Raw genomic sequence first — 57,671 nt, forward strand, 5'->3', positions numbered from 1 at the left:
AAAAATCGCAACACTGTTTGCAATCCGGGAGGCGTCCACATAAGACCTTCCCTAGCCAAAATAACACTTTTCAGCGGTCGCCGAAGCGCGCTCCCGTTGTGGTTAAACGGACTCGCTCGGCCGTGCCCTCTGTGCCGCATGGGCCTCCTTTAAGGCTTGTTCGAGACGACCACCGGCGTATGGGCCAGTATGGTTGAGGAAGGCCAGGATTACGGGCCTTAGCCGGTCTCGCGCTGTGTTCGTGTGATCCGCGCGAACTGCGGTCGCGGCTGTACTCTTAACAGTTGCTTCCGGAATCTGCTTGACCGGGATATCGGACATCTGTCGCAGATCGGAAAAGTGGTTGACGGCGGGCACGGTATCGCAACGCAACAGCCCCGCGCGTAAGCGGGGCAAGGCATTACTACCTGTCAACATTCAACGGCCTGAGCCGCGTGTCGACCCTCGTCGGAAAAGGGAATAGTAACTTTGTCAGATGCTAGCCGGTATCCGCACTGTTACGCGTACTTAAGCGTGTTTAAATACTTGCTAACCTGTTTGCATTTTAGATGATGCCAAGCCGTCAATGCTGAGGTGACGAATGGCTGGCACATACTGGACGGGTAGAAGTGTGGGACCGGCGCGCAGACCCGGCGGACCTTGCGGCAAAACTTGGATATGACGCAATAACGGCTGCGCTATCAATCATCATCGGGTTTTGCTGTGTCTATGTCTGGTCGCGCCAGTTGGTTACCTGCCTTATTGACCGAAGTAGGTCGGCTTCATCCCATCAATCGATGCCGTATGCCGCGCAGACGACTGCGTCGTGCCGCTTACAACTCCACCGTTACCACTGGCGTCTGCAACGGGTGGTCGTGCGGCGTTTGTCTCCTCGTTCTGGGCAGCCACGCGTACCTCAGCGGCCTGCAAGTCAGCCGGATACGTAGCATCGTCTCTGGCCGCAGGGTTGTAGCCGGATTTTTCGAGTTGGACCAGTTCCGCGCGGACTTCGGCACGGGTCTTCGGCGCATTTGTTTGAGCGAAAGCGATTGATGCAGCGAGTGAGCTTGCAACAATAGTTGCCTGAATAAGCGATTTCATGATGTACCTCAACTTGATTTTGCGGCTACGAGAGGTTTCCTAGCTGTCAATTGCAGTGTAAGTACGAGAGTGCTTAACATTAAGGCATGAGGCAGTAAAACTTTATTGCGTTTTGTGAATTAACGAGAATCGCTTCGGCGCCTGCGATGACACCGCTTGCGAAATTTGTGCTCGATGTGGTCTGGCGCCTGTTCCGTACCATGCTGCAGGCGGGATTCCACCTGGGTACTTTCTGAGCAGGTCGGCGGAAGGTATTTCACCCAGACGTTCGGTCGTTGTAACAGGCACAAGGCGCCTGAAGCGCCCGAAAGAAGTTGAAATAAGAGAACGGACCTATCCTGGGTGTGGTGCGCCATCATCGCGACGTCGACGCGGCAGTGAACGTTCTCGCAGCATCGCGTCGCCATCTAGGCAGAACCAGTCCCATCCTTCGTGCCGAGCGCGGCGGTCGAAGGTTGGGAGTGGGACTTACGTTGAAACTAACAGCCGGTCAGCTTACTCGTCGATGTCGTCGAAAACGCTCCGACCATTGTCGGAAATTTCATCGCTTCTGTTCACCGTGATATCTCTGGCGGTCGAACGAACAGGCTTCGCGCGGTGCCGGTCAATCCATGCCTGAGCCTGCAATCGTTCTCTTTTGACAATCCTCTTGATACGCCAACTTGCAGGATGCTCCTCTTCAAACGCAGAGAGCAGCTGCGTAAACCGTCTCAGATGCCAATCGGGGTTGTCGTCGTCCGGATCGTAGCTAGATTCAAGTTCAAGACGTACGTGGTCGATTCGTGGAAGGAGTTGAGTGCGCATTGCATCCCGCAATCGCGCAAGCTCTTTTTCTTTTAGCATGTCGCGCAAGTCGGGGTCGATCAAGGCACGAGCATCGTCGCCATTGCACGCATGTGCACTGACTACCTTCACAAACATCTGGCGATCGTCCTCTGGTAGCAAGCGGAATTTGAAAAGGCGAATCGCAAGATCCACGTCTGCGGAATATTCGAGGTATAGCGAGGGACTCGCGATCGTTGCGGTCAGTCGCGGGTCACTTTGCAGGTATCTCTCAAGGAACTGTTTGTTGCATCGTTGAGCAAGGAAGGCGTGCAGGCTTCGCTGGGCACTCCACGTCGAAAGGTACTCATCTTTGTACGCAGGGCTCGTTTTGTAAGCAGATAGTCGCTCTATCAGGAGATCGAATAAAGAAGTTGGCAGTGCAACTGCGCCCTGGATTTGCATGTCACCGCAAGTTACCTGCTCCATCAGTTTCTCAACATCACTGCCGCGTACGTAGATTTCAAGCAGCTCCGGACTGCTACGGAGGATGGTCGAATATGCGTCGCCAATGGTGGGGTGCTTAAAGCTCCAGAACGAGTCGCCATCAGCAACAGTATGGACAACAAGACTTCCCCGCAGTGCCTCGAGTGCACTGGAGCACGCGCCCAGAGTGCTATCCAGCCGCTTCAATGCCTTGTCTTCGTCGACGGAAGGTTCGATTGGACTCGGTAGCCGCCCGTTGCGCATATAAATTAATGCAAGCGCTGCTTTGCTGTCGACATCAAGTTTCTTACAGACCTCGACCAGAATTTGCTCTCGTTTTTCGACGAAGTTCTTCAAGCTCCAGTCGGATATGTAGAGTTTTTTTGTAAAAATTGGCTCCGACAGTCTTCTCGCGATTTCTGGAATAAACCTCTTATGATCTGCGATAGATGGCAAGTGTTCTTTAATCTCAATCCTGAATTCGCGAGGCTGGCTTCCCATTTTCAAATGGTTGTAGAGGATCTGTCGCCGTTCGTCTGAGGTTAAGTCATGGACGTCGATAACGACCTGACTCTCGTTGAACAGAGGGAAGGCGTCTTCCTTCAACTCTCGTCGCGCGCGGTTGTAGATGTAGTCGCGCGACGTCATCACTATCCGGCTGCCTTGACCCAGCAGGGCCTTCATCTGCGGCAGCACGCGATTCCAGCCCATGGTAAGGGAACTTTCAAATTGCGTGACCCCGAACGCGTCGTCAATCCAGAAAAACTGCGACTTTTCGAGCGGATTCCAGTGTTCTTCAACCGACTTTGGATGATTTAGTTTCATCACTGATGCTCCCCAGCGGTCAGCGGACGCCATGGCGAGCAGGGACGCTATCGTCGTCTTTCCCGCTGCAGGCTCACCCACCAGGAGCACAAAATGATGCTCATCCAGCGCTTTCGCAGCTCTCCGGTAGGACTCGGTGACGACCACCTTAGAAAGGTCATCGCGAATTGAATCGAGAACCGCAGCGGCCTGAGCGTAGGCCCGCTGATCCAGAATCTGACTCAGATCACCGAGGCCATAAACTCGCGGGACCATCATCCGCAAATGTTTGCTCTCGCGTATCTGCTGCTCAATCCAGGTGACACCAAGCACCAGTACGCTCTTGACACCCACCGCTGAGAGCATGTCCTGGAGTTTTGACTCGGTTTCGCCGCTGACTCCTGCGTTTGTCATCAAAACATAGGCGTCGCATCGGTTCTCCCTGACTAGCCGCTCGGCTTTGCTTATTTCGTCATTCAGGTCCGACGGTCGTAGGGAGTATCCGGGGCGGCTGGTGAACTTGCATTGGATGACGAATTTTCCTGACAGTGACTCGCCGCGCTGAGGACACCAGGTGCCAGCAAATGCCCCGTCTCTGCCACCGTCATTCGAATCGAGGAAGCCCTCAACCGTCTGACCGAGTATCTCGCGCGACACCGACAGGCAAAGCTGCTGGAAACTGCGCCATCCCAAGCTTTCAAACTGAAACATGGAAACCCCGGAGTCTTCTCTATGAACTGGCGTGTTGCGGTTATTGTGATACCCGAGTAGCGCGGGATATATGCAGTGGTGCGTAGCGGCGTACGCCATGAAAATCGAACGATTGCCATTATTGCACGCCGTGCGAGCTACACAGCCTCGATCTCGACACGCCGTATTATTTCGCGCGCCCGGCCGTGCGCACATACTCTCAGGCTGCGAGATATCGCGATTGGCAATCCGGGTACACAGCACCCGGTTATTGTGAAATCGGTTCAGCGGATTGGAAGCTGACGAGCCGCGACCCTTCGACGAAGGGGGCGAGAACGTCTACCGTATAGGGTAATTCAACTGGTTCGGGGCACAACGCGACGGACCGTATATGTGTCATGAGACGTTGGGGTTGTACGGCGGGCCCGATTGCGTGCAGGATATTGTCGTCACGCGAAAAAGCTTGATCCAACGGAGAATCTGAAGGGCTCCATATGTCGACGAAGGTGCGTGCGAGTCACGTGTGATGGCATGACGGAAGCGGATGGCGTTGCGGTTGGCACCAAGTCGTACCGGGTCTAAATAACGCGTCCCTCGTGTTCGCGGCGTCCGTTTAGAATGGAGCCAGATAACAATCAAAAGGTGCTTCGGGCGACTGAAGCTGCACACATGAATTCGGACCACATCGAACTTAATCGGGGCTTAGTCGTCGTTCATCATGACTGGCCACGCAACAAGGAATTGGCTCAGCGTGACGACTTCGAGGATTCTGAGCTGACAGGAAAGCAGCTCACGCTGGAACAACTCCTTGATCACAAGGTTGCGGTCATTCTTGGTGAGCCTGGTAGCGGAAAGTCCGAGGAGCTAAGATCGCTTCATCGCAAGCGTGGTGGTTTTTTCATCCGCCTTGAGCGGCTGGTCGATGAATCGCTCCGAGAGATTCTCTCGGATGAGGATCTGTTGACATTTAACGGCTGGAAGAAGGGCAACGCAGAGGCGCTTTTTCTTCTCGATGCGGTCGACGAAGCGAAACTAGAACATGATGAAGACTTCGCCAAGGCCATTGATCGGGTCAGCAGGCAGATTGGGGTTGCGTTGCCAAGGGCGCGATTCGTTATCACCTCTCGAATCAGTGAGTGGCGAGCGCAAACCGACCTTGACATTGTACGAGGACTTGCGGCGCCTGAGACGAAACAAGTCGCGGACAAAGCGCCGCCCGATGGCGAAACGGTCAGCATCAATGACGCGGCCGAGGACCACCCGGTCATTGTTGTCGCAGCGCTACAACCGCTTACCCCTGCGCAGGTACAACGCTTTGCAGAAGGGCGAGGCGTACCCGAGGCGGCGCGTTTCCTTAACGCGTTGCGGGAGCGTAATGCGCTTGTGTTTGCTGTCCGTCCGCTGGACGTGATACTTCTGTACGAGTACTGGCAGGAGAAGGGTGACCTCAGCGGTCTGACCGAGCTGGTGAGATATATGGTGGAGAAGCTGCTAATGGAGGTTCGCAGCAAGGAAAAGCGTGATCCGCTCTCGCGTTCTCAAGCGGAGGAGGGGGCTGAGTATCTGGCTGCTGCAGTGATTCTGTGCAAGAAGCTCAGCTTTGATATCCCCGAAGACGGTCAGCTTTCCAGCGATTCACGTCTTTCAGCCGAGGCAGTTCTGCCTGGAACCTGGAAACCGCTTGAACGGCGAGCCTTGATGAATCGCGCGCTCTTTGACCTGCCGGGTCGAGGTGCCCTTTCTTTTCATCATCGTGTCCATGTCGAGTATCTCGCGGCGCAGTGGATCGAGCGACTCACGGAGCATAATTGTGGGTACGAGGAACTGGAAGATTTACTCACAACCAATATTGGTGGCAAGGTAACGCTGCGCTCGACGCTTGCGCCGGTTGCGGCATGGCTGGTCACGGACGGCCCGGAGTCATGGCGACGAAGACTGGAATCTCTGATTCTGTTAGTGGCTCCCCAAATCCATCTTCAGTATGGCGACCCCTCGGCGCTTACGATTCAGTACCGGCGTCGCGTTCTGGCCGCGATCGTCAACAAGTACAAGGACCGCAACCGCGCGCATCTGCGCGTCGATCCCGATAAGCTCGCCCGCCTGGCAGATGATGATCTGGCGGAAGACATCAACGTGTATCTCGTCGACGAAAGTATCTCCGACGACCTGCGATGCGATCTTCTGATGACGGTTTGGGAAGGGGCGCTGCAGGGCTGTGTCGAGACGGTCCTTCGCCTCTTTGCCAGTCCCGATAGCTCCGACGACCTGCGCTCTTTTTGCGTTCTGGCGACCCAGTACGCGGGCACGAACGAGCAGAAACGGCGACTTGCGCAGTTGGCGCAAGATATGGACGGACTGTCGAATACCGCGATTGGGCATATTTTTGAAGCGCTTTATCCGGCCATTGTCGATGCAGAGGGTGCGCTCAGATTTTTGGGTAAACCGGTTGAGGTTGGCCGCTACAACCACGACCTGCAGTACAGGATTGGGCCGCACCTGGAGCACGAACTGCAGGGAAAGGACGCCTCGGTCTTCCTGCGTGGATTCCTGAGTCTGCTCAAGACCGAGCCGCTGCGCGAGCGATCCGGACTTTCGCGTCGGTATCACTGGATGATGACTTTCGTTCCTTTGTGCCTTGAACGTGCCATTTCACAGTCGCCACATACCGAGTCAGACCGTGACCTGATCGTTGACGCTGTGCTGCTGTTGAACGAAGCACTGCTACATGGCTATCTTGAGACCCCTGGCATGGTTGACCATACTGAGTCATTGCGCGAGGCGTTGTCGCAAGCGGAGGACTTGCGCCGTGCAATCTTCTGGCGATCCGCGTCACTTGCTGGCATCTCGCTTGACTCGTACCCGTTTCCCTTTTACAAGCTGAGCCCCATCAGTGGGCTGGCGCCATGGAGCGCAGATGACGTCGACTGGATGCTCGATGACGTCAGAACCCGGCAGACGCTGATTGAACGCGTTATTGCGTTCAGCGCCGCCGCATACATACTCGGGCAAAAGAATAGCCGGTGGGTACGGTATCTGACCAGGATGGCCGGTATCCTGGACGAACCAGAGCTTAGGCGGCGCGTCTACCAGTTCATACGCAACAAACTGCTCTGGCGGTTCGCGCTCATGTGGCAGTCCCGTGTCAGGCACAATCTGCTCGACAAGACGTCATGGCAGGTGCGGCGGCACCGATGTGCCCGGTGGTATCGCGCGCAACGGAAAAAAATCTGGCTGTTGACGCACCTCCCATCATTGCGAGCCGGCAGGTTTCCGGTAATGCTCGCACACGTAACCGACAGCATGCGATCGAACGGCAAGAACCGTTTCAGCGCTGCCGAATGGGAGCTGGTGCGTAAAAAATGGGGCAAACTTGTCGCAGACAGTGTCCGGGAGGGGTGTGTGCGGGCGTGGCGTCAGTATCGACCATTGTGGCCCCATGAGCGACAGGAACGGAATTCGATAGACCGTCGCGTTATCATCGGCCTCGTCGGTCTGCAGACTCTTTGGCAAGAAGGTCACCTCGACTTCAATCAACTCGAACGCGACGATGTGGAGTTCGCGGTCAGGTACGCGTGCAGTGAGCTCAATGGATTTCCGGAATGGTTTCCTGATTTGGCGAGAGGACGGCACGCAGATGTCACGCGAGTGCTTTCCGAAGCGGTCGAAGCCGAGTTTGCATATCCCCCCGAGCTGGAGCAGGTGTACGAGGTTGTCGCGAAACTTGCAGGGAAATCTGCAGGGGATGTCGCAGTCAACCAGACGCTGTCGAAGGCGCTATCGTCATCTGATCCTCGGAACGCCAAGGTTCTTGGTCAGGTTCTGTCCGCCCTGTCGCGTGGATCGGACAGTGACATCGCCACGCTGGCTGCTCTTGCCCCCACGCGGATTGTCAAATACGAGTCCGGGCAGACCCAATGGATTTTGTGGATGGCTTCATGGCTGGGCGTTGACGCGGCGGCCGCACTTCGCTATCTGCAGTCCTCGCTGGATGGCCTTACGGCTGACGCGGCCGACCGTTTGATGGTCTTGCTGTGTGCGGAGTTGTCCGGCGGACCGGGCAGACGTCGAAAGTCTGGAGTTGCCGCGTTCCTGTTGCCTGAGTCCCTCGCGATATTCATCCCGCTAGTACACCGCTACGTGCGACCAGCGGAGGATATAGACCGGGTTGACAAAGGCGTCTATTCACCAGAGGCACGTGATAACGCACAGGATCTGCGCAATCGTCTCTGGGAAGCACTTCGGTCGGATGAGTCCGAAGACTCCGATGCCGTCCTTAGCACGTTTCTCTCGGACAACCTGCTAGCGGACCAACGCGACTGGATCCTGTCCATGCTCGACGAGCGTCGGGGCAAGCTTTCCGATCCGACAGCGTGGTCTGCCGAGGACGTGCGTGAATTTGCGGAGCACTTCCGTCATCAACCGCGCTCGGACTATCAGCTGTTTCGCCGCGTATCACGGCTTGTGCTTAACGTTAAGCATGAGATTGAGGCATCTCAGAATGCGACGAACCGGAACCAGGTGCGATTTGGTGATCTCGAAAAAGATTTCCAAGGCTTTCTCACGCGGAGGCTCGAAGATCAATCTTTGAACTGGTTTACTGTTACCCAGGAAAGCGAGGTTGACCAGGGGCAACGCCCGGACATTCACGTTAACACTTCTTTCCTCAACACGTTGCCGATCGAAGTGAAGCTCGCCAACATCGGTTGGACGGTGAGTTCGCTTCTTGAACGACTGGAAACCCAACTGGTCGGCCAGTACCTCCGGCCGTCAGCGGTCAACTATGGCCTGTATGTCATCGGTAACACGAAGGCCGGAAGGCAATGGCAGCTCGAAAACGGTGAGCGGATCGGTTTCGCGGGATTGGTAGAGTTGCTGAAACTGCGGGCTGTCGAACTGGTTGCCGCAAATCCGCAAAAGGTACATGGACTGGAGGTGATTGGAATCGATTTCTCCGATCCGCGTGAGGCGGGAGAGTGAGTCCAGCAAACGGTTGTCGGTAAGGACCTCGATTTCACGGCAAAATAAGACGATTGCGCGGCTCAGCTCCAAGGGAGCGCGCATGCTCTCGGGACTGCTCTATGCAACATACCGGCAACTGCTCGAAGCGAAGTGCTTCCGCGCCGATGTCGAAGTGATCAGGATTGACACGGCCTACACGTCGACCATCGGTGTCGTGAAGTACGCATCGCGACGAGGCTGGAGCGTGCATGCTGCGGCGGCGGGCGTGATCGCCCGTCGCGGGCAAAAGTGGTCTGAACGCGTGCCATGCGCCGACACGGAGGTCCGTGTTCCGGTTCGAGGCAGCCATCACGCCGTCGAGCTACCTGCAAGGAAAGGCGGAGATTCGCATATGGCCGCCTGGCGAGGCATTCATGCAGCACGCAGAGGTGTGGTGCGCGAGCGTTGGCTCGCCACGCGACGCGGCTCACCGCGCCGGAGGCGAACGGCACCGCTGGTGATGGCGCTCGCGGCTCACCCCTCAGCAGGGACAACCGTTCGCCCTGCGAAGACAAACAGCGTGAGCAGTGTACATACCTAGAATGAACGGTGTATGCTAACTGACCATAAAACAACCTTCGGAAGGCGCCCAGGGGCGAGCGGCGTGCCGAGAAAATATATGCACAGTCACCTGATCCAGCACATCGGCTCGGAAGCGTCGTGAATATGCGCATAGAGTTAATCAGCGATGTCTTGCGCGAGAACAATCTGGAATATCCGACGCTTGCAGTTCTTCAATCGACGGAAGATCTCTACACTGCATTATTGCTGCAACCCGCAGCGCGCGTAACGGTGCGTGAGGATTTCATCCGGAATTCTGATTGCGACCAGGCCCACCAGCTTTTTTCGAGCATTGCGCGAGAGGCACATGCACGCGCAGTAGAGCTATTTGTTACGCCGGAGTACAGCTTTCCGTGGAAGACCATCGAAGAATTGCTCAACGCAGGGATTACCCCTGCTGCAGGAAAGCTATGGGTCCTTGGCTGTGAAAGCTTGTCTCTAGGGGAGTTGGCGGGCCTGAAGGCGCGGTTCGCTGGGCGAGCTACAGTTATCCATGAGAACCTTGCGCAACAGCCTGCTGCTGCTCGCTTCCTTGACCCTCTTGTGTATCTCTTCCGCACTCGAGAGCTCAATGCCGGCCCTGAGCATATCGTGATGGTCGTGCAGTTCAAAACGGCACCATCCGGGGACCCGCAGAACATCGAAGCGACGCGTATGGCGAAAGGCGAAGAAGTGTACCTTTTCGAACGCGGCAAAGAAGTCCGCCTGATATCGATCATATGCTCGGATGCGTTCGGATTCGACCAGGACCTGGTGAAGGACAACTACGAGCATCTGCTGTTGCTCCACATACAGCTGAACGACAGTCCGAGAAACGAAGCGTACATGCGGTACCGCAGACAACTTTATGATTACGACTGCGATAGCACAGAGGTCATTTGCCTGAATTGGGCGGAGAACATCTGGTTCGACATGAAGGATGGAGCGGCGCCCTTACGAAAGACGAACATCCCCGCGTCAGCATGGCATTCCAAATCTAAAAAATTTGCAACTGAGGACGAAGTTGTGGACGGGAACCACCGTAAGGGGCTGTACTACACGTATGAGACAGGCCAGCATCGCCATATGGTTCACTTCTCCTACAGGCCGGCGGCATTCGTGCTGGAGGCAACAAAAGTACGCCATCATGGCGTGGAGGCTGCAAGGTCCAGACGGCGCGGTCCCGCGCTAACGCATGTGTTGCATTGGGATGGCGCGAAAGGCGCCTGGGCGGAAGCAGTGCCTCCTGCTGACGATGGCTTCGCCGCGATGACGGACGATTACGGTGCTTCCGTCAGAATGCTCAATGGCATACACGCGACAAGTCCTTTAAACGTCGAGCGCCTCGCGTGCATCACTAATGGCGAGTTCGGGCCTCGGCAGGACTGGTTCGAAGCACCCAATATATTCACGATGGGTCTTGAATCCAGAGCGGAGGTAATGCGACGAATTTCTGTCGCGTTAGACCCGGAAGGAACGCTCTTCCGCGATCATCGGATACGTGCAGTCAGCGCGTTAGCGAGTATCTCAGCCGGTGATCTCCCCGTACCCAGCCATATGAAAGACATTCAGCAGGGGTATGAATTCGGCTGGTCACGGCAGGCTCCCAATTGCAACGTTTCCTCGCTGGTGGACCACAGGCCAGCCGCGCTTGTCTATGCCGGAGAAAACCCGGCGCAGACTACCCTTCGAAACCTGTCCGCAAAAGTCACGGCAATCACAGCAAAATCTGACTACGCAGATCGATTCTGCGTGCTGTATCGCGAAGGGCCTGATGTAAAGCGATTTGCCGCACCGAACGAGCCGTCGATAACGAAAATTGACTCACATCCGGGCAAGAACTTCACGGAGCCGGAAAAATGACCGTCGCAGAAGACGCATTGAGCAGCAAGATTGCTGCACGACTTTCGAACGTGCAGCGTGTCGCTCCGGAAACGGTGCGCGCTGAGCGCATGGGGCCGGCTGGCGATCCATATGCCGTTTACTATTTCGCGCTGTCCGACAATCTTCAAGATTGGTCAGAGAACCTGGAACGCAAGCAGGATGAAGTAATTGGACCGGCTTATTTTGACGCACCAGGGGACTTACGCTGGAATCATTATCTGTATCTGGTCGTGCCTACGGATTTTGCAACGAGCGAATCATTTGCGCGACAAAAACGTGACATCGAAGCTGACAGGACCTACGCGAGAAAATTTGTTATTGGGCTGGACGAACTGTCAGGGGCGTTGGACCAGCTTCAACCACCAGTCGGTCCCCAAAAGACTGTTCCAGCAGTCGATATCATGGGGCGGTGGACTGAGAGGCTGATGAAAGCAAATCTGGGCATTGTCCTCGATAGGCTTTCGAGTGCCGAGACGATTCGTAAGATTTCTGGTGGAGCGCACACGCGGCAACCGCTCAAAGCTGATCTGAATCGCAAACCGCAGGCGCCACAAACGCTCGCAACCAAGTTTCTCGACGCTATTGACCTCGTTAAGTTCCGTGAGTGGCCGGACAAACGGGTGTTTGAGTCTTTCGGAACAGTCAACCTTTTCGTTGGTAGCAACGGCGTCGGCAAGACGAGTCTGCTGGAAGCAATCGAGTTTGCATACTGCCTCGATAACGCACGTGTGCCAGCGCCAAAGGATGGGCACATCAAAATGCGGTTCAAGGGATCTCCCGTCTGGCACGACTCAAAGGCACCCGCTAAACCTGTCGAAATGAAGCAGCGCAACCTTGACTGGTATGGGCAGCGAGATTTGCGTGGAAGCACATTGGCAGACAGCTTCTCGCGCTTCAATTTTTTGCCTACCGACGAACCGACATTGCTTGGGCAGCGAATCGACGATGTTAGTTTCGAGGACATGCTATCTCGGCTAATCGCGGGTTCTCAGGCTGCAGAGCTTTGGGACCACATATCACGGCTAGAGCAACCCATCGCTACAGAACTTTCGAAAGTTCGAGAGCTTATTTCCCAGAATCGCAAGACCAAGGGGACACTTGAGGTACTGATCGCAACGGAGGAGTCAGCGCCACGAGCCTCTGATACTGACTTCTCGGCATTGATCGAGGACTTAACGCGGCTTCGCTGGACTCGAGAAGTCACCAAGGAAACCATCTCGTCGGACAGCGTCCCGGCACTCGGTCGCGCTTCCTCGATTACGCGGCATCTTTCTTCGGCAGATCTCCGGTTAGACGTAGTATCCGAAAGCTCCGTTTTCGCGCGGCTTCAGCAACTCGAAGAATCGCTCAAGACTGCCCAAGGGCTACTTGAGCAGATTAACGACGCCAATGCAACGGCTCGTTCAATGACGGCGTTGGCTGACAGCGAACGACTGCGACTGAAGGATCTAGCAAAGATTGAAGACGCGCTTCAAGTCGATGCTTTCGACGCTCTGCAGGCACTGGAGACTCTCGAACAGCAATGTGCGAACTCGCGCCAGGTTATTGGAAGTATATTTCCCCAAACGACGCCGTTGATGATCGAGAACGCTTCGGGCGTTCTTGAGGATGAGATTCAAGGTAACCTAGAGCGATTAAAGGGCCTCGAACTCGAGATATCAAAGCTAGAAAGCGATCTAACTTCAGCTCGAACAATGCAGGAATCAGCGTCGTCGATAGTCGCACAGCTACGTACGCTTGCACGCCACTGGCTTCAAACAGATCCTACCCACAAGGACTGCCCGGTCTGCGCGACACCTTTTGACTCGGGTCAACTGTTGCGTCATATCGAGACTCTGGAGGCTCGTGTTCCAGAGGATGCGTCGGCGGCGATTGTTGAGGCGCTTGAAGTCACAAAGAAAAAGCATGACCAAGAGATGGAATTGCGTGGATTGCTCGGCCAACTTAGCACCTACGCTGCGCGACGCGGGCTGAGCGGTGCAAGCATGTCGCCGCTTGATGTGTTCCGGGACCAGGGTGCGAAGCGGAACGAACTCGATGAACTGGAGAGCGCACACATGCAGGCGGCCGACCGCATTGCGACCCTTATCAATTACCAACTCGACCGGAACGACATTGTCGCTCTTCGTGGAAGTGGTGCGAGTTTGGGTGTGAACGAGATCAGTAAGCCGGAAACTGAACGGGTGCGCGACGAGCTTTTATCAAGCGTTGCACGTGCAGAGGACGAGGTAGCCAAACTAGCCGCACATGCCGAAAGTTATCGCCTTGAGCTTTGTGCACTATTCATCGACACGTACGACTCGTCAGATACGGCCGAGCGTATCGTTAAGGCTGCGCGCGACAGGGAAGCGCTGCTCCAAAATGCCAGTTCGCTGATTGGTGAGATCAAGCAATTCGTGAGTCTGGATGACGGGCAAGATATTCTTATTCTGGCGCCGCTGATTGAAAGTGCACGGGTGGCTGCGGAGAAGTTTTCCGCAGCATTTGCGCGTGACAGCGCATCCCTGATGACCTTGACCAAGGCAAGATCAGACCTCGCGAAAGCCGAGTCGTCGCTTAAAGAGCACGTGGCTATTTATGAGCGTCTCAAGAATGCCAATGAAGAGATAAGGCAACTTCTCAAGACAGACTCTCTAGCAGATGCCACCAATGTAGAACTGACGCAGGTTCAAAGCACTGCCGACACGATTTTTCGGAAGATTCATTCACCAAACGAATATGGCGTGCGGCGCCATGCGTCGGCTCCTTTGTTCCGGTTGGATAATCCGAAAGCTGACGTCACGCTTCGAGACATTAGTACAGGGCAGCGGGCTGCCTTTGCGCTTTCCATCTTTTTAGCGATGAATGGGAAGCTCCAGACCGCACCACCTGTGTTGCTCTTCGACGACCCTGTCGCTCATATTGACGATTTCAATTCCCTATCGTTCTTAGATCATCTAAGAGATCTCTCCCTGACTGAGTCCCGCCAAATTTTTTACGCAACAGCAGACGCACGTTTAGCTGGGCTCTTTGAACACAAATTTGCCTTCCTTGGTGACAGCTTCCGTCGCTTCGACCTTTCACGCTGAGATATTCAAATGCTCGAATGCTGAGGTGGCGCAGTGGGTGAACTGTGAGACGCATCGATTCTTCCGCTGAGTTTTTCTCCACACAGCCTTCAGTAGCCTTTGAACGTAAGCGGCTGGAGAACCCGTCTTGACGGATTGAGCTAGCCAATGGTCGCAGGCGGGTGCCAGCGATGCGGCAGCAATGCGGCGATGTCGCTGGCCCTGTGGGTCGGCAGCCGCGTGAGGATGTCTTTCAGGTAGGCGTGCGGGTCGTGCCCGTTGAGTTGGGCCGAGCGTATCAGGCTCATGATGGCGGCAGCGCGCTGGCCTGCTCGTAGCGAGCCGGCGAACAACCAGTTGGCTCTGCCGATAGCCCATGGACGTATCTGGTTTTCTACCCAGTTGTTGTCTATCGGCACGTGTCCGTCGTCGAGATAGCGCGTGAGCGCTTCCCAACGTTTGAGGCTGTAGTCGAGCGCTTTCGCAATCGCTGAACCTTCCGAAACCAGCTTACGCTGCGCCACCATCCATTCATAAAGTGCGTCACACACCGGTTTGGCCCGACTCTGCCGGAGTTTGCGCCGCTCTTCGGCATCCAGCACTGCAGCGTCGCGCTCGATATCATAAAGCGCAGCGAAGAACGGCATGGCCTGTCCAGCGACGTGGCTGCTGTGATTGGCATGCAGGTCGAAGAACTTGCGCCGTGCGTGCGCAGCACATCCGATTTCAGTGATGCCCTGCTGGAATCCGGCCTTGTATCCGCCGTAGTCGTCGCACACCAGCTTGCCCTGCCAGCCGGCAAGGAAGGTGCGGGCGTGCTCGCCTGCACGGCTGTCGGCGAAGTCGTAGACCACGGCGCGCAGCTCACTGAAGTGCGTGGGCGTATACGCCCACAAGTACGCCCGGTGTGTCTTCCCTTTACCTGGACTAAGCATCTGTACCGGTGTCTCATCCGCATGCAGCACACCCTGCTGCAAGAGTTCCTGATGCAGGGCATCGACCAGTGGCTGCAACTGTGCGCCGCACGTGCCGACCCACGCACCCAATGTCGATCGCGGTATTGCCAGACCCGCCCGCGCAAAGATCTGTTCCTGACGATACAGGGGAAGGTGGTCAGCGTATTTGGCAACCAGCACCGAGGCCAGCAGCCCCGTGGTCGGGATGCCCTTGTCGATAACGTGTGCGGGCACTGGCGCCTGAATCAGCGTTTCGCAGTTCTTGCATACCCACTTGCCACGGATATGCCGCTCAACCGTGAACACGCCCGGCGTGTAGTCCAGCTTCTCGCTGATGTCCTCACCGATGCGCACGCGCTCGCAGCCACACTGGCATACGGTGCTATCCGGCTCGTGGTGGATCTCTGTGCGCGGCAGTTGCGCTGGCAGTGATGCGCGCTTCGGTTGCTGGGGTGACTGGTCGGCGGTGGCTTGCGGCTGAAGCTGCTCGAGCTCCAGTTCGATGGCGGCCAGATCCGCGTCGATCGCTTCTTCCAGCAGGCTCATCTGCTCGCTGCTGAACTGTTCGCTGCGCCGACCGTACTGCTGGCGCTTGAGGATGGAGATCTCGTGGCTCAGCTGCTCGATACGCGTCTGTCGGTAATGCAGCTCGCGTTCGTTGTCCTCGACCTCCCGCGTCTTCTCCTCAATCTCCCGGTCTCTCTCCTGCACCTGGGCAATCAGCTGCGCGGCGAGCGCGCGCAACTGTTCAGGGCTGAGGGCATTGAGGTCGGCAGGCAGGTTCATGCAAACCAGTCTGCCAGAACCCCTGGCACCGTGGAAGCGCGACAGTTTACGTCCCTGTTGGCCTCATACGACGCGGATCACACCGTTCGGGCCGATGCGCTGCCACGGCAAGCCCACCACCAGACCTGCGAGCTGCTCCTGCGTGAGTGCGTGTTGCTTTGGTTCGCTACCAGCGTGAGGCCAGACGAACTGTCCCTCGTTCAGCCGTCGCGCTGCCAGCCAGATCCCGATTCCGTCGTGAACCAGCACCTTCAGGCGATTGGCCCGCCGGTTGGCAAAGAGGTAAGCATGGTGCGGATGCGCCGCGCCGAACACCGTAATCACCCGCGCCAGTGCCGTATCGAAGCCCGCACGCATGTCCAGTGGTTCGACTGCCAGCCATGCTTCATCAATGCGGATCACGCGAGCCACTCTCGCAGCCAGGTGGCGCATTGTGCGGCCTCTGATGTCGGCCAGCTAACCGTTATCGACTGGTCCGCGCGGCGCACTTCGACGCGGATCTCAGCCGGGCGCACGTTCTTCGTGTCGAGCGAGAGCGGTACGAATGCCGGCGCCACTGCCGACTGCACCGCCACATCGCTACGTGAGACGAGAAAGCGCTCGTTCCCTTCGGCCTGTTCTACCCAACGTCGGAGCAGATTTGCGTTCAGCTTGTGGTGCAACGCGATGGCCGCGAGCGATACCCCAGGCCCCTGGCAGGCTGCCACCACCTGGGCTTTGAACTCGACGCTATAGCGCCGGCGTCGACGACGGCCAACTGGCGCCTCTTCTTCGATAGTGTTCACGTGTCCACCTATTTAAGTGGATACGATGCTCCCAAGACCTTCCATGCAACTCAAGATGGGATGGCTAGGCGCTTACCTTTGAACGCAGGAACATGCGAATCAATTTGCGCCGAACTATTCTTGCTGCAATATTTGGCCGATCTGCCCTATGAGTTGCGCAGCAGTCACAAGCGGGCGGGAGTACTTGACGACCGGCGCGCCCACTTCCGCCTTCAGGACGGATGTGAGGTGCAGCCTGAGTACTGTCGCAAGCGATGCTCAGCTGTTCAGGTATGGTTGTGTTGCTTGCTGGCCGGCTGCAGTAGGAGGGTGTGGGCGCGAGCGCGACCGGCGCGTTGCCGTGAACGGCCACTATCGAAAGACTCGAACGTCTGTAGTTCTCCCGTCGTCGCCCGCAGAAAGCCGTCCGTCTGCAGCCCGGTGGACGTTGTCGATGGCGCGGCCTAGTGTGCACCACGCAGAGCCGCCGACTGTGAAAGTTTGTATTTCCTCTCGGCCACCACGCATAAGAGCGAGCCTCTTTTATTTATTTACATTATTCACGAACATAAATTTGAATTCCGCTACTTCTCGGCATAGTCTTTCTTGACGGTAGGAACTGTTGCCAAAAAGCGATACACCGGTTGCTGAAGGTCACCATGTTGAGTCAACGTCAACGAGCAATTGATTCGTGGGTACTGGCTTGCTAGTTGGGTTTGTTGTCTGCGCCAGGGAAAGCCGATGCCGTAGATGTTTGATAAGGTTGAGTTAGTTTCTCTCGGACAATTGTGCTGCGGATGTAGCCATTTCTTCAGGTTGGATGTCGAGAATGCGCTCCCCAAAGCAGTTATTCACCCTATTCGGCCATGGGAAACTGAGTAACAATCCGTGCGGTTACGCACAAAGCGGCTCGAACTGTGCCGCTATTTTTTTACTGTCGGATTACTAACGTAGTCAGCAAGGGGGCACGCCATACGGGCCGTATGTGCGCGCTACCGACACTTGCAGACTTCGAGCGCCGCAGCGGAGAGAGCCCTTCGGCCTAGAGTCCGATTTGTTTCGCCGGTTCGAATTCCCAAACACGCATCAAATCAGAAGGGGAATCGTGGTGAACTTCATATCTATTCGCGTACTCGCGGGTATCACCGTGGTATCTGCACTTAGCGGTTGTACGGCTATTAACTTTGCCAACATGCTCGAACCGGTTCCAAAAGTAGCCGGATCATGCAAAGCGCAAGAAAATACTGTCCTTTCATTGATGCTACCTGGCGATGGAAATCACTGGGTGCTGGACGCGTCAAAACCCTTTGCGTACATTCTTCCTCCAGCAGCCGTAGCCTCCGTGAACGGCACGTCGATACAATCGTTGACACCAACGGTGACGTCACCAGGCTACCGGCGTACCCAACCGGCAAAGCCCGTTACGACCTTTGAAGCGTTCAAGGCGCAAATCGAAACCGCTTCTGACCAGCGCGTTCCAGAAGCGGTGCGCACGACATCGGTCTTCAATGCATTCCGGTCCAACATGATCAAATCTCTGGCGGAAGCACAAACGGACATGGGCGTACACGCTGGTTTACGGATGGCCGATACGGAAGCCGCAAAGGTACACAACTATTCGCCAGATTCGACGGTTAGCCTTGGGGATGCGAAGGAATTTGTGAAAATTCTTGCCGAAACGCAGTTGCGGCCTACAATCCAAAATCCTCAGGTAAGCGGTGCCGGCGGGAGTGACAATATATTTGCCGAATATTTTTCGACGTACTACTCCGGAAAGTTTGTCGATCGTTTCGGACAGACGATCGCGAAGCCATCTCTTAAACTGCCAAACCTGACGGATCCAACGAAAAGCATTGATCTTTCACTCACGGTTTCCGATGCCGATATAGCCAGTGCTCTCACGGTATTGGTGGAATATCTGGCCGATCTCCTTGACTCTACGCCAGTGTTGGGTTCCTCTGATCCAGACAAGGTGACAACAAGCGGTCCTAACGCGACAACCTTTTATCCGGGCGGAACGGCTTCTATACCGACGGCATATGCGTTAAAGACCGCCGACTACAAGAAGGTATCCAACGATTGTGGCGTCACCGCAGATAACGCAAAGATTCTAGGATTTATCGCAAAAGCGGCGGGTGACGAGGCGCAGATGGTAAACGGACTGGTGGCGCAAAGCGCGGGCGGAATCGGCGTGTCCCTCGGTGTGTTTGGAAAGATTTCAATTGGGGACAATCAGACTCTCGGAACCCTAATCAAGACGTTTGCTTCGAGAGCTGCAATGCGCATCAGCTTCGCGTCTACTTATCTTATTCTCGAACGTATTGGCGGGGATGGCAAGATACAACAGACAACATATCCTCTTGGCCTTGATCAAACACAGGTGATTGGTGGTCCGGGAGGAGCCAATGGGTACCTGAAGTTCTCGAACTAGATTCAAGAATAGGAAATCGAATCAAGGCGGTTCCAGAAGGAATCATTTGAGCGCTCCGTCCGGGGTTGCCTGAAGTGTCGCGAAGTATGTCACCGAGGTCAACAGTCGTAGGGGAAAACGGATCTTGCGTGCAGTCGATGGATGTATCGGGGAGAGTTCGAAGTTGGTTCATTGGATCGGACCACGCGAGGAGATCTTGTGAAAATTCGCCTTGTTCAACATGTGTCGATTCTTTGGCTGTGCGCCATTCTGGCAGCATGCGCTGCACCCTATCGGACGCCGAAGATGAACCCAGAAGTGTCTGACTTCCCGGGAATTCATGATGCGCTTCGTATTCCCGGAACCACAAGCGCTGACGTGATTCTTGTGCACGGCATGTGCACCCATAGTGAGGATTGGGTCACAACTACCAATAAGGAACTCGCACAGGCACTGAACATGACGCTGGAAGATATTGGGCCACCCATACCTTTGGGAGACTCATCAAATCCTGAGCAGTCATCTCATGAAGCTCAACTTTATACTGCGAAAATGACCGGATTCGGACTTACGGTGAATACGTTCTCGATTCTATGGAGTCCGATTTCTGAGGAAGCAAAAAAAGCGCTTTGTTACGATGTCAGTGGTGGAAATGCAAGCTGCCAGAGCGCGGGTGAGGTGACGACTGGCAAGCGTGTCTGGGCGAATCGGTTCCTGAAAGAAACACTGCTGGATAACTGCCTCGCAGATGCTGTTTTCTACGCTGGTGACGTAGGCAAACAAAAGATCCAGTCTGCGATTCGGCGAGGGATCAGCTGGGTGCTGTTCGGCAATCAAAATGATCTGTGTGGTGAGCATGCAGCCGTGGAAATTGCGCCGGGCAACAAGGGGCAAGCGCCCCTCATCTTCCTGACGGAAAGTCTGGGAAGCAAAATGCTGTACGACACATTGAGCAATACAGCAAATTCATGTGGCAAAGCCAACCTCCATGGATTTGCGACAGCGCTCCAGCGACCAATCGAAGTGTTCATGGCGGCCAATCAGATGCCAATCCTGTCGCTCGCCGATCGAACGTCCAGCGCGCAAGGGGCCCTCGGCGCCGCTCCGGATGGCGCCGAGCAGGCACAGGTTCCGAAGGATGTGACACCGGCCGTGAATCCTGTAATCGATATCCTCAAGCTTTCGACATCAGGTGGTGTGCCGACCTCAACGCTACGTCAGTCACAAGGTGCCGCGAACAATGAAGTCGGTGTTCTTGCCCCCAGATGGGTGGTCGCATTTTCGGACCCGAACGACCTGTTTTCCTATACGCTCCGTTCCTCTGTCTGCAAGGATGGACAAACTTGTGGAACGGTCGACAACATCCATTTTTCGGATGTTCTGGTATCGAACGACTGGTCATATCTGTTCTCATTTGAAAACCCATATAGCGCGCACACCGAGTATCTGGCCCGGACGACCGCGTCCGGAATTGGTCAGGTGGTGGCGAAGATGGTCGCTTGCGGAGGGCGGAACTATAAGCAACCATGCGACCCGTCGACTAATCGCGCGGGCACAGACCACCCGTAGCGGAATTCTGGAAGTGCCGCAATCCTGAGTTTAATCGGTCCTACGACTCCTGAAGTTATAAGGAAAACATCACAGAGGATTAACTGTTGGGCGTCCCGGAGATGGTTCGCTCATTGAGCTTTTGTGAGCCGATTCGCCATTGTCGACACAGCGCGATGACGTATCGGTTGTGGATCTGTGAGACGTCGATTGGGTTCACGATTGCTGTACTAAGCACACTCGTCAGAGGACCTTATGTTTCGTTCCGCACTATTGACCGTTGTCCAGTTGATGTCCTTGAACGCAGTCGTTGGTTGCGCTGATGCAGAAACGGTGCCGGACGGCTCGATAGTCCTTTTTCGCATCTCGGGCGATCAGACTATCCGGGACGGCCGGTTCGGCTCCCTCGCGGACTTCCAGCAACATCTTTTGCCGGCTGCCAAGAAATGTGGCCTAACGATCGCCAACGATGCCAGATTTGCCGACGGAACATTTGGGTCAAAAACCGCGCTGGTAATTGCAAAGCTAAGCGCCTGTCCGGATTTTCGGACGTCTATAGCGGCGACGGATCCAGCGCGAGGAGGTGCCGTGTCGTCCGGCTTCTGGCGCATCGTCGCACCCGATGTTGCGTTACCGGACGCAATATCACGGGCGCATACGATGACGCTTTCTTACGAATCCACGGACTACGTCGATATTGAATTTAATACTGGAACGACCGATCCTGGAATTCTTACCTGGGGACCTTTGGGCGCGACTGCAGGGCAGGCGCAGCAGGTACAGGCAATTCTCCTGCTTGTCGACCAGCGGTTCCCGCACCTGATTGATCAAAGCTTTGGAAGCGAAGCACAGGCAGTAAGGCTTTTCTCAAATACCCGGAAGACGTCTTCCCTGGAATCGCAGGTGGCTGAAGTGAAGGCGTCACCAGGCAGGAGCACGACCTGGCAAAGCGGATTCGCTGCACTTGGCGCAAACCGGGATGTGCGGGATATCTACGACACTGTCATGGGTGACAAGGGGACATCCGGCATCTTCGAGGCGATCGCGGATTTCTATTGTTCGTACTGGTCGAAGGGTTGGAAGCCAACCGAAATTGATTACGCATTCTTCTTTGATCGCGCGGTACAAATGGATGTCCGTCAGGAAAAGACCAACACTGCCGTGACGGCGGTTCGGGACGCAGAGAAAAGGCTTAATCGGTCGCTTACTGCCGCAGAGAGGCGACGCGCCATTAGTGCGAACTTCACTGCTAGTGCGCAGTGGGCCGAGGATCGACTTGCGAGAGACGTGGCGTACTACATTGATGGCATTCCTGCAGCCTCGCTTACTAACAATTCGCTCAGCGCGTTGCGCGATCCGTCGTTGGCTACGGGTCCAGTCGTCAAAGACGAGGCTGCGCATTGGGCGAAGCGTTCGGGCAAGCGTGCTTCCGATTTTGGACTTTCAGACGATCGAGTTTCTCCGCCACCAGCCGGAATGGTTGCCGCTCGAACCAAGTGCATCGCGCCTCAATGATTCCGGTTTGTACAATTGCCGCCGGCATTAGCGATAGCCAGACACGGCAAAAAGCGCGAGCGGCACTTCACTCAGGGCAGGTGGACGCGTACGCAAGATTGGGAGTCGTTAGCCCTACGCCTGGTTCTAGTGTCGGTATTGCCGGATAGATCCTATCGCGCAAGAAGGGCGACAGGATTGCAACGTTCAAGTCGATGCCTACTTTTTCGACGGGTAACCGATGGTTACTAAACACAATGAATAAGAGTTTTCGAGATTGCCTGAATTCGGACGACTACTTTACCAGCATGTAGTCCACAAGTTCATTGGGTCGCGTAGATCAGCCACGCGGGCAGCAGTTTCGGACGTTGCACCTGAAATCCTTGCTGGTTGGATGCAACACTCCTATATTGCTTCAAAACAATTCAGGAGGCTTCCATGACTGACCGGCGGACGTTTCTCGTGGCCTCTTTAATTCCAATGTTGTCAAGCGTCAACGTATCGGCTCAAGCCGATGTTGATCAAACATTCGTTGATCTTAAGTTTCCGCCGTTCGGTGCGATCGGTGCACCGGAGACGTTCGGCTATGAACCGGCAACAGCTGCGCAACGGCAGAAAGCATTGGAGATGATCAATCAGGCGCCAATGGGGCCTAAGGCAATTGATATTGCACAGTACTTCATTGACAAGTACGCTCAAAACGATTCAGAGCTTATATCTCAGTGGCCCGCGCCCGCAAACTGGAATCCACTAGTTGTCGACTTTTTTTCGGCGACAACGACCAGAGCCAACAACGACATGATTGCCTGGTGCGCCGCATTTGCGAATTGGTGTCTCGAACGCAACGGAAGGCCGGGCACCAAGAACGCTGCGTCGCAATCCTTCCTCGATGCAAAGGGATTTAACAGAATGGCCGAGCCGAAAGTCGGGGACCTTGCTGTCTTCACCTGTTACGACCTGTCAGGAAAAACGATGGGTCTCGGTCATGTTGCCTTTGTAAAGACGCCTCCGGAAAGCGGACACGTAGTGCTAGTAGGTGGCAATACGAGTTCGGGAGGGCACTCGAGTACTATTTGCGAGAAAGAATTTTCGACAGGGAGTACGAAAACGAGTCGCACTGTCGGCAACAAGCGTGTTCCGTGCGTCATGCGCTTAAACACGTATATCCAGGTACTGTAGGTGACAACCGTGAAGAGGCTCCTGCGCGTATTGCTATTTGTAACAAGTTCCGGTGCATTTGGTGTAACGCCAAGTGAAATAGTATCGATCAACTCACATGCTATTGTGTATCTCGAAGTTGAGAATAGTGCCGGAGAAATGGTTACCCACGGATCTGGATTCATCGTTTCTCAAGATGGCTATGTACTGACGGTCAATCATGTAAAGCCGCTCGCCGGTCAGCAGCTGGTAGCCGTGATCGGCCAGAAATCAGGTACCAAATTTCCTGTCACCTTTCGTGATGCGGACGAGAACTCGGACATTGCCCTTTGGCAGTTACCGCAATCGGCGACGTGCCGTTACTCCGTTGCCGTGAGTGACAAAGAGGTGAAGGTGCTGGATCGTGTTGTTGCTCTGGGATTCCCAGAAAATGAAGGGCTTGCGCCGTCTCCCATATCAATCACCAACACGACATCGCAGCTGGGATTTTACAAGGCTGACGGTCTTCTCTCACCCGGCAACAGTGGAGGACCTGTCTTCAATGAGGGTGGCTTCGCGATCGCGCTGATTGAGGGAGGGGGGATACCGGGATCGCAGAACAATGACCTGATACCCATTGCACCCGCAATTGCACTGCTAAAAAAGCATAGCGTGCGCGCTGGGTTTGATAAGCCGGTGATATTTGCGGATTCTTGCTACGCGAGCTGCCGCGCCCGGGAAAATGGAATTGAATCGTGGGGGAGCCAGACGGAATGGCATGACAGTACGGGCTGGATGGACGGTGGGAGCGATCCGGTCAGGGAGTGCGACAAGCTGATGGCGGCCAGGCTGGTTGGGCATCCAGATAGCGAGATCGAGCTGTTTCCGGGGACGAAGGGGAGGGACGAGGATTCCAAGAAGGATGTGCTGGGACACGTGTCCTATATGTACAAATGCGGCGGAACGCTCAGGTCTGGGCCAATCTATGTGCAGAAGCAATCTCCCGGCTGCGGGCTCTGGCAGTAGTCAGGGCAAGTAAATGCGCAGCTACTTCTTCGCGGGCTCCGCTCTCGATAGTACGGTCAAGAGGCCCAGTCTGCTGTTTACCCTGGGAAGATTGGCTCTTAGCCCCGTTTTTACTATCGTGCTAGTACCGACCATGCGCTTCGATACCCGATGAGTCGGGATTTGCGCTTGGTGCGGTTGCGGTTCAGGCGCCCATTCAATATCCGTTCTCCGCAAAGGCCGCGACAAATGGAGCAGATGCTTCGAGCGTTCGTAGTCTGTTGGCTCAGCCTATTCGTGACCGGCGCAATCGCTCACGATGACCCATCGACGCTGTTGTCTGGCAGCTCTACGCGTGAGTGGATCTTTCAGCGAATCGTACTTTCAATGGGCGCTGGCGACGAATGTAGCAGTGGCGAGACGTATACGTTCTCGAAGAATCATCAGGTCGCGATCAGGCGGTGCACGAACGGCCATCTGCTAACGACCCAGCGAAAGTGGTCTGTATCGACCAAGGATGGAGATACGTTGCTTAAGATTGACGGTGATGGTGCATCACCGTATCTGCTTCAATTTAAAACGGATGCTCAAGGGCGCCGCTTGATGCGGCTGCGAACAAAGCCGCCAGACCAGAATCGCCCCGTAGTGGACAAGGAGTTCAAGCTCAACGAGGACTAGCCCGCAATGGACGAGGATAAAAAGCGCAACTGGGACGTCTGGCTTGCGGCGCTTGCACCGGTGATCACGGTTGCAGGCATTCTGGTCGGCGTCTGGCAATTTAACGCCGGGGAACGGAACCGCGTTGTTCTTGAAAACGAACTTCTGACGAAGAAAGATGAGATTGAATTTCATCGCAAGCTGTGGCTCGAAAAGCTGGACACATACCGATCTATCGTTACTGTTGCAGGAAAAATAGCTGCTGCTACAGATTCAGACCACCTCGACCAGAAGAACTTCGACGTCTTGGTCTCGCAGTTGGTAGCGGCCTACTGGGGGCAAAGTATTTTTGTAGAGGACGGTGATGTGGCCGACGCCTTGGGCGATTTTTATCGGGCGGCAGACTCTTATCGATCGGGTTGGTCGGGAACCGGTCAGTCCAAAGACAGCAAGCCGCTTAAGATCAAGGCTGATAGGCTGGCGCAGGCCTGCAAGGCATCAATAGCCCGGGATGCACCCCCGGGCGGAGCAGGGAAATGATCCGTCGCATTGTGTTTTTTGCGCTAGTGTTGACTGCGGTAGTTTTCCCCGGCGCAAGGCTCTGGGCCCAGCAGGCCTTCCAGGTGTTCTTTCTTGCAGCGGGGTCTTCCTATTATTTTCCACCGGCAAAGGCTGGCGAGCACGGATTTGAGAACCTGACTGGGGCGAATTCAAGCGCACGCCGCGTGTCACAGATACTTCTCCAGCACGGTGCGATGTCGGGCGTTACGTTGGTTTCGGCCCAAGGCCATTACCTCACGAAGGGGGACTTCTACGCCGCACTGAAGGCTGTCGCCGGCCAGATAAGAACCAGACGTCCGACGAAGCCTCTGCTGGTTGTGTACTTCGCTGGTCACGGTGTCTCCGAAGGCGTCGCGTGGAATCACTTTTCGGTCCCCGGAGATTTTATATATGGGAGTCCAATGGAGAGACTGAACATCGAAGAGTTTGCGAAGCACACCATTTATGCGAGTGAATTGGTCGATACGCTCGAGTCGATGAAAATCCCATTCGTCCTGTTGCTTGACACCTGCTACGACGGAAAGGCACGATCCTTCGAATCGCCGGTGCTGACCAGCCAGGCTTCACAGAGTCTCGCATCCGTGGCTGCGATCCTTCGGTTCCAGAACGAATTTCATACTCCGAACCCTGTCATTTTTTCCGCCGAGCCAGGCACGAGGGTGCCTCTGGCGCCTGACCCAGCGAGCCCTGAAACTGATTCGTTGGGCCCGATCGCGCGCCGGCTTTATCTGGTTGACCAGGAGATGAGGAAGTCGAACAACAGGCTATCGGTTGCTGACTTTGTCTCCAGGATAACGTCGCCGCAACTGGATGCGCAAACCCGCCCGCCTGTGACACACGTGAGCGGACCGGACAGCAAAGACATTTTTCTTGGGCAGGCAACCGTCAATGCAATGCAGGACCTGGATATTCGCCAGGCGACAGGAGCAACTGGAACAATCTGTTGCACGCCTTCCGCATCCGTCGCGACCGAGGCGAGTGGGAGGCCGGACCGCCGGATATCCGGCAGCCTGAAATTCGAGGGACCAGCTGGTGAATTCATCAGCGGAGGCCACAAGGTCGACATGTCCAACTCTAAAACCTGGATAAAAGTGAGCGAACCTGACATGCAGAGTATTGAAATCACATTCGACGGGAACGATGGTTGGGAGCTCGATATCGCTGCACCTACGCATGAAAAACTTGCGACAAAGACGTATCAACGCGCTCAGAGGTATCCGTTTCAGGATGATGGCAGGCCTGGGCTTTCGCTTTCCGGTTCGGGCCGCGCTTGCAATGAAGTCGAGGGTAAATTCACAGTCGACGAGTTGGACCGCGACTCAGCCGGGAAAATTGTGCGTTTGAATATCACTTTCCAACAGCGCTGTGTGGGCACCCAGCAATTTCTTCAGGGCGCTGTTCAGCTAGGCATCCATTGATAGGGAGGCGCGAGGAAGTCGCAGTGACCTCAAGACAAGTTGCCTCTGAAAACGTCGCATTCGCACATTCGAGCGTGTAGCGTTTTAGTGGGGTGAGGGGATAGACAGCTACGTGGAAGTTGGCATACGACGCGCGCCCATTTCTCGCCTCCAGTAGCGCTAGGCTTCAAACGCATGGTTCGGCAATTCGAAGGACGTGTTGCGAAGCATCAGACTACTCATTCGACGGACGTCCGGGCTGGTGATGACGCAGGCACCATAATTTGCATCTGTCGCAGGAAGGTCTGAGGCCTTGAGCCTCGGCAGCCTCACGACGACACAATATTCGTCCTGGAGCAAATCCTGTTTTGTCAATACGTCCTCGGCGAGTACGTAGAATGAGGACGGATACTCGAGCTCTTTGGCATAGTCGTTGATGAAGTCCATCGATGCCTGGTCGAGCTCGGCGTCGGACTTTTTTCTGGTTGACTCGCATTGTTTGCATCGTGTGCCTCGGTTGGAATATAGGTTAATCGTTGCCAGCAATGTGCTGGTTGTTGAGGTGCGTTTTGTACAGGGCTTCGCCGATACGACGGACAAGTGGTACGACCAGGGCGTTGCCCATGAGTAGCGCACGCGTCACATCAGACACGCCAGGATGAGCTGTGAACCCACGCGGAAATCCATTCAATGCTTCGAGTTCCTCGGGAACCAAGCGTCGAATGAGGCCACCAGTCTCTCGGATGGCATGCTTTGTTCGCGTCGCAGTCGTGCCACCTTCAGACGTAATGATAGTTCGAGCGGGGCGGTCGAGCGGGTCCGGGAACAACATCGCGCCTTCAGAGTAGTTATAAGTAAATCCATTCGTTGTTCGAGGGACGCTTTTCGCTGCCTTGGCGGCGCGCCACTTATCCTCGTCTCTCGGTTTGATATAAAAGGCTGTCGGCACCGGGCCGGTCTTGCTTATGATGTCCGCTAGGGTCAGGGGCTGAGCGTGTCCCGTGAACTCGCTGAAGTCAGCAATGTCGGCCGCGTCAACGGTGAAGGTCCTTACGTCTCCGTCGAGCATTAATCCACAGTTGGAAAACCTCGACTTCCCGCTCGATAGGGGCTGATAGCGCAACTGCTCGTCGAACGGGTCCGAACGCAGACTCAGAGCAGGCGCTACGCCATCTAGTGGATTTCGAGGGACACAAGGAAGCGCCTCATTGAGGATTGTGTGTTGGAGCCAGCCAGAGCCGTCGGTCGCCAGACCTTCGCTTTTTAACTTACGGTAGACGTCGGTGGACTTGTGATACCCGACAATGAAAACGCGTCGGCGACGCTGGGCGTTTCCGTATTCTGCTGCGTTGATGGTGCGCCATTCGACTGCGTACCCGAGAGAGTACAAGGTGGACAGGATGACCGAAAAGTCCCGGCCTCGGCATGAGGCAGGGCTTGAAAGCAGTCGGTCGACATTCTCGAGAATCAAATATTTGACAGGCTCAGCGTCCTCTATACGTTGCTGAAGCAATTTAGTGATGGCCCACCACAGCACTCCCTTTTTTCCGGCGAGCCCTAGCGATTTTGATAGGGGTTTCGCAATAGAAAAATCCTGACACGGAAAGCCGCCGACGACGACTTCTGGGGACGCATCGGCTATTGCTTGAGCTCCAGCTTCCGACTCAAGTACTTTGAAAATATCCTCGTTGATGTGGGGGCAGCCAGGCCAGCGAGCCTGGTAAATTTCGCTCGCGTGCTGTTTCTTTCTGGAAGGCTCGAACTGATTGCTCAGGACAATTTTAAATGGACTTCCCTGTACTGCTTCAAGTCCCAGACGGAATCCGCCAACACCGGCGAAGAGTTCAAGCGTGCGAAGTGTGCCTGCCGAATTACTATTGTTTTGCTCTGACATCCTGTTTCCCGTTGATAGTGGAAACAGGTAGAGCGAACGGGTTTATCCGGAAATGGCCTGAAGACTTGGGCCTTCAGGCCGGGGATGAAGGGCGGGTGTAGACAGCGCAGCAGGAATGTTCTGGTTTACCAAGGCGATTCGCAGGCGGCGCTAGCGACGATGCGGATGGCGAAGTCCGTGCTTGATGCAGGCTGGAGTCTGTTCCGGACCATGCTGCAATATAAAAGCGATGACACGGGCGCGCGGTTCGATGAGATCGATGAGGCGTATTCAATCCAGACCTGTAGCTGCCGTAAAAGGCGCACAGGCCCGAAGGGTCTGGAAGGTCTTGGAATAAGGGAATGGAGCTGCTTTGGGTGTGGCGCGTATCATCATCGCGACATCAATGCAGCCGGGAACATTCTCGCGGCGGGACGTCGCCGTCTACCTAGAGCGGAGTTCATACCTTACGAAGCGGTACAGCGCGTGCATTGGTCAACTACCTAAAGCGGTTCTGGCGACGTGCGTTCGCCAGCACGCGCATCGTCGGTGTCAAGCACGCGCGAAATCGCTTGGATTCAGGTCGAGTCGGGTTGCGCTGCGTGCGAGCAGCTTGCGCTCCGCGATTGCACGGATGCGGCCGTAGCCGTTCAGGAAGGTTTTCAGGATTTGGGCGTCCGTGGCATCCGGCGCTAGCCAGAAATACGCTTCCAGTGTTGCAATGGTGATGACGCATTCGGCGAGGCCATTTTGGTGCGTAAGCCAAAAGGCCACGCCTGCGTGGTTATCCAACACCCGAGGTTCAAGTTCAACGGTATCCATAGCGGAGATCAAGGCGGCGATGCAAGTTACGACAATTTTCGCACGGAAGATACGGTTTGGGTGTCGACTCTTGTTTTGGCCGTTGGAGCCTGTCGGCCGGTGACGAGCCGTGCCGGAGAATTCAGAAGGCGCCGCGCTGGGATGAATATTAGGGGTCAAAACAGATGTTTGACTATGCCGCGTTCATTGCGATGGACGCTGTTCATCTTGCCACCACGGGAAGCAGGCCCATTTCCAACGACAAAGCATAACGCATTCACGAGGTCTTACAGCGTATCCGGTAACCGAATCGGGAAAAATGAAACGACCGAGCGCGAGATCTCACCGACTCGGCTCGTGCGCTATCGGGAACCGGTGACCGGTTGCCTAGTACCACGCGCGCGATGCGCTCAGGTCATTCTCGCTTGAGTCGATGGAGTCGGTCCATCTGCGCAGCGGCCTGAGCCCGGCGCCTCATCGAACTTGCATCGGCTGTCGCGCTCGTCGGCACCGGCGAGATGACGCCGGGCTCGGCAGGAGCACTGGGAGTCTTCCTTGGTTTGCCTCGCACGAAGCCTCTTTGGCGGGCTCGGTGGTTCCTCCACAATTGCCCATTGGCCGCCCAGGATCCTGCCCGAGACCGCATTCAACTCCTTGCTGCTGCCACATCGCCCCAAGGTCGTCAAAATCCGTAGAATCTGTGGTGACGATCGCCAGCACATCAAATAGGGCGAGCGAATGACTACGGGGCTATGAGTTGAAATGAATTTCGAGGAAATCGTCACACGCGTTTCGAGCTTTGCTGAAAACTGTATTGCTCGCCTCATTGCACGACACATCGAGGAGATTCAACGTTCTGCCCGGCAAGCTGGCTACCAGAAGGGCTATCAGGCAGGACTGACTTCAGGTAAGCAGGAAGGGGAAGCCTCGGGACATGCGAGTGGCTACAAGGAGGGGCATTCCGAGGGAGAGGCAGAAGGGCGTATAGCAGGTTTTGAGGCGGGTCGCCAGGTATGGGTTATCGAAAATCGCCAGACTGCGACCAAGCCTCGCCCACTGGAGCCGACAGTATACGGGCCACATAGCTTCGCCTTCGAGGCCGACGTAAAGCTAAAGATGCGCCGTGAGGTGGAGCTGGCGGTGACCCAAAAGAAGGTTCCTGCGCCGACCGACAAGCAGTGGGAGATGATAGTTTCAAAGCATCCTGCCACGTGCGTCATCGCAGGTGCTGGATCGGGCAAGTCAACGACGCTCGTCCTGCGTGTTGCCTTCATGCTCAAGCATCTTCGGATACGGAAAGAAGAAATCACGGTCGTTTCATTCACGCGCGCATCGTGCGACGAATTGCGAGAGACCCTGATGAAGGTGCTGCCGCATTGGGAAATCGAGCTTGACGACGATGAAGCGAAGCGCCTTGTCAGGACATTTCATTCAACGTTGTTCCGCGTGGCGAAAACTGTCTTCCTCGGCGTAGGTTTCTTCGAGAACCTAGGTAAAACAAAAAAAAGCAGCCTGAGTGCAGCCGGACAGATTGAGGAAGATGAGGACATCGATAACCCAATGTCCGCCGCGAAGCTCAATGATGACCAACTGGAACTTATTAATGCGGCATACACGGAGCAATTTTCAAATGACGAGACGTTCCGCACCCACGTGCTACAGATGCTCAGGATTGAATGTAGTCGTGCCGCGTCTGCGGAACGGGATGATGATAAGGAGTACAAAGACAATATACTAAAGTTAGCGTCGGACCGCGATCTACAGCTTGTCGAAACGGTCAACACTCGCTACCGGGAAAGAGGATTGTGGCCGGAGGACATCGAAGAAGGACCATTTCCGGCGTTTAAGCGCGACGGGAGGACTTTCTACGCAAACGCGCGCACTGAACACGGCGTTTTTGTGTTCCTGGGAGAGTTCACGGAAAAAGACCGTGAGGAGATGTTCTTGCCAGATGAACAACTTGTCAACGAAGCCGGAAGGACGATCTTTGCTGTCCGAGCTTCCTTGAAAGTTAAGAGAAACATCATCGCGGTGTCGTTTGCCGGCGATTACCGTTACGTGAATACACGGTCTCGCCTTGAAATGCTGAAGCTTGAGCGCCTATGGCTCAATGAGGGAAGTCGGCCGGTCGCTGGAGCTCCAGTCTTTGATGTGAAGCTGGACGGCGAGATCAAGTTCGCGAGCGTTGCAGAAGCGTTCTATATGCAGGCGTCGTTTATCGAAAGTATGGGAATGCGTGTCCCCGATGCGATAGGCGACATGCCGGCGTTTCGCGACTATGGACTTGAGTACCACTTCTGCTCGGCGTTGCCAAGATACTGGTTACATTTCAATCACCTTCTGTCGTCAAAGAAGCTGATGACATTCAATGACGCCTTTCTGCTACTCTCAACGAAGCAGGGCGAGGCTGGACCGCGAGTCCCACTTGATGTGCTACGTCCTCTTACGAATCTTGTGATCGATGAATTTCAGGATATCTCACCGCAGATTGTCAACTGGTTGGTGTCATGCCAGCGCCAGCTCGCGGACGCAGAAGATCCCGATAAATTTCCTACCCTGATGGCGATCGGTGACGACTGGCAGGCGATCTATGGCTGGCGAGGGAGCGCACCGGACTTCTTCATAAAGTTCGATAGACATTTTCCGACGCATTCTCAGGTCGGCCCAGCATTGACGGTAGAGATGGTCGAGAACTTCCGTTCGGTTGAGCCAATTATTCGAGACGCCGAGCGCCTGCTTGTTCCTGTTTTGAACAAGACCATCAAGTCAAGCATCGCGACCCAGCCGCTAGAGGACGGGGACCATGGTGTGGAGCTCTACAAGTGTGGCGAATTGACGAACGAGAAACTGAGGGATATTGCTACGTTTATCGAAGGGCAACTGAAGTATGTGAAGTCGTTGCCCAAGTCTCATAAGAACAAGGTAATTGTTATGAGTCGGACAAACGCTGTAATTGACGAGCTCGAAAAGCTCCTGAAGGGACAAACAGGGATTCTGTTTTATACCTATCACCGCGCGAAAGGGCTACAAGCTGAGGTTGCAGTGATGGTCGAGGACTGCTCATATGACCAGATTCACAAATTGCGAAACCGAATTTATGCGGTCAGTGGGCTCTTTGATGCGAAATACACGTACGACAGGGCAGCGCTTGATGAGGCGTATCGTTTGGCATATGTAGGTGCGACGCGAGGCCGACGTCGGACCTTCTGGTTCGTGGACAGTGCAGAGGGTGCTGCAACTCGTCTGTTGGACTCGGTCTCCGATTTCCCGGCCACGTCACATCGTGCGTTAAGGCTCGGGGAGGGGGAAAGCAGTGTGCCCCGACGTATTTATGGGAAGCCCGAACACACAGCCTGACGCGGAAGAACCGTGGGCCTCCTGGATGCTGACGTTTGTTCCAGTTCTTTCGAATTATTCAGGGGGCGACGCGCACGGCGTCCGCTCCAAGGCGATGATCACCAACGGGGCGTTAGCCGGTGTGTACATCGCAGTGGCAGCCGAGGGAGAGGTCGTTCGGGATACGCGAGCGCGTCGGCTTCCGACGCGTTCTGGCTCTACGATGTGATTAGCACACAGCGCACGCTGGCGCAGTCGCTCGAAATCGAAGAACGTGCGGCAGCTATTGAATGCCATCATGACGGGAATTGACGGAGGGCCTCCATACAGCGTCCTCAATGACGAACCCTCTGAACGAGACTCCGCTATCTTTGCAGTGAAATATGCAAGACTTGTCGAACGTCGCCACGAGCGGGACCACGATAGCTACTTCTCACGAATCTATTCGTGCAGTGACTTGGTGGGTCGTACCGTGAGACCAGAAAACATGGGTCTGTCTGTACCCGCTTTCGTGAGCTGGCGTATGATTAAACTGCAAGGTCATAGGCGTCGGCGCGATTACTTCAGTCCCACTCATATAAGATAGATCGAGCAAGGTGGGCCGAACAGCAAAGGGGGCCAACAATTCCGTGGATATCGATGCGAAAATTCAGAAGAAATTTGCTGGACTATGGTGGCGAGCTCGCACTCTTCCGAGCTTAAGCGATCTTGATGCAAAAACGATTGCAAGTTGGGCGCGGGATGCTGGGCTGAACGTACTCGAGGCTGTAGAGCATAACGTTGGTTTGTTCCGACCGACGCAGGCCATTGTTTTGACCGTCGAAGGAGGCATCGCCTACTTTCCAAAGGTTTCTGCCACCGACGACCCCGTATGGCTCGCGAACAGGAACGCGTTCCTGCGTGTTGCAGCGCTGTGGGAAAAGATGGAGTGGTTCGCCCCTCTCTGGGTGCCGAAAGGTAAAATCGATGCTCTGCTGGCGTCCGTTGAACATTGCTCAAAGGAACAGGCAGTATCGAATTTCGACTACCACACGTCTACGATCTACGTCCTATCATTCCAAGCGGTTTGTATCGCACAGTTTATTCCGAAGTCGCGAAGCCTCGCTGCCTTCGCTCCTATCGCTCGCGAGGCGTATCTCGCTTTCTACGCTGGCCACAGAGCTTCAAGCATTGCTGCGCTCATACCTGTCATGGAGGGGGCTCTTCGGCGAATGTCCGAGAGAGAGGGGAAAGTGCCAATCCCGGACCAGATTGACCTAATCATCGACGGTGCGTGCGCACTCGCTGCTAGCATGCATTTTGACAGGAACTGGGTTCCAGACGAATATCGCTGCGAGGAATACCTTTACGGCCAGGATGAACGGATCTTTATGTTCGCGACCTTCCGCCAATGGCTCAAGAGGATGTTCTTTCAACAGACTGGCGAATATGACGGAATAACGTGGCTCAACCGACACCTGTTCGCCCACGGCGCTTCAACTGAATGGAGTAATGACGGAAATTTTCGTCGGTTGGTTGTTGCTCTGGCTACGTTGGGAGCCATCGAATCCTGGCACGACGGAACCAATAGCGTCCCGCTGCTCTTTCCCGAGATGAACGACGATAGCCGCCTTCTTTGGCAGCAGGCTCAACTCCAGGCCAACGCTCAGATGGTGCTTAAGCTTGTCGAGCAGAATAACTATCAAAAATATGGTCAACTTGTCCCGCCCATGCCGACTGACAATGGCGTAACGCTCCGGAAAGCAGTCCTGACTGAAGAGTGCATCAAGGATTTGGTGCGCCCATTGCGGGATGCAGGTTGGAGCGTTAATGTCACCGAGCCCGACGAGCACGCGCTATACATGAAGGTCGTAGCCGAGAGCGGAGACACGGCGCTGCGCGTGGCGTTTCTGTACAGCTGCGGAACTGAAAACCAGCTCTATCGCGAGCTGGCTGGATGCTCTGATGTGATTCTTTATCGCGGGTCACCTTACAAGCAAGACGCATATGCCTATGGCATAGACGTGCACGTAGGCCCGGTTACCGGTTGGCAACCACCTGTTGCACCTGCTCGCCAGAAGAGGCATTTCCTGGCGATTTGTAAGGAGGGTTTTCGCTCGACCCTTCGTCGCCTGGGTGGTTAAAGTGGAGGTTGCGTCGGTCGTAGAGGCTCTCAGCGCGAACTCGCATGCGCAGGCGAAGTTTTTTTCGGAGCCATAGTCCTTGGGTGGCTCCCAGATCCCCAGCTTGTTCTCGCGAGTGACAAGGCTTCGGTAACCGCCGTGACAAACGCCGGGGGACAGTAGGCAACGACGGCTCGAGAAAAAAGCGATGCGCCGAACCCGGAAGCTGGCGCTTATACAGCGACGCGAACAACACGACTCAGCGTATGATGCTTACGGTAGCCGCTAGGCCTTGCTCGCCGGTTAGGAGCCGGATTCCAACATACCAAGAGGTCAGTGGTGGCGCGCATACGTCGACTTGAAATCCAGAACTTTCGCACGATCCAATCGCTGGAGTGGGCACCCTCGGCCGGAATCAACTGCCTCGTTGGCCCAGGCGATGGCGGGAAGTCGACCATCCTCGACGCTATTGACCTTTGTCTTGGCGCGCGACGAAGTGCTGCTTTCGGCGATACCGATTTCCGTGGACTGGACGTCAACCGGCCGATCGTCATTTCAGTCACGTTGGGGGCGTTGCCCGATGCGCTGCTGAATCTCGATGCTTATGGGGACTACCTGCGCGGTTTCGACGCTGCGACAGGTCAGGTTGAAGATGAGCCTCGCGCCGGTACAGAGACCGTTGTGACGCTGCAGTTGAAGGTGACGAGCGACCTCGAACCTGTATGGTTGTTGTACTCACTGCGTGCGGAGCAGCAGGGGCTCGAGAGGGGCTTGCCCTGGAAGGAGCGCATAGCGCTCGCGCCAGCACGCATCGGCAATTTCGCTAACAATAACCTTTCGTGGACTCGGGGTTCTGTACTGAACCGCCTCACCGAAGAGCGTGCCAATCTTGGTGGTGAGTTGGCTCGCGCGGCGCGAGACGCACGCGCGAGCTTCGGGAATGAGGCCGGTGCGCCACTCGCCGGGGCACTCCGGATTGTGACCAAGGTTGCTTCCGACCTCGGGGTTCCCGTAGGAGAATCAGCAAAGGCTCTGTTAGACGCGCATTCGGTTTCTATCGGAGACGGCGCAATTGCACTGCACAACGCGGTAGGCGTCCCTTTGCGGTCGTTGGGAACAGGTTCCGCACGCCTGCTTGTCGCGGGCCTTCAGCGTGCAGCTTCGGAGACCGCAACTATCGGGCTGGTCGATGAAGTCGAATACGGACTGGAGCCTCATCGCCTGGTCCGATTTCTGGACTCACTCGGTGCAAAGGAGCCTAAACCTCCGCTCCAGGTTTTCATGACGAGTCATTCACCGGTCGCCATTCGGGAGCTTTCCGGCGACCAGGTGTTTGTGATTCGAGCCGGAGCGGATCGTCATGTCGTTCACAAAGTCGGAGTGGACAACGACATTCAAAGTACTCTGCGCGCTGATCCTGAGGCATTTTTTGCCAGGTCTGTGATCGTTTGCGAGGGCGCGAGCGAGGTGGGCCTTGCGCGGGGCCTTGACCAGCATTGGGTCGGTCACGGAGCAACGTCATTCTTTGCTCTGGGTGGTGCGTACGTGGACGTGGGTGGCAGCAATCCCGACAGATGCTTCACGCGGGGAGCGGCGCTCCTGCGACTAGGCTACCGGGTGCTCGTGCTTGTGGATGCGGACAAGCCGCCGACCGCAGAGGTAGCTGCAGCATTCCACGCAGCAGGTGGCCAATCGCTTACCTGGCGTGCCGGCCGCGCACTCGAGGACGAACTCTTCTGTAGTCTCGGAGACGATGCAATCGATGCCCTGTTAGCGAAGGCATGCGAGGTGATGGGAAGAGATTTGGTTTCCGAGCACATCGCATCCAAGTCGGAGGGTCGTCATACGCTGGCGACGGTCGAAGCTGCCCCCCTGCTTGAGGGCTACACGGATGAAATCAGGGCGATGCTAGGCAGGGCCTCCCGAATTCGCGGGAGCGGGTGGTTCAAGTCCGTTTCGACCTTCCAGGAAATCGCGAGGGACATTGTTGGGCCACACCTGCCGACGGCCGATGCCGGATTTCAAGCCATCATTGAGCAGCTTCGCGCCTGGACCCATGCCGCCTGAACTTGACCTTTTCGCCTTTGGCAGGGGCTCTGTCACAGCACCAGCAGGTTGTGGGAAGACTCAGCTTATAGCGGACACCCTAGGCGTTCATGACGGCGCCAAGCCCATTCTCATACTCACGCACACCAACGCCGGCGCCGCCGCTCTGCGTATGCGGCTGCAGCGTGCTCGTGTTCCGGGCTCGGTTTACCGCCTCTCGACCTTGGACGGGTTTGCGATGCGGCTCATCGGCAGTTTTCCGCTTCGAAGCGGACACGACCCACGCATTCTCGAAATCGGCGACGCCCGGAACGACTACCCAACCATACGGGCCGCTGCCTTGCAGCTCTTGCTGGCTGGGCACGTTAGCGACGCGCTGCGAGCAACTTACTTACGCTTGATCGTCGACGAGTACCAAGACTGCAGTGTAGTTCAGCATGCCATCGTCGACGCAATGGCGACTGTTTTGCCCACCGCTGTGCTTGGCGATCCCATGCAGGCCATCTTTGGCTTCGCAGGCAACCAGCTTGTCCATTGGCAGACTGGCGTTGAAGACCGATTTCCCGCTGTCGGTGCACTCGATACACCTTGGCGCTGGCGCAACGCAGACACTGAGCCACTAGGCCTCTGGCTCCTCGATACTCGCGCCCAGCTGCAAGCTGGACACGGTTTGGACCTGCGGGAAGCGCCACGCGAGGTTCAATGGGTGCAGCTAAACGCCGCGAACGCAATCCAGCAGCGCCGTGCTGCCGCGCAAACCCGGCTGGTTGACCGAGAAGAGACCGTGCTTGTCATTGGAGACGCCCGCAACCCGCAAGGCAGGCATCAACTGACCAGTCAGACGCCTGGGGCAACCTCAGTCGAGGCCGTTGATCTCGGGGATCTAGTCGGCTTTGCACGGCGATTCGACCTCGGCGCGGTCGATGCGCTCCCCCAGCTCGTACGTTTTGCGGCAGACGTCGTGACGCAGGTTAACGCGACGACTCTCTTGGCTCGCGTTGAGACCGTTCGCCAGGGGCGAGCGCGCACGCCTCCAACTCCCGCCGAAAGAGCAGCAGTCACGTTTGTAGCTGCGCCAAGCCTTGGTGCAGCACTAGAGCTGCTCCAGCGGTTGGAGGAGCAACCGAATGCCCGTGTGTTTCGCCCTGAGATGCTGCACTGTTTAAAGTCCGCCATGCGAGCTGTTGTGGCGGGAGGCGGGACGCTGCAAGACGCAGCCCTTCACGCTCGCGAGCGGAATCGCCAGCTTGGACGCCCCGTCTCGCGTCGGGCGGTGGGAAGTACTCTACTCCTGAAAGGGTTGGAGGCGGACGTTGCTGTTATCCTTCACCCAGAGTTGATGGACACGCGTAACCTCTATGTGGCGCTTACCCGAGGTGCCCGCCGACTGATCGTGTGTTCAGCTACCCCTGTCCTTGATCCCGCCGGTTGATCGCCCGTATGGCAATGATTCCCCTTAGCCGCTCCGACTAATCGCGCGCGCTGCCGCGTAGACGTAGGCGGCGTTTTCCTATGGCGTTAGTCGGTGGGGAATCGGACGGAAAGCATGCAGCTCTGCTGGAGTTGCAAGACGAAGAAGCGGAGGGATGTCCCCTCCGCAGGAGAAAAAACGGTTTTCCACTGCAAGCGCTAGCCTGTTGTTTGGACCACTGTGAAATAGCTTAGAACCTCAATCACACCGGAATCCGCTCCAGTGACTTCGTCAGCTTTACCATTCGCGTTCCGATCCACCTCACGCCTGTGACCGTCTGCGACGGACGAAGCGAGCCAAAGGCGCTCCTCGGTTTCCTCTGTATAGGGATAGTGACAAAGGTCGACTCTATCCTTAAACATCCAGAATATTGTGAGTCGACCGAAGTCCAGCGGCTGTGCTTCGTTGAGTGCGTGCGCGTTCACCGCAACCCGGTCTTTGGCGAGAAGCGCACATGCCACGGGCACACCCTCGAGAGTGGTGCGTACCTGTTCATTGATAGGCGCCGCCGAATAGTCAATAGCCTCAGAGACGAGTGCCGGCAGCACGATGACGACGCAACGTTCTTTTGTATCGACCAACTTATCGAAAACGTCTGAAATCTCGACTACATATGAAGTCGGAGTCCCTTCGCCAAGCGTATGCTGTCGAGTTGATTTAACGAATTCGGCGTTTGCGTTCAGCGAGAGAAACCTCCCATCGAGTGTGCGAAATTCAACTTTTTGCATGGTGTTTGTCCTGAATATTCTGGAGCGCAGGGTGGTCCGGCTTGCCCTGACACGATGTATAGCGACTTCGGGTCAACTTTCGGTGATTCCCGACGCCTCACCGTGGCACTGTTGATCGAGCCGAGCCCGAGCTCGGTGGAAGTCTGTGCCTGCTGTCGACCCGTCAGAGCCAGGCGTGAGCCACCGTCAGAGTCGCGTCCAAAATGGTCAGGTCACACAGTCAAGGGCGCGGTACGGTCGACGATGGCTCCTGGTATCGACGCAATGGCCGACGTGACGCCGCCTGTCAAAAGGAGGCATGTCCGCCGGTAGGCGATTTCCACATCGGGAAGCACGCTGATGACAGCATGTACAGCGTTGCCGGATTTCATCATGGACAGCGCGGAGCGAACGAACGCGTCACTTCCACGGCCAATTTGATTTCGATACTGCTCGAACGTGCTGCGGCTTTGGGGCACTCCACACGCTTGAAACCACGGCTCTGCCGGTGACAAAAACGCAAATCCAAGCCTGCCGGCTTTCTTTGCCTCGTCGATTACTGACCAAAATTCGGGGTCAACGGGGTCGGCCAACCATACGAACTGGGAGTGGCCCAGTTGCAGGCTCAATGCCAGGAGGTAGCAGTTGTCGCCTTGGACCGTTGCAATATGCAACCGCGATTGACCGCCAACTGCAGAAGCTTTGAATCTTTCCGGATCCACTGCAGTGGTGACGACCGGCGACTGAGCAGGCATCTCCGCCGCATCTTCGAAAAGCTTCGCGAAAGCGCGCGCATAACTAAGCGGTGCACCATATATCGGCATGGAATAGCTATTCAGCCCCGTTCCCGAGTTCGGTTGGTGTTCGGTTTTCGACATCGCTCCCTCTTAAAATCAGGCCGTTGATTAACTTGGTCGAATCTTAGTGTATTTGATTTGTTCGCGCAACGGACAAATATATATATGAATCAACGATTTGTTATCAATTCACGCGATTTTTAAAAACGGACAGAAGTGTTATAAATTCAATTTTGTATTTTCAATTTGACGGAAAAATTGTTATTTTCAATGGAGTGTCGATAAGATTGCTTGGATATCAAAAAGGGACATAAATTTCAGTGGCCGGCGAGGCGACATGCTGTGTCGCGATTGTTCATGAGTGAATGGTCCATGGGACCGAAAGTACCTGGCGCGTAACCTCCAATGTCGAAGGCTCGACGTCGCTGCTGACCAGAGGTCGGTCAGATCACCGACATCTCGGTGGACACATACTTCACGCTGGGGGGCAGTCTGACGCGACATTGTGCGGCAACGTCTCGATCTTCTGCGTTGGGCTCGGAGTATGCGTGGCCTGACTCGAGCGCGGAGCAAAAGGCTGCGCTTATTCAGATTCTTGGTCTAGGTCGGGCCGATATCGAAGCGGAGATCCGACAGCGCCGAAAGTCGATGAGCCAGCGCGGCGCTGCTGCTGACAGGAAAACGAGTTAGATCCTCGAGAAACCGGTTCACATAGACGTGACGGGGGAGTCTGTCGCGGCGCAAGCTGTCCACGCGTTGCTCAAATGGCATGCCGTGGCCGACGTCAGTCTCCCAGCCCATCTGGAAGTTCGTGACCTCGGCATAAAAGCTTTCCGAAAATGCGAACGGCTGGAACGGATGCGTTGCTAGCACGGTCTCTACGCTGGAGACATACATTATCGGCAGCTGCGCGCGTAGCCTGCCAAACAGTCTTTCGCGCAGTGCCTCATAGTCGAATAGGACACGTCCGCGCTCCAGACCAACCATGAGCGGAATCGAAATCGGTCCGTCGCCATCGGCAACGACGAGTTCCCGGTGGGTGGTTCGGCCATCCTGGCAGTGAAATATCCATGATGCGTCGGACTTGGCTTCCAGTGGCACAACGACGGCGACCTGCTCGTGGATATATTCCTGCAGTGATTGCGGCGCATCGTCGCGCGCGACGAGGAAGCACGTGTCCGGCCGGGCGGTTTTTGCTAACAGGCGTGCCGCCTGAAGCATCGGCGAGAGCTCCGGGACCATATATCGTTGAACTTGGGGCGCATGCTTGACCGCGCATCCGTCGACCTCGTTGAGTGAGCGAGAGCTGGTGAGCAGAATCGTAGCGTCGTTGATGGCGTCCTCGACGGCCTCTCCACTCCAGCGAGGAAGGGCGCGTTGGACGGCTTCCCGCACGTTCCTGCGCTTGCCTAGCTCGTCGATGTCGCGCTCCTTCAGTTTGCATTCGGCCTGTGTAAGATATCCCGAGAGTTCGTCGTGCCGCTGCGCAAGCAAGAGGAAGCGCCCGAGACGATGTCCGAAGAGATCGGCAGAGCCCGACCCGGAAAGTTCGGCAGACCAGTCCGGATGGTCTTCCATCAACCACGAGAGAAACGTATCAACGTCAACTCGGGGATTTTGATAGTCACCATTCTGGTTAAGCAGCTTGTCGAGGAGCACAACGGCGTGGCGCAGGCCACTCTGAATGAGCGTCTCAACTGTGTCGTTCGGACAGTGCAGGGGCCTGAGCATCTTTTTTGGTTATCTTGGAAGTGTGTTGGGTGCAGCAGTGGCAACTCAGCCGGCTGCTGTCGAAACTCGGAAATTCTGTACTTTCGATTACCCCAACTCTGGTATTGCCGTACTCTTCGTCTCATGAGGCGTAACTGTTATCGCTCTTCTGGCGACAAGCGGGACATCAAACGGACCTTGTGCCGTTTCCTCGAGCGGCTCATCATCAAAAAAGTGACGCGACTGCGCGCTCATTTCATGCACCCAAATTTCCTCTCGTAGTTCCTCCGTGACAGGGATAAGGTCGAGCGATGCATTGTCATCAAATAGGTATAGCACGAGGTATCTATCGCCACGCAACTCGTCGGATTGCAGCGAAACGTTCCCCCCGCGCATCCGAAGATATGCATCACCTTTTCCATCATTTCGTTCTCTCAGAACGACTGCTGAGGGAGACTCAGTCGTCGGTGGAATTTCCGTAGAGAGCATTCCCGGAAGGGGTACAACGACGCATAATTCGCCGGTCATCAGTTCGGAACGGACGAAAATGTCTCGCGTATTCGTTCTATACGATGATGGCTCGCCGGCGTGATGGCAGTCCTCGAAAATAAGGTCCGCGAGTTCGCGATTGAGGTCGTCCTGGCCGAGGCTCAGGGTAGTGATTGTGGATTTGGCGACAGAGTTCATCGACTATTCAGTGTGTGGTGTTGTACCTGTCTTCCATCATCAATCGTTGTTCGACGATGACGAGAGTGCGAGGTGTATATTGAAAATGTGGTTGGTCTACTTCGTGTAGGGTCGGTTTTTATTGGCTCGGCGACTCGCGTATTGCGCAGCGGAAGAGGGGATTCTCGGGCGTTCTATGCTTTTAAATTCGGTGTTTGGCCTCAGCGAGCGCGCTTTGCCGAAGTTTCAGAAGTCCGCTTCGAATCTACGCCAGAATGAGACTTCCAACCGTACCGGGCTTCGCGGTCTCCAGACCGCTGATGTACCTGAATATGCGTTTGGTCGTCAAAATATTGACCTGAACTTCCGTAAGGGCAATTCCATCCAGGTCGCTTGTCGTTGTCCGTTCGATGGACCTTGTGGCAATCAATCTGCGAGCAAAGTCGAGGAATTTTGCGGAATTGTCCTCCGCTCCTTCTCGCCGGCACGTATCGATTTGACTGTTCCCGCTATGGGACCGATGTACACAGCATCGAACACCGTCGCGCCCAGAGTAGATGTCGCCTCGCTCGAAAAATGCAACGTGAATCCACTCGCTCGCTCGCCACGCCTGAATGGCCCACCAGACGCCGGGGTCGCATGAGGCAGCCAACCAATAGTTCTGAATGGGTCCAAGCTGCTGCCGAATCGCGACGATATCCACGTCGGGGCCGGGTAAGCAATAAACGCCGAAGCTGGCGCGTCCCATTGCCATGGCTGCATCGATACGCTCGATATCGAAGTTTGCCGTGAGAACTGGAGTTGTCGGCGCTCCTGTCGGAGGTGCACCGAACCGTTCGCCGTAGGTCTGGGGCGGCATCAGAATTCCGTACCTTTCACCCGGAGCCGGTGAATCTTGAATCGTCGAAGCTTGCATGTCTTTGGCCGCGCGTCGCATGTATGGTTAAAGAACAAGCGTGTTCAGATTGTCCGTAGATGGAGTCGCGCCGAGGGGGGTGAACTCAGTCAGGTTAACAGTCTCGAATACCCCCATGTGATTAGCCTCTGCCGCAACCTTCTTCCAAGCCTGTTGTTCTTCCGGCGTAAGGCATTTGTGGTCGTCCTCAATGGCGTTCGATTTTGTCATCTGCTCGAATACATCATCAGAAATGTAGTACCGCGAAACTACTGGGATATCATCAAAGAGCCATAGAACATTCAGGGCATCGTAGAGACTGGCACCGGCCCAATGTGGAGCCATGTGAGTCAACGCAACTTCGTCGTGTGCAAACATCAGGCAGGCAATGCGGTCGCCGTTGAGTCTGGGGTGGACCGCGCTGTAGACGTACTGCTCCTCATAGTCGAATTCGGCGGAATCCACGCCGATGAGTGGAACGACAACAATGTTGTCAGCAACTGCTGCCGAATCTGAAAGTACGGAATCTGATGGCACGACATAGGCTGCCAGTGATTCACGATTCATCGCGTCGTTTTGGATTTTGCGAAGAACTTCCATATTGAAATCATAGATTTCGATTTCGAGTGCGGCTGACCGGAAGCTAGGGCGAAGTTCCTTTCTACTCATATTCGGCGTATAAAAGCGATTTGTATGGGCATCAAAACTCGATGCGTTATCTGGATGTGATGCAGTAAATGTCGTGACTGCTCCCTCTGCATCTCGTTGAAATTAATCTTAATGTTGTCTTCAGGGGTTTGCAATAAGTTCCGAAAAATATCCAATTATTTATACGAGCATAACGTTTAAAAAGTTATACGTCGAAAATATCCTAAGCGTAATCAGGTAGTTTAAGGAGGTCACAGGTGTGATTGGTCTAAAATTAGAATGCCGCGTGTGACGAAGCGGTCTTTGCGAGCCTTCGAGAGATTGTCTTGAGGGCTGTTCGCGCCCTGAGCGCCCACCGAGCCAGAGCACCGCAGTAATCGGTATGCGCCGAGGCTGTCTTCTATCCGGAAACCGGGGCGGGAGCCAGTCGGGCGGGGGCGATGAATCCAGCTGCTTTCGTGGCCGTGGCGGAAAAGCTGTTTGTTTGAGAGAGCCTCCTCAACGAGCTTTGAGAAAAGTTCAACACCGAGCACGATCCGCTAGCTCAAGGGCAGTGCTTCTTATCTCAACAAGCGTCGGATTGCGGGCCGAATGAACGTCAGAGGGGGCCGATTAAGAAGGCGCTGCAAAGTCATCGTAAGGCGCAGGCGCGCAGCAAATATGCGCCGAGACGACTGGTCAAGGAATGGAGCAGGGAAGCCAGAATCGCGCCTCGAAATCGGCAGGGCAACTCAGGGGCGAGCATAGGCGACGCAGACGAAGATGATCCGCAGTACCCAGGGCAAGAGTGAGCATAGTCTGGCCTACTGCCGCTATCTGGCAGGCACCGTATCCAGGTGGAATGAATTGTTGAGCGAGGAAATAGATGAAGAAGCGGAGGGCGTTGCCCTCCGCTGATGGACAATGTGTTTTGGCGCGACCCGCTAGCCTGCCGTTTCGATAAACGTGAAGCAGCTGAGCACTTCAATCACGCCTGCGTCGGCATCCACGTCGATATTCGCCTCCGCTCGGTAGTCTGTTTCGTGCCGGTGACCATCGGCGACAGACGACACGAGCCAAAGCCGCCGCTCTGTGTCATCGTCATACGGATAGTGACGCATCGTTATTCTGTCCTTAAACACCCAAAGTACAGTGAGCCGCCCCGAAATCATTGGTTGGGCCTCGTTGAGCGCGTGCGCGTTCACCGCAACCTGGTTGTTGGCGAAGAGCGCGCATGCCACCGGGCTTCCTTTTGGGGTCACGCGTACCTGCTCATTGATATGCGCGACTGAGAGGTCGATAGCCTCGGACGCAAGCCCCGGCAAGACCAAGACGAGACAACGTTCGTCGGTCTCGACCATCTGACCGAGGACATCCGAGACGGTAGCAACGTATGAAGTCGGTGTGCCTTCGCCTAGAGTATGCTGTCGGACCGACTCAACGAATTCGGCGTTGACGGTTAGCAGCAGAGCGTCGCCGTCGAGCGTGTGAAATTCAATATCCTGCATGCAATTGTCCTGATTAATTTGCAAGTTGGCGTGTGTCAGAACTGGCCTGACGAAACGTATAGCGACGGGGCGACGTTATGCATCAAATGAAATCCTGTCATTCCGGTAAACGCGTTTCCACGCAAGGTCGCAAGCGCCTCGTTTTGGGTCGTAGCCTGATTAGACGGTCATGCTTTCCATTTTTTCACGGATGTAGCGAATCGCTTTCACGCCGTCGAGCTCAAGGTACCTGAGGTGTGTCGATTCACCGGCGCTACGAAGATGGCTGTGAAGCAGGTTGTACACTTCTTCGTCGTCATTCGATGCCAACCCCTGCGACTGTGAAGCCAGCCAAAGAGCACAAAATTCATCGAACTGCTTCGTGCGAATCGAGTTGATCAGGTCTTCGTGAAACGACCCGCATCCCCATTGCTCCCATGACAAGACCAGGGCGCCCATATACGCCGGGTCTTGATTCTGCAACGCAGCAACGAAACGTTCGGCATCAACATGGAACCAGAACCTAGTCGCCGGCACAAATGCTCGCTCAATCGCTTCAGTGAAATGACTCGGCAGTACCCTCGACGGATGAAGGTGAAGCGGAATCGCCAGCTTCGCGAGCTCCGCCTCAGCTATGAGTTCTACTTGTGCTTGAGTAGTCGATGCGGTTCCCAACATCGGACCGGAGGATTGCTCAAGTGAGGTGCCGAAAAACTGGATTTGCTCGTTGTTCATAGCTGGGCTGTATAAATTCGTCGAAGGGCGGACCGTAAATTCATCTACGTCGTCGCCGACGTGCAACTCACGGATTCAATGAGAGGAAATTTAATACATCGGATTCGAGAGAGTCAACGTATAAATTTCCCCGCTTGTGATTAATCGTGCGTGAGTTTTCGTATGCCATTGATTCAGTTTTGTTTTTCGCTGTCGGTATAAAACTTAATGCCAAAATGAGAAAAAGATTCGGTGGTATGCTGATTCGACATTCTCGCCGGGAGGGGCGAAAATAATATGGGGTGCGATTAAATCGAGACACCGGATTGGTCGACGGAGACTGAGACAGGTCCTGTGAGTTTCACTCCTGTTCGCGCGGCAGCGGCTGAGATGAGACTGCGGCGAGTCCGCCGACGGGAGCGTTGCAGGAGAGGAAATCTGGTCTCGTTCTGAGGTGCCCGTTTCTGTGAGCAGAAAAAAGTGCGTCATGAGTTATCGGGCGCTCCGCAAGTGCGATACCAGCTGCCATAAGGGTGGGAGAATCTTGGTCGCAGTGGCCGTCCGAACACTTAAGAGGAGATGGAGATGATGGTGCGCGAGCTTATAGCCCTCCTGCAACGGGCTGACCCTGATAGCGTAGTTTTATTTCTCGACGATTACGCCGACCTATCAGAAGCGGACGAGTTGTTCGACGTCATTATTCCGGAGCACGCGTGGACATATGAACGCGGAAGCTGCGGCGGGGAGGAATACAGTGCGCGATACCCGGACGAATTCGAGCCACGCGACGAGAGTTATACCGATGTCACTCACGATCGGGAGCGTGTTGTGTTGATCACGAATGGCCCGACAAACTATCGGCGTATAAATCTACCTGAACGAGGAGTCTGACGGAATCTGCTATCTCTTCAATGAGTTTACCTCTGCACTTCAAGCGGTACGTCAGCACGCGAGAGCGGTATCGTGGTCCCGCTCGTAGCGCCGTTCGCCGAGTTATCGACATTTCACTGCAAAGATAGCGGAGTCTCGTTCAGAAAGCTCGTCACTGAGTATTTTCTTAAAATGGATAAAACTCGGTTCTACACACAATATTCGGACGCCGCAGTCATACCGTCGAATTGTTCTAAAAAGACTGCGTCTGAATATTTATCCAACTTGATAGGACCATAAAATGAACTCGAGCCACGGCGAAGAATCTACCGCGCGCGCTAGCGCCGTACCGAAAATCGTGGAGTTATTCCGGCAGCCGTGGATCCCGTGCGCACCGGTGTGCATCATTGACCCGAATCGCTCACCTCGTGACAAAAGTGGCCTAATCGAAGGCCAGTGTCTGATTCTCGTCAAGGTTGATGAAGAAACTCTCGATACGTTTGCTCGGTGCCCAGGGCGTATGAGTGTCGAATTGCGTGAAACGATTTCTGGCGAGTCCGCATGCGTCCTTTCTCTTGGGGAGGGAGTGGTTCTATTGCCGGCCGAGGAAATCTCAACCTGCTTCTGGGGGGCAGAAGCCCGCGAGGCCATTGTTGGCTTTGTCAGCGAGACTCGCTACCTGTCGGTACGGTATCAATGTGACGAGCCTATCCAGCAGATGTTGGACACCGGAATAACGGAGGCGCGTTGTGATGTACGCCGGAAGCAGGGGACTTCGATTGAGGAGATTGTGCTACGTGATTCGTACGTCAATGGCATCGTCAGCGGGGTATTCGCCATCGACCTTGGCAGTCTTGACGAGGCCGCACTTCCACTTCCTCGAGTGTTTTCAAATACGTTCCAGGAATTTTCGAGGGCATCTTTGGTAAGTAGCGTGGTCGAGGTCTTGCGTGAATTCCGCGCTGCGAACGTGGAGCCCACTGCCTTGGTCGTTGCGTCTGCCATGGAAGTTGTCTATGACAAGCATTTCTCAAAACAGTCTTTTAAGCACGTTTCGAGGCACTTTTGGCGGTATATCCGATTTGAGGATGTTCTGAATATACTGGACGCATTCGACAGCGTGTACGCGCGGGCGCTTGCGCTGGGAGATGAGCTAGGGAATTTTAAGGCGAAAATTGTGGCCTTTCTAACCAGGAATCGCGTTGCGGAGCGCTGCGTTGAAGTGCTGGAGTCTTATCCGATGTCTAGGGCCCTTTGGGCAGCAAGCGCAGACGAAGTACTGCGCGTAGTTCTGCAGGCAATCGCTGGACAGTCAGATGAGGCTTTGCTGAGAAAGGCCATAGACAAGTGCGGTCCGACTATTGTTGGTCGCGCGACTGAAATGCAAAGACGCCTTGCTTTAATGGAGGCTTGCAATGAATCTGAGATTCGATCCCCAGCCCCTGCTAGCTGGTACCTATGAGGTGCAAGAGCGTCGCTGAACTGTGGTCAGCGGCGAAGTGACGCAAGCAAGCCGTTGGCTACGAGCCTTGGAAACTCGGCCACAAGACCGTTGCCAGACTCCACTGCGTCAAATGCAGCTGCTAGCGGCACAGGTAGCCCACATGTTCATCTGAGAATGTTGCGAGAAGACGAGGGACAGCTACCTCACGCTCGTACATCACGCGTTGCCGGCTAGTCCGGTCGAAACTACGAGGAAAACTTGCTCAAACCGGTTCTGCCATACTGGAAAATATCGATGCTGGCAGGTAGCGAATCCACCCTCCGCACGTTGACCAGAGAGATAGGTACGGACCCGAACAGGCCAAGTTGCTAGCTCACGCCAATCCAGATTTGCGACTGCGGTTGCGATCGTTCGGTCGCGCTGTGACCACATTGACACCGTGTTTTTTACAGTATCAGGCATCGATGAACACCTGTGATGGGATGGCCTGGAGGGGATCTCGGAGCGCAGCTGTCCCCTATAGTGTCAATCTGTCATCGTTATCGAGAACCACATGCCCGATTATATTCAGCGTGATATCGGCGGAACTCACTGTGTTAATCCGGTTTGTTGTCTCGTCGACACTTAGACCGAACGTTTGATCGATAGGACGGTGCGTCGATAAATATGCCGCTGCGCGAACGGCGGTATCAGAAGTGGATATCCTGGGTGATGTTGCTGAAGTTTCGATCTGTACCATCTTTCGGAAAGATATCGTGCGATATGATTTCCTGTTTGGCGAAAATATGGTTTCTGTGCGCGTCTGGCAGTTTGATGAAATCTTAAATATTCAGAATCCGGTCTTCTTATCCTCCGATTTCCGAGAAAATTATGTTCATGGGCAGGATTGGCGCGGTGCAGATCGGCGTATAAATCGATTATCGCGCCGGTATGATCGTGTAGCGACGCTTGCGCGTGAATCGTTGCGCAGGATACGTGCTTGTGTATGAGTCGTATTGTTATTTTGCTCGTTATTTTTCGGATGATCGAGCTGTGACAATCGATCTCGATGATATATTTGATCGAACTACGCAGTCCTTCGTGGGATATCGACAGTCCATTTCGTCTGCTGAAATCGGCTCAAGAGTTATTTCAGACGTTGAGAGTCACGCAGGGGCGACAAATTCCGACCGACCCGTCGTGAAGATTTCATTTCTTCGTGCGCTGGGCATATCGATTTGCCCGGAACTCGGGGCAGCGATTGTTGGATCTACGCATCGTGATTCTCATCGTTCGTGGGACACAGACGCGGCATGAGCCGCGATGGCGGACGACCAACATGCTCGACCAACAGCAGGGCTGCGGACCATGCGACCCAGACGAGGGGGCTGCATCAGTCGTTATCAATTGTTGCGACCCATACCGGTACATCCGTCGGCCGAGGAATGATTCGTGGGGGTAGTCAGTGTGAATGTTGTACCCGTCCCCTCGCTTTTCGATGTGCTGCGCTATACGGATTTGATAATAAAATCTTATCTATTCGGAGTTGATAATAAAGTTGTTATCCGATTTCTATATTTACAGGGTGTTAAATGATTAAATGGAAAGTTGATTTATTGACAAATAATCTACTGGCTAGCATCACTGTGGGGGAAGGTCAATAGAAAAAGAATATACAACGTCGCTTGTCAAACCCGGTGAATTACCGTACCGTCGGAAACTCGCGGCAGTTGAATAACGGTTTTAAAGAACGACGCCGGCAGGTAGCCTGATTAAAGCACCGGTAAACAGGGCAACGGGCCGTTTTGAGATATTGTAAGAAACAAAGTGTGGAGGTGAGTACCAGGTGAAAATTATTCCGTAGGCGGGCGGGAACCCGCCTACGGAACAAAGAAGTCGATCGCGCCTAACGAACGGAACTTCTATACATGGCTTTTAGTCTGCCATGTGAGGTTCCGGGTGTCAACTCGTCTTTTAAAAAAGGACAACCGTGAATCACACATACTCATATGTAGTAAAAATCGCGCCCAGGCTCGATCTCCGCGTTATATGGCGCGCTTTACATCACGCAATCATCTGTACTGGCTATCAAGTTGTTAATTTTGATAGAAATTATGAATCTAGACCGTTTGGCCGCCCATGGCCGACGGCGGTTCTCGAGTCCAACGCTCTTCCTTTATCGGCGGCCAGTCGCACTGACCGGGCAAGTCCGTCGGATACGCCGACGGACAATGACCAGCGGATGTCTTGGCGTCCGACGGTGCTGGCGAACTGGACCAGGCCCGAAGCCACCGTTCAGGCAAGCAAGTCGCTTGCTCGAGATTTCTGCGGGTCCAACGACGGGCCAGTCCCAACAAATTTCAGTCGTCGAGCGGCGCTAACACGTACGGTCGGGAGAGACCGGCTCGTGTCGGTGCATCCCGCCCACGCGTGAAGCTTTCAAAAAACCGAAATTGTCATTCCCTGAGGGTGAGGGCATGCCTCGCGTCGGCGCGCCAACGGGCATGCGACTGGCTCCAATTTTCGCCGCCCAGTCGTTGTCCGGCGCTCAGGCATATTACGAAAATCTTTCGAGGTGCAGGATATGGACTCAAATACGCGTGAATCTAACTCCCGGGCTGAGTTAGGAGAGGATGTTCCGGGCAGGCCTGCAGCCCCACGGCGAGAGAAAGCGAACCGTGTCGTTTTTCCGATATTGGAGGTTGCATGGCGGGAATTCGACCGAAGGATTTTGTGGACTCGTGTCATATCTGAATCTGACGCCAAGATGGTCCCCATCGACAGCGTGGCGGGAGAGCGCATCTGTGTAGATCGAGCGCGGCTCGCCATAGCGATCGCATATCCATGCGACGAGAGTGAACAAAGCGAAAGCGAACAAGGCAATCCTATGCGTCCGTAGTATGGGCTCGCCGACGCTGTGAGTCATGGAGCGGAAATCGAGGAGGGCGATAAGTTGATTGCTCGATTAGGAATGCATATTGTTTGGCGTCTGGAAGATGGAGCTGTTGGAGACGCATGTAGACCATATCTAGACGGAAATTCGAGGTATCAAGCGGGTGGTTTCAGCATTGGAGGTACTTCGGTTACTCGAAAAAATCGCTGGAATGCCTCGCGACGCAGCCGAACGTCCGTGGAATCCGGAGGGCCTCCTCGATTTCGCGCACGGATCGCCATCGATGATGTGCAGTCAACGTAGTTGTTACTTATGGAGCCAAAGATGAACACGTCAAAGAGAATATCGCCTGAACAGAATTCAGCCATGGCTGAAATGTCGCGCATCCGGTCGCGTGCGAGCTACGTTGACGACGCTGCGAGAATGTCGGTTGCCCATTCAGATGAGGCGGCTTCGTGGCCGTCGACTCTAGAGCGTTTCTGGTCGCTGCAAATCGAGTCGTTAGTTTCAATAGCGTCAATGCGAGAAGAGATAGTCAAATATCAGCAGTCGGGTGCTCCGACCATTCTGGAGGTAGATCGCGGCACAGAGTTCCGATCGACTACGCTGCGCAAGATCATTGAGGGGCTTGGCCTCGAGCTATGCCTTCGGTCTCCGCGCCGCGATATTCGAGGTAATGAGACGAATCAATCTGATCCGAAGAGTGGCGAACTGCTTCCCGAGGTCGGCGCAAAGTAGAAGTTTCGGAGGCGATCCATGAGCAGGGCAATTACTGGAAGAGGAAATTAGTAATACGAATTTATTTAAACATGACGGTGGGCTGAATAACGATGACAGGCATAAACGTTGAGTCTGGCCAAATTTACGGGTAAACCGTCGCAGCTTCCGATGGAAACGGATTTCGAGAGCTGCAAGACGACAATTGATATTGAATGCACGAAACCATTTTTGGAGATGGTAACTATGAGTGATCACGCCCCCTCGAAGTCGGTCGATGCGACACAGTGCGATGAGCCGACGAAAACTGCGATTGGACAAGAATCGAGTACGGCCGGCAAGCTCACCGTTGCACAGCGGTTGAGGCGGGAGCGGATGCTGTTAGACAGTGAAATCAGGGACTGGCTCCTTGACCGTGACGGGTACACGGTGGCTCAGGCCTATCAGAAGTACTGCACGCGTTGCGTAGATGTGTCGGTCCGGCATGTATCGCTTCTCACTTTTATGGGAAGAGCGCAGAAGGCCAGATTTTTTGAGCAGGAGTTAGCGCTGTCTGAACAGGAAATCAGAGACTGGCTCCTTGGCTGTGAGGTGTACCCAATGACTCATGCCTATCTGAGGTACAGGACGCGTTGCGTAGAACTGTCCGTACCGCATGTGTCGTTTCGCTCCTTTAAGAGGAGAGCACGGGTTGCCAAAAAAGTGGCAACGGATGGCCGTCGTTGATGGCTGGCGCGAGCAATGCGATGTCCTCTTGCAAATGTTCGTGCGGCAGCATCGACGGGCATTCAATACCCCACGCTCGCGCAATTGTAATGCGGCGCGGCCGATTGGTTCGCGCTGTTCAAACAGAAAGTAACTTGCCGGCTGTCCTCTACAGTTCTAAAAGTCATGACCAAAACATCGCCTTCTGCGCCCACGGCCATAACTAAGGCAGTCGACAGGCAACTAAAGACCCTTGGGGCATCTGCCGCCGCCATAGCTTTCCTCAAGAAAGTTCGTGAGAATGGCCCGGTACATAAGCCGACTAACAAGGGAGGCGACAATGTATTGGTGCGCAAAAACCTGAGCAAGTCTGGCGGGCTGCGGGTCACGCTTGCCAGCATGTTGCATGAAAACGCTGCTGCGTTCTACGAATTCGATGATGACGTCATGGAGTGTCACTACTACCCACATAGTGAAGATTTCTTTCCGCGCGACGAGGACAACGTCATTTACACTCGAGACGCACATCTATTCCACTTCCTTGTGGTTCGCATAAATTCCCTACCGTGTTTGGAGGATTGGACGCGGCAAGGATATTTCGAGACCGTCAAGACAGGGCCGGGCGCCAGGTACTTTTGCGATGAAGTCGGAATATGGAGGAATAATTCGGCGGAGGAATTCTGCAAGAGTCTGGGGCTCCTGCATAGGGTCCGTCGGCAATCCGAATTACCAACAAATATTATCGAAAACGGACGTTTCCTGGCGAAGTACCGCCGAGCAACAGCGACACTATTGGACGAGGACACTAAACACAGGTTACGGTCGTTTGTTTCGAAAAAAAGTATGTCCCTGCTCGCAATGCTTGACGCGGACTTCACGGCCGATGTCATATTTGCAGGCCTCGTTGAGGGGGTGATCTATTTCGACATATTAAATGGTGTTTTGAGCGATACAAGCGAGGTGTATCTTCATGCAAACCCTGTTCGCGCCAAGTTTCACTGGGAGGCACGGAAGGCGGAACTCGCCGATCACCCAGTCGTACTGCCACCCGTGAAGGGAGTGGTTGTCGGAGACATGGTGCCTTATGCCGGGGAAATGTGGAGCGTCGCTCGCGTGAACGAAACCCAGGGTGTTCTGACGAGAGACGGGGGCTTCGAGGAAAAGATACCTACCGCGAGCTTGAGCAAACTCGTGGAAGAACAACTCATGGCGACCGGACGCGCTACGGAGTTGGCAAAACGGAACAGAAAACGATGGGAAGAATATAGCGACAAGGATCGTACGGAAGCATTGAGGCGACTAAAGGCAATTCGCAACGATGGCGTCGGCGTCGCGAAGCGTACCTTTGCTCGTTGGCTGTCTCGTTATCGGAAAGCGAAAAGCTCAGTTGGACGGATCATGTCCCTGCTTCCTGAGAACGCGAATAAAGGTCGTCGTAGCGGCCGCTTTAGTGATGACCGGACAGAATCGATCGCGATAGAAGTTATTCAAAATATTTATAACACACCGGACTGCACAACGGTACAAAAAGCCTGGGACATATATTGCGCGATGTGCATCGAAGCAGGTGTCAAACCGATGTCTTATGTCGCCTTTGGACAGCGGGCTCGGAAGAATGAGGATGTCTGGGAGCGGGAAGGAAAGAGACGTGCACATACTCAAACCACGATTCCTCTGGAACTGGATGCTCGGGAGCCTTTGAGTGGCGTACGTCCGCATGAGGTCATATACATCGATAATACTCTTTTACCTATCTTCACAATAGGTCCGAGGGGAGAGGAATGGCAGAAGCTTTGGCTGTGCGCGGCCGTTGACGGACATACCACTCAATGTCGTTCGTATCTTTTAACTTACCGTCCTCCGTCGGCGCAGACTGCGTTGATGGTATTGCGAGACTACATACGGCGCCACGAATGTGTTCCGCGCGTAATCGTCGTCGACGGGGGTGCGGATTTCGATACCAAAGCGCTGGACGAATTCTGTGGCTTCCACGATATCGACAAACGTGGACGGTCGAGCGGAAAACCTCGTGGTGGGAACAGAATCGAAAATATGTTTGCAGTGCTCGATAAGGAGTTTGTCGCTGGGCTCGAAGGTAATTCACGAAAGATGCGCGAGCACGCGCGGGAGATGACAAAGGCAGTAGATCCGCGAGATCGGAGGGTGTGGGGATTCGTGGAACTTGCGAATGCGCTCGAATACTATCTGATGGTCGAACGCCCCATGGCGATACACCCCAAACTGGGAATGTCTCAAATCGAGTTCGAAGTTAAGCGTCTCCGGGAAACAGGTGAGAGAGACGAGGATCCCATCTATCTCGATGAAACGCAAATGCTGCTAACTAGCATGTTCCCGAAGCAGGAAAAACACAAGGTTAAGCCGCACGAAGGAATCTGGGAGAGCGGCGCTTACTACTGGCACGACGATTTCGCCAGGCTTTCCAACAAGAGCCTGGAGGTGCGAATCGAACCGTGGTACGCAGGTGTCATCTATGTTAACACTGGTCGTCGCTGGGTGGTTGCAACCTGTCGCGACAAGGAGCGTTGGAAACGCACTTCCTACGAGGTTCAGTATGCGGCACGCCAGCAACGGTTAGAGAATGTTTACCTTGCCCGGCGCGACAAGAACAATCCGCAACGCGCCAGGGCACGGACGTTCAAAATAGACCCCCGCCACTTCAGCGCTGAAGTTCACCTCAAACAGCAAATCGAGCGGCTGTATTACATCGCGGCATGGAAAGTGGTGTCAGCGAAACCGCTGCCGGAAAACGTTCAACTCGCGCAAACCGAGGCCCAGCAAGTTCCAGAGGAGGACGCCTCGTGCGCTCCAAATCCGGTAGAAGCAGCGATGTCCGGCGCATTGCCACAGACGGAGTCTGCGCTGACAGCAAGTGTGCTGAGTGCGATTGGACAACCCGAAACAAGGCCGCAACCTGAGTCTGCGCCTCCATTAAGCGAGAGGCTGGAGACGCTTTCGGCGGAGGATGTTGACTTCGAGGACGTATGGACTTCGGATGGTGAGGATGGTTTTGTCTGACATGACCTCAACTGCATCAAGACAGAAATTCTGTCACGCCACCTGTGAAAGGTTCCGTGCGATAAACGCCCGTGGCAGTCGGCAACGTTGAGTTGCTAAATGCTTCGATGTTTTTCTCAGATAGCTGCGGGATCTTTAGTAGAAAGCCACCGCGCATATTTCGACAACCAGGCGGAGTTTGCTATGAAACAAAAGATACGGATAACTTTGACTCAGTTGGAGAAATCCATCTCACACGCGCAGCGGATTGCGTATTCGAACATATCCCTAGACGATGTGCTATCTCTTCGGCCGGCGAAGAAGGTCTCTTTCTTTGCATCTTTGAGGGTCAAGCATAAAAAGTTGGAAGAGTGTGAAGCACTCTTTCGACACTTCATCGAAACCCCCAGTGATATTAAAATTGTCGGTCTTATTGGTCCGGCTGGTTCGGGAAAGACTGCATTTTACGAATCAGTCGTTAGCCCGATGGTTGAGGGTGATCGTGGCGAACTCACGCCACGTGACTGTGAAAAATTTCGTGCGATAAATGTGCGTGGCACTCGGCGACGTTGAGTTGCTCATTGCTTCGATGATTTTCTCAGATGGCTGCGAGACCTTTGATAGAAAGCCGTCGCACTTATTTCGACAACCAAGCGGAGTTTGCTATGAATCAAAAGATACGGATAAGTTTGACGCAGTTGGAGAAATCCATTACACACGCGGAGCGTATTGCGTATTCAAAAATGTCACTAGACGAGGTGTTATCCCTGCCGCCGGGCAAGAAGGTCTCTTTCTTTGCCTCTTTGAGGGTCAAGCATAAAAAGCTGGAAGAGGGTGAAGCACTATTTCGACACTTCCTCGAAACTCCCAGTGATAATAAAATTGTCGGACTTATCGGTCCAACTGGTTCGGGAAAGACAGCATTTTACGAATCAGTCGTTAGCCCGATGGTTGAGGGCGATCCTGGCGAATTCCCGACTCTAATGGTACCGGCCTTTGCATTCGGGAACAGTCGAACCGTGTTCTCTGGGATTTTGCGGCAAATTCTACGCGTGGCCAATGAGGTGTCGATCTCGGAAAAGCGTGGGGTCAGAGTCAGCGACGGGCGAGCAATAGTTATACCAAGAGGGCTGGACGGTCTCCGGGATGCGGTCACAAAAATGCTTAAGAATCGCCGTGTTCGCGTTCTCGCTATCGATGAGTTCTTCCATATGGTCAGATATTCGGATCTCGACGCGTTGATGGACGCAGTAAAGAGTTTGGCAGACGATACTTATGGCTTTTTGATGCCGATTGGTGGGCCGAGTCTTATCAAGTTTCTGACGCATAACGGAGAAATCGACCGGCGAAGTGAATCGATTTACCTCGGACGGTACACCAAAACTGAAGAAAACCAGGCCAGAGTGCTGCTTGCAGCAGGAAGAGGTGGCACTGACAAGTACCCACCCTTTGAAAGCATTGTTAGGAAGCTCCAGGCTAAGTGGCCCATGGAGGATGTGCCGCAGTTTCACCTGATGATGGACGAGATTTTCGACGTGACCCATGGACTTGTAGGATTGCTAAAGTCTTTGTTGACACGATGCCTTATTTACCAGATCAACAACGATGGTGTTTGGAATCACTCCTTTTTTGCCAAGTCTACTAAATCGAAGCGAGCGCTTGAAACGCTGCTAGAGGAGATCGAGAAGGGGGAAACGACTATGAAGGAAGAACAATATGGTGAGCCAAACTTCACGAAGATGCAGTTGGAAGTCATTTCGAAGAAGTTGGTGACTAAGCGACGTACTAAGTCTGAATCCCATCCGGCAAC

39 protein-coding genes (1 of these 39 running past the window's edge) are annotated in these 57,671 nt (G+C 54.8%); 23 read left to right on the forward strand and 16 right to left on the reverse strand.

Annotation, left to right across the window (positions count from 1 at the left end; translation table 11 throughout):
- Positions 1-738: 738 nt before the first annotated feature.
- Complete coding sequence (locus ACFSNN_RS27245; RefSeq protein WP_134465176.1) at positions 739-1,080, reverse strand: DUF4148 domain-containing protein; 342 nt, start codon at positions 1,078-1,080, stop codon at positions 739-741.
- A 495-nt stretch (positions 1,081-1,575) separates the two neighbouring features.
- Positions 1,576-3,843, reverse strand: coding sequence for an nSTAND3 domain-containing NTPase (locus tag ACFSNN_RS27250; RefSeq protein WP_134465175.1), 2,268 nt, complete (start codon positions 3,841-3,843; stop codon positions 1,576-1,578).
- Between the two features lie 648 nt (positions 3,844-4,491).
- Here ACFSNN_RS27250 and ACFSNN_RS27255 point away from each other — a divergent pair.
- The 3 genes from ACFSNN_RS27255 to ACFSNN_RS27265 all read left to right on the forward strand — a co-directional run bounded on the left by ACFSNN_RS27255 (position 4,492) and on the right by ACFSNN_RS27265 (position 14,312).
- A complete protein-coding gene (locus tag ACFSNN_RS27255; RefSeq protein WP_377688998.1) occupies positions 4,492-8,799 on the forward strand; it encodes an NACHT domain-containing protein in 4,308 nt (1,435 codons plus the stop codon).
- 681 nt (positions 8,800-9,480) lie between these two features.
- The gene (locus ACFSNN_RS27260) at positions 9,481-11,223 is read left to right on the forward strand and encodes a hypothetical protein (RefSeq protein WP_134465172.1); all 1,743 of its coding nucleotides are present in this window, start codon (positions 9,481-9,483) and stop codon (positions 11,221-11,223) included.
- On the forward strand, positions 11,220-14,312 hold the full coding sequence (locus ACFSNN_RS27265; RefSeq protein ID WP_134465171.1) for a hypothetical protein: 3,093 nt from the start codon (positions 11,220-11,222) through the stop codon (positions 14,310-14,312). The genes ACFSNN_RS27260 and ACFSNN_RS27265 overlap by 4 nt, the downstream gene beginning before the upstream one ends.
- Before the next feature lie 140 nt (positions 14,313-14,452).
- Here ACFSNN_RS27265 and tnpC read toward each other — a convergent pair whose 3' ends face one another.
- From tnpC to tnpA, 3 genes are all read right to left on the reverse strand, one after another.
- Entirely contained in the window at positions 14,453-16,033 is a 1,581-nt protein-coding gene (gene tnpC / locus ACFSNN_RS27270) for an IS66 family transposase (protein ID WP_093647918.1), read from the reverse strand.
- A 63-nt stretch (positions 16,034-16,096) separates the two neighbouring features.
- Positions 16,097-16,435, reverse strand: coding sequence for an IS66 family insertion sequence element accessory protein TnpB (gene tnpB, locus ACFSNN_RS27275; RefSeq protein ID WP_054043422.1), 339 nt, complete (start codon positions 16,433-16,435; stop codon positions 16,097-16,099).
- Complete coding sequence (gene tnpA, locus ACFSNN_RS27280; RefSeq protein WP_054043419.1) at positions 16,432-16,818, reverse strand: IS66-like element accessory protein TnpA; 387 nt, start codon at positions 16,816-16,818, stop codon at positions 16,432-16,434. Before tnpA ends, tnpB begins: the two co-directional genes overlap by 4 nt.
- 1,087 nt (positions 16,819-17,905) lie before the next feature.
- On the opposite strand from tnpA, the gene ACFSNN_RS27285 reads away from it, so the two are divergent.
- From ACFSNN_RS27285 to ACFSNN_RS27315, 7 genes are all read left to right on the forward strand, one after another.
- Positions 17,906-19,228: a hypothetical protein gene (locus ACFSNN_RS27285; RefSeq protein ID WP_134465170.1), complete on the forward strand. Its 1,323-nt coding sequence runs from the start codon at positions 17,906-17,908 to the stop codon at positions 19,226-19,228.
- 198 nt (positions 19,229-19,426) lie between these two features.
- Positions 19,427-20,776 carry a hypothetical protein gene (locus ACFSNN_RS27290; protein WP_134465169.1) on the forward strand — a complete coding sequence of 450 codons (1,350 nt, stop codon included), beginning with the start codon at positions 19,427-19,429 and terminating at the stop codon, positions 20,774-20,776.
- 234 nt (positions 20,777-21,010) lie between these two features.
- Positions 21,011-22,270, forward strand: coding sequence for a hypothetical protein (locus tag ACFSNN_RS27295; protein ID WP_134465168.1), 1,260 nt, complete (start codon positions 21,011-21,013; stop codon positions 22,268-22,270).
- A 417-nt stretch (positions 22,271-22,687) separates the two neighbouring features.
- Positions 22,688-23,428, forward strand: a complete 741-nt coding sequence (locus ACFSNN_RS27300; protein ID WP_134465167.1) for a CHAP domain-containing protein — start codon at positions 22,688-22,690, stop codon at positions 23,426-23,428.
- A gap of 9 nt (positions 23,429-23,437) precedes the next feature.
- Positions 23,438-24,412, forward strand: coding sequence for a S1 family peptidase (locus ACFSNN_RS27305; RefSeq protein WP_134465166.1), 975 nt, complete (start codon positions 23,438-23,440; stop codon positions 24,410-24,412).
- 663 nt (positions 24,413-25,075) lie between these two features.
- Entirely contained in the window at positions 25,076-25,588 is a 513-nt protein-coding gene (locus ACFSNN_RS27310) for a hypothetical protein (protein ID WP_377688996.1), read from the forward strand.
- The gene (locus ACFSNN_RS27315; RefSeq protein WP_377688995.1) at positions 25,585-27,027 is read left to right on the forward strand and encodes a hypothetical protein; all 1,443 of its coding nucleotides are present in this window, start codon (positions 25,585-25,587) and stop codon (positions 27,025-27,027) included. Before ACFSNN_RS27310 ends, ACFSNN_RS27315 begins: the two co-directional genes overlap by 4 nt.
- Positions 27,028-27,186: 159 nt before the next feature.
- On the opposite strand, the gene ACFSNN_RS27320 is transcribed toward ACFSNN_RS27315, so the two are convergent.
- Together ACFSNN_RS27320 and dcm are read right to left on the reverse strand one after the other, a co-directional pair.
- On the reverse strand, positions 27,187-27,453 hold the full coding sequence (locus tag ACFSNN_RS27320; RefSeq protein WP_134465163.1) for a hypothetical protein: 267 nt from the start codon (positions 27,451-27,453) through the stop codon (positions 27,187-27,189).
- A gap of 82 nt (positions 27,454-27,535) precedes the next feature.
- Entirely contained in the window at positions 27,536-28,900 is a 1,365-nt protein-coding gene (dcm, locus tag ACFSNN_RS27325) for a DNA (cytosine-5-)-methyltransferase (protein ID WP_134465162.1), read from the reverse strand.
- Between the two features lie 165 nt (positions 28,901-29,065).
- Here dcm and ACFSNN_RS27330 point away from each other — a divergent pair, with 165 nt between their 5' ends.
- A complete protein-coding gene (locus tag ACFSNN_RS27330) occupies positions 29,066-29,386 on the forward strand; it encodes a zinc ribbon domain-containing protein (RefSeq protein WP_208949595.1) in 321 nt (106 codons plus the stop codon).
- A gap of 45 nt (positions 29,387-29,431) precedes the next feature.
- On the opposite strand, the gene ACFSNN_RS27335 is transcribed toward ACFSNN_RS27330, so the two are convergent.
- The gene (locus tag ACFSNN_RS27335; protein ID WP_134465161.1) at positions 29,432-29,701 is read right to left on the reverse strand and encodes a DUF1488 family protein; all 270 of its coding nucleotides are present in this window, start codon (positions 29,699-29,701) and stop codon (positions 29,432-29,434) included.
- Between the two features lie 741 nt (positions 29,702-30,442).
- On the opposite strand from ACFSNN_RS27335, the gene ACFSNN_RS27340 reads away from it, so the two are divergent.
- The 4 genes from ACFSNN_RS27340 to ACFSNN_RS27355 all read left to right on the forward strand — a co-directional run bounded on the left by ACFSNN_RS27340 (position 30,443) and on the right by ACFSNN_RS27355 (position 38,596).
- Positions 30,443-33,037, forward strand: a complete 2,595-nt coding sequence (locus ACFSNN_RS27340; protein WP_134465160.1) for a UvrD-helicase domain-containing protein — start codon at positions 30,443-30,445, stop codon at positions 33,035-33,037.
- A 608-nt stretch (positions 33,038-33,645) separates the two neighbouring features.
- On the forward strand, positions 33,646-35,139 hold the full coding sequence (locus tag ACFSNN_RS27345; RefSeq protein WP_134465159.1) for a hypothetical protein: 1,494 nt from the start codon (positions 33,646-33,648) through the stop codon (positions 35,137-35,139).
- Positions 35,140-35,457: 318 nt separating this feature from the next.
- Positions 35,458-37,185 (forward strand): ATP-dependent nuclease, encoded by a 1,728-nt coding sequence (locus ACFSNN_RS27350; RefSeq protein WP_134465158.1) that lies wholly within the window; start codon positions 35,458-35,460, stop codon positions 37,183-37,185.
- Positions 37,175-38,596 carry a UvrD-helicase domain-containing protein gene (locus ACFSNN_RS27355; RefSeq protein ID WP_134465636.1) on the forward strand — a complete coding sequence of 474 codons (1,422 nt, stop codon included), beginning with the start codon at positions 37,175-37,177 and terminating at the stop codon, positions 38,594-38,596. Before ACFSNN_RS27350 ends, ACFSNN_RS27355 begins: the two co-directional genes overlap by 11 nt.
- Positions 38,597-38,793: 197 nt before the next feature.
- Here ACFSNN_RS27355 and ACFSNN_RS27360 read toward each other — a convergent pair whose 3' ends face one another.
- The 8 genes from ACFSNN_RS27360 to ACFSNN_RS27395 form a co-directional block, all read right to left on the reverse strand.
- Positions 38,794-39,363: a hypothetical protein gene (locus ACFSNN_RS27360; protein WP_134465157.1), complete on the reverse strand. Its 570-nt coding sequence runs from the start codon at positions 39,361-39,363 to the stop codon at positions 38,794-38,796.
- A gap of 212 nt (positions 39,364-39,575) precedes the next feature.
- Positions 39,576-40,220: a hypothetical protein gene (locus tag ACFSNN_RS27365; protein ID WP_134465156.1), complete on the reverse strand. Its 645-nt coding sequence runs from the start codon at positions 40,218-40,220 to the stop codon at positions 39,576-39,578.
- Between the two features lie 519 nt (positions 40,221-40,739).
- Positions 40,740-41,870, reverse strand: coding sequence for a hypothetical protein (locus tag ACFSNN_RS27370; protein WP_134465155.1), 1,131 nt, complete (start codon positions 41,868-41,870; stop codon positions 40,740-40,742).
- Positions 41,871-41,957: 87 nt separating this feature from the next.
- Positions 41,958-42,536, reverse strand: coding sequence for a hypothetical protein (locus tag ACFSNN_RS27375; protein ID WP_134465154.1), 579 nt, complete (start codon positions 42,534-42,536; stop codon positions 41,958-41,960).
- A 244-nt stretch (positions 42,537-42,780) separates the two neighbouring features.
- On the reverse strand, positions 42,781-43,431 hold the full coding sequence (locus tag ACFSNN_RS27380) for a hypothetical protein (RefSeq protein WP_134465153.1): 651 nt from the start codon (positions 43,429-43,431) through the stop codon (positions 42,781-42,783).
- 27 nt (positions 43,432-43,458) lie between these two features.
- Complete coding sequence (locus ACFSNN_RS27385; RefSeq protein ID WP_134465152.1) at positions 43,459-44,010, reverse strand: hypothetical protein; 552 nt, start codon at positions 44,008-44,010, stop codon at positions 43,459-43,461.
- 971 nt (positions 44,011-44,981) lie between these two features.
- Positions 44,982-45,545, reverse strand: coding sequence for a hypothetical protein (locus tag ACFSNN_RS27390; protein WP_134465151.1), 564 nt, complete (start codon positions 45,543-45,545; stop codon positions 44,982-44,984).
- 159 nt (positions 45,546-45,704) lie between these two features.
- A complete protein-coding gene (locus ACFSNN_RS27395; RefSeq protein WP_134465150.1) occupies positions 45,705-46,259 on the reverse strand; it encodes a hypothetical protein in 555 nt (184 codons plus the stop codon).
- Between the two features lie 564 nt (positions 46,260-46,823).
- Between ACFSNN_RS27395 and ACFSNN_RS27400 the strand changes: the two genes are divergently transcribed.
- The 8 genes from ACFSNN_RS27400 to ACFSNN_RS27435 all read left to right on the forward strand — a co-directional run.
- Positions 46,824-47,129: a hypothetical protein gene (locus ACFSNN_RS27400; protein WP_134465149.1), complete on the forward strand. Its 306-nt coding sequence runs from the start codon at positions 46,824-46,826 to the stop codon at positions 47,127-47,129.
- A 280-nt stretch (positions 47,130-47,409) separates the two neighbouring features.
- Positions 47,410-48,570, forward strand: a complete 1,161-nt coding sequence (locus tag ACFSNN_RS27405; protein WP_377688994.1) for a hypothetical protein — start codon at positions 47,410-47,412, stop codon at positions 48,568-48,570.
- Positions 48,571-49,247: 677 nt separating this feature from the next.
- Positions 49,248-49,541, forward strand: coding sequence for a hypothetical protein (locus ACFSNN_RS27410; RefSeq protein WP_134465147.1), 294 nt, complete (start codon positions 49,248-49,250; stop codon positions 49,539-49,541).
- A gap of 2,207 nt (positions 49,542-51,748) precedes the next feature.
- Positions 51,749-52,162: a hypothetical protein gene (locus ACFSNN_RS27415; protein ID WP_134465146.1), complete on the forward strand. Its 414-nt coding sequence runs from the start codon at positions 51,749-51,751 to the stop codon at positions 52,160-52,162.
- 108 nt (positions 52,163-52,270) lie between these two features.
- Positions 52,271-52,867, forward strand: coding sequence for a hypothetical protein (locus tag ACFSNN_RS27420; RefSeq protein WP_377688993.1), 597 nt, complete (start codon positions 52,271-52,273; stop codon positions 52,865-52,867).
- Positions 52,868-53,032: 165 nt separating this feature from the next.
- Positions 53,033-55,882 (forward strand): integrase catalytic domain-containing protein, encoded by a 2,850-nt coding sequence (locus ACFSNN_RS27425; RefSeq protein WP_134465144.1) that lies wholly within the window; start codon positions 53,033-53,035, stop codon positions 55,880-55,882.
- A gap of 183 nt (positions 55,883-56,065) precedes the next feature.
- Positions 56,066-56,434 (forward strand): hypothetical protein, encoded by a 369-nt coding sequence (locus ACFSNN_RS27430; RefSeq protein ID WP_134465143.1) that lies wholly within the window; start codon positions 56,066-56,068, stop codon positions 56,432-56,434.
- Between the two features lie 92 nt (positions 56,435-56,526).
- Positions 56,527-57,671, forward strand: the 5' portion of a protein-coding gene (locus ACFSNN_RS27435) for an AAA family ATPase (protein WP_166799381.1). 10 nt of this gene lie beyond the right edge of the window; the window shows 1,145 of its 1,155 coding nt (coding positions 1-1,145); its start codon is at positions 56,527-56,529; its stop codon lies beyond the right edge, outside the window.

It is taken from the genome of Paraburkholderia dipogonis (assembly GCF_042680985.1).
Taxonomy (GTDB): Bacteria; Pseudomonadota; Gammaproteobacteria; order Burkholderiales; family Burkholderiaceae; genus Paraburkholderia; species Paraburkholderia phytofirmans.

Bases quoted from the DNA above. Each gene is read 5' to 3' on its own strand.
- ACFSNN_RS27255 (WP_377688998.1), top strand. From the start codon at position 4,492: ATGAATTCGGACCACATCGAACTTAATCGGGGCTTAGTCGTCGTTCAT.
- tnpC (WP_093647918.1), bottom strand. From the start codon at position 16,033: ATGAACCTGCCTGCCGACCTCAATGCCCTCAGCCCTGAACAGTTGCGC.
- ACFSNN_RS27300 (WP_134465167.1), top strand. From the start codon at position 22,688: ATGACTGACCGGCGGACGTTTCTCGTGGCCTCTTTAATTCCAATGTTG.
- ACFSNN_RS27250 (WP_134465175.1), bottom strand. From the start codon at position 3,843: ATGTTTCAGTTTGAAAGCTTGGGATGGCGCAGTTTCCAGCAGCTTTGC.
- ACFSNN_RS27385 (WP_134465152.1), bottom strand. From the start codon at position 44,010: ATGGAAGTTCTTCGCAAAATCCAAAACGACGCGATGAATCGTGAATCA.
- ACFSNN_RS27415 (WP_134465146.1), top strand. From the start codon at position 51,749: ATGAACACGTCAAAGAGAATATCGCCTGAACAGAATTCAGCCATGGCT.
- ACFSNN_RS27315 (WP_377688995.1), top strand. From the start codon at position 25,585: ATGATCCGTCGCATTGTGTTTTTTGCGCTAGTGTTGACTGCGGTAGTT.
- ACFSNN_RS27425 (WP_134465144.1), top strand. From the start codon at position 53,033: ATGACCAAAACATCGCCTTCTGCGCCCACGGCCATAACTAAGGCAGTC.
- ACFSNN_RS27390 (WP_134465151.1), bottom strand. From the start codon at position 45,545: ATGCAGGATATTGAATTTCACACGCTCGACGGCGACGCTCTGCTGCTA.
- ACFSNN_RS27405 (WP_377688994.1), top strand. From the start codon at position 47,410: ATGAACTCGAGCCACGGCGAAGAATCTACCGCGCGCGCTAGCGCCGTA.
- ACFSNN_RS27320 (WP_134465163.1), bottom strand. From the start codon at position 27,453: ATGGACTTCATCAACGACTATGCCAAAGAGCTCGAGTATCCGTCCTCA.
- dcm (WP_134465162.1), bottom strand. From the start codon at position 28,900: ATGTCAGAGCAAAACAATAGTAATTCGGCAGGCACACTTCGCACGCTT.
- ACFSNN_RS27365 (WP_134465156.1), bottom strand. From the start codon at position 40,220: ATGTCGAAAACCGAACACCAACCGAACTCGGGAACGGGGCTGAATAGC.
- ACFSNN_RS27400 (WP_134465149.1), top strand. From the start codon at position 46,824: ATGATGGTGCGCGAGCTTATAGCCCTCCTGCAACGGGCTGACCCTGAT.
- ACFSNN_RS27340 (WP_134465160.1), top strand. From the start codon at position 30,443: ATGAATTTCGAGGAAATCGTCACACGCGTTTCGAGCTTTGCTGAAAAC.
- ACFSNN_RS27430 (WP_134465143.1), top strand. From the start codon at position 56,066: ATGAAACAAAAGATACGGATAACTTTGACTCAGTTGGAGAAATCCATC.
- ACFSNN_RS27370 (WP_134465155.1), bottom strand. From the start codon at position 41,870: ATGCTCAGGCCCCTGCACTGTCCGAACGACACAGTTGAGACGCTCATT.
- ACFSNN_RS27330 (WP_208949595.1), top strand. From the start codon at position 29,066: ATGGCGAAGTCCGTGCTTGATGCAGGCTGGAGTCTGTTCCGGACCATG.
- ACFSNN_RS27310 (WP_377688996.1), top strand. From the start codon at position 25,076: ATGGACGAGGATAAAAAGCGCAACTGGGACGTCTGGCTTGCGGCGCTT.
- ACFSNN_RS27295 (WP_134465168.1), top strand. From the start codon at position 21,011: ATGTTTCGTTCCGCACTATTGACCGTTGTCCAGTTGATGTCCTTGAAC.
- ACFSNN_RS27375 (WP_134465154.1), bottom strand. From the start codon at position 42,536: ATGAACTCTGTCGCCAAATCCACAATCACTACCCTGAGCCTCGGCCAG.
- ACFSNN_RS27355 (WP_134465636.1), top strand. From the start codon at position 37,175: ATGCCGCCTGAACTTGACCTTTTCGCCTTTGGCAGGGGCTCTGTCACA.
- ACFSNN_RS27360 (WP_134465157.1), bottom strand. From the start codon at position 39,363: ATGCAAAAAGTTGAATTTCGCACACTCGATGGGAGGTTTCTCTCGCTG.
- ACFSNN_RS27245 (WP_134465176.1), bottom strand. From the start codon at position 1,080: ATGAAATCGCTTATTCAGGCAACTATTGTTGCAAGCTCACTCGCTGCA.
- ACFSNN_RS27335 (WP_134465161.1), bottom strand. From the start codon at position 29,701: ATGGATACCGTTGAACTTGAACCTCGGGTGTTGGATAACCACGCAGGC.
- ACFSNN_RS27395 (WP_134465150.1), bottom strand. From the start codon at position 46,259: ATGAACAACGAGCAAATCCAGTTTTTCGGCACCTCACTTGAGCAATCC.
- ACFSNN_RS27380 (WP_134465153.1), bottom strand. From the start codon at position 43,431: ATGCAAGCTTCGACGATTCAAGATTCACCGGCTCCGGGTGAAAGGTAC.
- ACFSNN_RS27265 (WP_134465171.1), top strand. From the start codon at position 11,220: ATGACCGTCGCAGAAGACGCATTGAGCAGCAAGATTGCTGCACGACTT.